The organism is Thauera sp. AutoDN2 (genome assembly GCF_051280715.1).
Lineage (GTDB): Bacteria > Pseudomonadota > Gammaproteobacteria > Burkholderiales > Rhodocyclaceae > Thauera.
Map to the genome: position 1 here is coordinate 1 of NZ_JBNCAR010000011.1, position 56,786 is coordinate 56,786.

Here is a 56,786-nt window from a genome sequence, read left to right on the forward strand (position 1 = left end):
CGAGGGGATCGGGGCCGGCGGCTGCGGTGGGCGGTGCCGGGTGCTCGCCCTGGTAGCGAGGCCGGTGGTGGTCGGGGTGGTTCTCCAGGTGCTCGGCGGTCTGGTCGGGTGCGCGAGGGCGGCGCGCGGATCGGGCGGCGGTGCAGCTCGGCGGGCGGATTGTCGGCAGTGAGGCGAGCGGATCGGGGCCGGCGGGTGCGGTGGGCGGTGTCGGGTGCTCGCCCTGGTAGTGAGGCCGGCGGTGTCCGGGTGGTGCTCCAGGTGCTCGGCGGCCGGGGCGGATGCGCGAGGCCGGCGCGCGGATCGGGCGGCGGTGCAGCCCAGCGGGCGTGGTCGGCAGAGGGGCGAGCGGATCGGGGCCGGCGGTATCCGCGTGGTGCTCCAGGTGCTCGGCGGTCGGGTCGGTTGTGCAGCTCTGGGCTTGTTGATGCTTGTTGATTTGTGGTTATAATAACCATAACAAACCCCGTGGGCGATCAATGACAAGTCAAGAGGCCATTAGGATGATTCAGGCGGACGGCTGGTTTCTGGTCGGCGTCCGTGGAAGTCATCACCAGTTCAAGCACCCTACCAAGCCGGGTCGCGTGACGATCACGCATCCGCGCAAAGACCTTCCCCCAGGCACCTTGAACAGTATCCGCAAGCAAGCCGGCCTCAAGTGATCCAGGCCGACAGCGTTCAGACAGGAGAACCCCATGCTCTACCCTATTGCGATCGAACCCGGTGATGACTTGCGCGCTTTCGGCGTCGTCGTGCCGGACATTCCCGGCTGCTTCTCTGCAGGCGATACGCTTGACGAGGCCATCGCCAACGCGCGCGAGGCGATTGATTTTCATCTGGATGGCCTCGCTGAAGACAATGCGGAGATTCCCGTCGCCAGCAGCTTCGCCAAGCATCAAGCCAATCCGGAATACGCCGGCTGGATTTGGGCGGTGGTCGAGGTCGACGTGACGCGGTACTTGGGTAAGGCAGAGAAGATCAACATCACGTTGCCGGCATCGCTCATCCGTCGCATTGACGAGTTCGTTTCGCGTCATCCCGAGTACCGCAGCAGAAGCGGCTTTCTCGCCCAAAGCGCGCTTGACCGGATCACGCACGCATCCTGAGTTGCGCGCCCTAGTATCCCGCAGCGGGCGTTTTCGGACGCCACCAGACCGCACCGCGCCGAAGGGCGCGGGGACCCCCTGCGCGCGCTCGTTCCCCCGCCGCGCCCCCGCGCTTCGTGTGCAAAAATACAACACTTGTTGCGGAAACTCACCGCCTTTTGAGTCTTTGTGCTTGACGTGTTATCCACAGTTCTTTTTTGACTGCGGTCTGTTGCAGGTCGGTTGCATTACCGGCTGAAGGAGGCGCAAGGGGAGGCGGGCGGACGCTTCCAGCCTGCCAGGGTGGCGATATCTCAGCGATCAGGCTGGCAATCATCCGTGTGACCTTCCCACAGGCGCGGCACTCCGCGCGAATTTCGCGCGCGGTCGCGATCAGGGCGCGCGTTGTTCGAGTTAGCTGCACTTCTCCGTCACAGCATTGACTCGGTAAGCGGTCTGCAGCACGCACACGGCGGTAGTTGAACAGGTCGCCCGCGTTGATCGGCGCGAAGTCGCGATCCTCGTAGGGCGAAATTTCGGCCAGGAAAGACGCGCCGCAAAGCGGGTTGCTGCAGGCGACCACGGCGCGGCGTTGCCGCGCCGGTTCGGACCATCGCTCGGTGTGGCTCTTGAACATCTCCCCGCAGTGCGGACAGCGTAGGCCAAACATTGCGGCGTTCTCGATCAGAGGGGCTTGGCCTGGAGCGCGCGCAGCGCGGCGCTTGCCTCTTCCAGTTCGGCAATTCTGCGGCGCATGGCTGCCGCCATCGTGCCGTGTTTGTTGTCCCCAAACTCGCCTCGCTTGAACTTCTCGATGCGCTGCGCCCCAAATGGCGACACGTGGGTTTTCTGCTCCAGGTCGCGTTCTTCTCGGGTGTAGATGGGCACGCCCATGTCCGCGTAATAGCGCACGATTTCCCAGGCGTGCTTGCGGTCGACTTCGGTGCTCACCTTCGCAATCTTGCGATACTGGCTGAGAAGGTTTTCCACGTCGTGCTTGGCGTCGAGTGCGCCGGGGTCGCCAAGCGCCTCGGTCCATTCCACCTTGCCATCCACAAGAGACTTAGCCTTTCTCGGCCCAAGGGGCATGCGGCCCTCTGCGTTGTTGCGGAAATACTCGCCGGCCGCGCACGCGTCGCGGATTTTCGTCAGGTGTTGTTCGATCTCGAAAATCTGGGTGCGGGGATCAGCGAGGCTGGCTTTGTGGTGCTCGATGCCTTGCTCGATGGCCTCAAGAACCAGACGGCGGCCGATCTCGCGCAGCTTCCGCCACTCTTCGGCCAGTGTTTCGGCTTCGTGCTGAAGATGGGCCTTGAGTGCCGGAAGCTCTTCGGCGGTGATGTCGAACTCGCACGCGTGAGACATGATGCGGCGCTCTTCTTCGTCCAGGCGGCGGCGCTCCGCGTCGGTCAGCTCGGATTTGCCCCGTGTCCAGGCTGCGATGACGGCTGCCGCTCGCGCCTTGGCGACATCTTCGGCCGCTGCTTGTGCGGCCTCGATCTGCGCGGCCGCCTGGATGGACTTGGTAGCCGCCTTGTCGTGCTTGGCTTGCCGCTTGCGCAACGCATCCAGCGCCACAATGAATTCGCTCAGATTGGAAAGGCCGGGGGCATCCTGGTGTTCGGTGCGCTCTGCAGTTGCTTGCATGGCTTGGTCTCCTGTGGTGGGTCGATCAGCAGTCGGTCAGAAGGGTGCCGGCTGCGTCGGGCTTGATGCTGCCGGCGGCGTTGCTCAGGTTGGCGATGGTCAGGCGGCTGTCGCGCATCGTCGTTGCGGTGGTGCCGGGACGGGCATTCGTGCGCAGCGCAATCGCGGCGCGCACTTCCGCGGCTCGGCCTTCCAGGTCGGAAAGCTCGCGTTGCAGCTCGGGCAGGGTGGCGTTATGGGGGTCCATTTCAGGCTCCTGTGGGTGGCGGTGGGGTGGGTGGTGCTGCGGATGGGCCACCCCTGCCCGCTTGCGCGGCATCCGGAATGGCCTGTTCGCCTGCCCACGGCAAGGCGGCCGGGGCTTCGGGCGTACAGTTGTTGACACGAGTCCAAGCTCCGCCGGCTGCGCCGGCTGCGCGGCCTTCGGCCTTGCCGGGGGTGCGCCAGGTCGCGCTCCGCGGGTGCGCGCTGGTTTCGCGCAAGCCGTCACGCTCGCGCGTGCTGCGGGTGGTCCAGCGGAATCGGCGGGACAAGATCGCCACGCCGGTTTCGGCGTCGCACACACCGAAAATCGCGGGGGCGGACGCCTCGCCGTATTGGTTGGTTGCGGGTGAGGTCTCGCCCGTGTCGGGATCAAGCCTGAATCCTTCGGGGGTGCGTGCGAGCGTGACGGCAAGGTCTTTGCGCGCGACAGTCGGTCCCCCTTGCACTTCCAGGTAACGCGCCCAGTTGCCCGCGTCGGCAGCGCTTCGCGCGGCCTTGATGACTTCGGGGTGGTCGTCGCTCGGCTCGATTCGGCGCAGCTCACGCCAAGGCGTAACGGGTGCTCCGCCGATCTGCTGGAACTGCCGCAGGCCATGTGCTGCGGCCCATGCCTTGACACGTTCGGCTGCACTGCGGCCGCTGTTACCGTAGTGGTCGCCGTCTTCGATGTGTTCGCCGTCGATGGCCTTGGAGACGTATTTGGCGATGTAGCCCGCGGCGGTCCCGCGGGTGTAGTCGATGGCGACGAACTTCACCCGGTTCTTGCGTGCGCCGGCCTCGTCGGGGTCGTGCTGCTCCAGGAAGTAGCGGGCGATGATGTCGCGCAGCGTGCTCTCCTGGTCCGGCGGGACGAACAGCAGCAAATGCCAGTGCGGGCAGCCGTCGTGATGCGGCTCGGCTACGCGGAAACCAAAGGGGCGGATGTGGCGGCGGTGCAGGGCTGCTCGGCACTTTGCCCATGCGGTGACAAGGTGATGCTGCGCTTCGCGAGGCGTTGATCCATCGTGCTTTGGGTTGGTGCGGCCGTTCTCGAGCACGGCATGAAACCGGCTGGGGCAGGTGATCGTGATGAACACTGCGGCATAGTCCAGGCTTCGCGCGAGGCTTTCAAAGCCGGACATGCGCGTCATCAGCTCGGCATGCTTGATCTTCGGGTTAGATACCGACGTGGCGGCAAGATCGGCCACGGTGGCTAAGAATCCGTGCTGATTCTCAAGCTCAATGCTTTCCAGCGTCAGGGCATTGCGGCGAGTCTGTGCGCGGCGGCGCTTAACGGTTTCGTCGCTGCAGTAGCACTGCCGATTGCGATGGACGAGGCCCAGCTCGATGGCGATCTCTTCAACCAGCGCGCCCTGCGCGCGGCGTACTTTCCGCCTCCACCAACCCTCGTCTGTCATGCGGCGGATTGCGGGCATGTCGGCGATGTTCTCGGCAGGCGGGATGATGCCGCGCGCTAGGCAGCGTTGCGCCATGCGAGATCGCAGCGTGCCGGAGTCGTGGCTGCGGGCGGCAAGCGCCCATGTTGCCTTCGCTTCGGCGGCGGCGATCTCACGGATATCGGCGTCGGTGGCGGTCGGGTCGATCCATGCATCAGCGGCGCGCTTGGTGACGCGGGCCAGCATGATGTTGGCGTTGCGCAATGCCTCGGACTGGCGACCCGTGCCGGCCGGGATCGCCAGCGCGTGGGCATAGTCGGCGACGAAGCGCTTGCGGATGGGGTCGGCAAAGCCGCGCGGCAGCGGCGCGACCTTAAGTTCCAGGAAGACGGCGGCGTCGTGGTCAAGCATCCGCTTTGCCCTCGGACAACAGCAGCTTGGCGCGGTCGGCGGCGCGTGCCAGCGCGCAGCGGATGGCCGTCTGCGCTGTTGGCTCCACCATCTGCCAGTCGAGGCAGGCCACTCGGCGCGAGTCGGTCGGCCCCAGTCCTGCAGCCCTTGCCCAGAACAGGCGCTCGCGGCGCTGCATGTCGTGGTTCCAGGCTCGCCCAAGTGGCGAGCGCTCGCCCCCGGCGGCTGCGCGCAAGCGCTCCAGGTGGGCGGCGATCTGGTCGCGCGTGGGCAAGGTGGCAGGTTGCTGCATCGCCGTGACGACTCAGGCGCGGGCGATCACGTCAGGCCACAAGACGCGGCGGTTTGCAAGCTTCAGCGGGCGCACGCCGAAGTAGTGCCCCGTCTTGCTCAGTCGGACGCGCAGACTTTGCGCCTTGATGCCGTGGCGGGCGGCGAACTCCGCCGTTGTCAGCGTGAAGGCGGCGGCGTCGGTGGTGGGGAGGGCGGGTGCTTCAGGGGTGGGGCAGGTGGTTTGCATGTTCGTCGCCTGTTGGTGATGGCGAGAACATCTTCGGTGGACGGAAAGTGGACGGTCAAATCCGTCCACTTCCGTCCACTTATCCGTCCACCTGAACCCAGCAATGGCGCGGCTTTCAGAGGCGCGGTGGACGGAAAGTGGACGGATAGGTGGACGGCCGTCCACCCATCCGTCCACCTCAGGCGGGCTTACTTCACCGTCTTTGTGCTTGGCTCAGGAGGGCTCCCCACGGCCGCTTGGCGTTGGCGTCCCGCCTCTTGATTCGGTCCCGAAGGGTAGAGCGCGGGATGCGGTACTTTTCCGCCACCTGCCGCGCCGCTTCGTTCTTGCCAGAGCCTCCGGCAAGCAGGGCATCGTATTCGCGCAGGGCTTCGTCCCTGGTGTCGCTCGGAGCGGTGGCGGGCGCTGCGTTCTCGTCCGGCGCCTGCCCGGACGCTGCCTTTGGGCGGCGGCCTATCCGCTTTGGCGCCTCAAGGTCGGGGGGCGCCTCTTTCGCGGGCACGTTCGGAACTTGGTCTGAAGGTGGCGCCAGCTCGCCGGCCAGCTCGGTAACTTGCTCTGGAATTGGCGCTGACTCCCCGGCCAGCTCGCGCACCGGGTTCAGCCCGATGGCCTGCACCAGCGCGCGCGCATCGGCCAGGGTTGTGGTCAGGGCTTGCGGCGGGCGGATCGCCTCGATGTCGTTGCACCAAGCGAGCACCGCGGGGTCGTCGTTGTAGGCGACGGGAATGCCAGTGACGGCACGGACGGGTAGCGCTCCCGTCCGGATTCGGTCCTTGACGATCTGCAGCGCGCTGCGGTGGTTGCGGCTGATCGCTTCCGCTAGCTCGTGCGCGTCGGGATGAAACGGCAGGTCGTGCGGGTAGTCGTTGGCCGTGACTTCCGCGGCGATCAGCGACACCAGAGACAAGACCGCGCAGTCCCCGCGCTTGTCGGCGAGAAATTCGTACTGCATGTCCACAGGTGGCGCCTCTCTGGTCCGCAGCATTCTCCATGCAAGTGCGCGGATGTTTTCGCGGTGATTGGCTATGGCCAATGAAAGCGCCCGGCGGCCCTCTTGTCGAATCTCTTCAACGGCCTGATCCGTGACGGTGCCTGCCGTCTTCAGATCGGCGATCTTCCGCCACGCCTCTACGTCTGGGGCTCTCAGAAACTCATAGGGGTTGCGGTAGCCGCCAAGCGGGGCGGGCTTCGGTGGATTGGTGTTTTCCATGCGGGGCGCTCCATCGCGGTCCTTCGTTTGGGTGCCGCGCCGGCCAGGTGAAGGAGCACCCGGTTTTCCCCCCGTCGAGGTAGGCGCGGCATGCTCGGTCAGGCGTGCGCCGGGTGGTTCCGGTCTGCCTTGGTGACGGCCAGTCGCAGGCCGGTGGCGCTGAGCACGGCAAGAAGCGTCTTCAGGGTGGGGTTTCCTTTGCCGCTGAGGCTCTTGTAGAGGCTCTCGCGGGGAAGCCCGGCACGCTCGGCGATCGCGGCCATGCCTTGCGCTTCCGCGATGTGTCGCAGCGCCTGCAGGAACGCTTCTTGCCCTCCAGGCTCGTCGATGGCGGCGAGGCTTTCGGCTAGATACTCGTCTGCAAAGCCGGGATCGTCGCGCAGCAGTTCAACGACGGTTTCATCATGGGGTCTGGATGCTTTCGTCATCGCGTGTTTCTCCTTTTCCAGTCCTTCAGGTAGGCCGTGGCGGTTTCTATGTCGGCGTGTTGTCGTCGCTTGTCACCACCGATCAGCAGCAGCACGACGGTCTTTCCGGTCTTGGCGTAATAGACCCGGTAGCCCGGACCGTGATCGATCCGAAGTTCCCATACGCTGCCCTCCAGCGGCTTGCAGTCCCCGAAGTTGCCCGCGCTCATGCGTGCGAGGCGGGCAACGATTCTGGCGCGCGCCGTGCGATCTGCCAGGGCGGACAGCCATTCCTTGAGGGGGATGCGGCCGTCCTCGGTCTCGTAGTCGCGTAGCTCGATCATTGATGTAGATTATAGATTACAAAAAGGCGATGGCGTTCACGTTGTCGAGTGCACGGCGACGGGCGTTGCTTGCCTCTCGTTGGGCTGCTCGATGCCGGCCTGTTCCAGAATCCATGCTTCGATCTTGGTGTGCCACATGCGCAGGAGGTCTAGCGGGCGGACGCGGTAGTGCTTTTCTGCGGTCGCGCTGGGCTTGTGACCCATGATCTGCGCGACGATCCCGGCGGGCGTCTCGGTCCATTCGGCCAGACTGCCGAAGCTGCGGCGTAGGCCGTGTAGCGTGAGGTGGTCGATACCGGCGGCGGTGCAGGCGCGCTTATGCGTCGTGCCGGGATTTACACGCTTGCCTGATGGCGAGCGAGTCGAAGGAAAAACCCAGGGCGATGACTTCGGGCTGGTGCGGCTGCGGGTGCGCGGCTCGGGGGTGAGTGCGACCACGTTGCTTGGGCGTTCGTTGATGGCTTTCAGCGACAGCAGCAGCTCGCGAACGTAGGGCGTCAAAGGGATGGTGCGTTCGCCTTCCACCTTGTCTCGAATAGTCATGCTGTTCCATACAAGATCCACGTCTTCCCACTTGAGGCCAGCCAGCTCACCAGATCGCGCACCGGTCAGCAGCAGCGCCTGGAAGTAGGCAGCGGCGATGGGATTGCGTACCGCGCGAACCGCTGCGAACCATACGGGTAATTGCTCGCGCAGCAGGGCGTCTTGACGGGCCTTCTTCTTCGGCAGCTCTTGCCGCACCGCGCGTGAGTCGCACGCTCCTGGCTGCACCATGTCCTTGTAGTCCGGGTGTTCGGCGCACCAGTTGAGAAACGTTCGCAGGATGGCGAAGGCAAAGCGGGCCCGCGTCGGGCGGATCGTGGCTTCGGTCTTCAACCATGCTTGCACCGTTGCTGCGTCGATCTGTTGCAGCGGGCGCGCGAGGATGGGGCGCAGGATGCCGGGAATGGTCTCGCCTTGCCTGCCATACCGGCGCGGCTCTCCGCCGGCCTGTGCGGCCTGCTCATGCTGTAGGGCGTAAGTTTCGCTCCACTGATGCCGGCGGCTGGCGATATACTCCGCCCACGCTTCAAGGGCGGGGGCTTGACGCGCTCGGGTGCGTTCGTTCTTCTCCGCCGTTTCGGCGATTATTTCGCGCTGCACTTCGCGCGGATCGTGTCCCTGGTCGATCAGCATTTGCAGCCGGCGCGCTTCGCGCCGCGCGTCGTCGATGCCCCAGGCGCGCACGTCGCCGATTGTGGTCCGGATGGTGCGACCGTCCTTCAGCTTGGCTTGAAAGATGAACGCCTTGGTGCTCTTGGTTGCGCGTACTCCGAGTCCTGGTGTTTTCGTATCGCGGAGAAAAGCCTGTGCCTTCTCGTCGGGGCAGGCAAATTTGAAGATGCCGTGCGCAGTGAGGTTGACGCGGGTCATGGTCTGCTCCTGAGCGTGTACCCGATGTGTACGCGGTTTTCGTGCTGTATAGATCAACAAAAATATACAACGAGAATCGCGTAAGTTGTTGCTTTATGTGGAGTTATTGATGTTTTTCTTGCTGGTTGTAGTCGTCAATTAACGCCGATCAACATCAGGAAAATCGCGTTTCAGCAGAATCATGGACCTCATCGATGTCTCGCAAAACGAACCGGCCACTGCGCCCGCCCTTGAAGAAGAAGTCTGAAGCGATCGAGGTTCTCGATCGCGACCCCCGTGCGCCGCGCACGGACCGCCAGGAGGTGCACGCTGCCCGCGATACGGGCGAGTGGTCCGAGGACGGCGTGCCGTCCCGCCGGCGCGACGCCCGTGGGGGCGGACGGTCGCAGGATGCGCCGAGCGCGCCGCGACCCGCTCAGGCCAGGGGGCAGGGCGGCAGGACCGGAGGGCGCGGTGCGCCGCCCGATCCGGTCGAGCCCGAGCGCCTGCAGAAGGTTCTGGCTCAGGCGGGCGTTGCCTCGCGCCGCGAGATCGAGGAATGGGTGGTCGCGGGTCGGATCACGGTCAATGGCGAGCCGGCTGCGCTTGGCCAGAAGATTGGTCCGGGGGACCGCGTGAAGGTCAATGGCCGACTGGTGCCGCTGCGCTTCAACCAGCGTTCGCCCCGGGTTCTGATCTATCACAAACCGGAGGGCGAGATCGTCTCGCGCGAGGACCCCGAAGGGCGCCCGACCGTGTTCGAGCGCCTCCCGCTGCTGCGCAAGGGGCGCTGGCTGGCGGTGGGGCGGCTGGATTTCAATACGTCCGGGCTGCTGCTGTTCACGAATGACGGCGAACTTGCCAACAAGCTGATGCATCCGCGTTACGCGCTCGAGCGCGAATACGCCGTACGGGTGCTCGGTGCCTTGAGCGAGGAGCAGGCGAAGTCCCTGATCGACGGGATTCAGCTCGAGGATGGTCCAGCAAAGTTCAATGTGCTGCGTGACGAGGGCGGAGAGGGCGCGAACCACTGGTACAGGGTGACGATTTCGGAAGGGCGTAACCGTGAAGTGCGGCGCATGTTCGAAGCCGTGGGCCTCACCGTGAGCCGGCTCATGCGCGTGCGCTACGGGAGCGTAGAGTTGCCTGCGCGCCTCAAGCGCGGCATGTGGATGGAGATGCCCGAGGCCGAGGCCTGCGCGCTCGCGGGTCTGCCACCGCCGCAGCAGAGCCGGCAGCGGGACGAGCGCGCGAAGCGCCCGGTCAAGATGCATCGCACGCAGGTGCGTGCCCCCTCGAAGCCGCGCTGAACCCGCGCAGCGGCGGCGCGAGGCCGCAGAGCCCGTCCCACGCGAGGCGTGGTCGCTACGGCAGCTTCGGCTGCCGGTGGCGCACCATGCTTTGCGTGTTTGCTCGTGCACGTCCTTTCGCTGTATACTCTCGCGGCTTTGATGGATGGCTTCCTGTTTGCGCCCTCTTGCCGCGCGACAGCTTCTGTATGCCATCCGGTTGTGCCAGCGGTTTTTTCCGGCAGGAGCAATGGTTTGATGGGCGTTTCGCCCATTTTTTATTTGTGGCGCCAGCAGGGCGCGGCATGAGGGACGGACGGAATACATGCGTGCAGATGTCGAGCAGCTGATCGAACAGGTGGTGACGGGGCTGGGGTATGAACTCGTGGATGTCGAGTTCTCGCCCAAAGGCCGGTTGCTGCGCGTGTTCCTCGACGTCGAGCGCGGGATCACCGTGGATGACTGCGCCACGGTGAGCAATCAGCTGCAGCACGTGTTCGAGGTCGAGAACGTCGATTACGACCGCCTCGAGGTGTCGTCGCCGGGGCTGGATCGCCCGCTGAAGAAACTGGCCGACTTCGAACGTTTTGCCGGCGAGCAGGCCCAGGTGCGCCTTTCCCTGCCGATCGGCAACCAACGCAATTTCGTCGGCGTGATCGAGCGGGTGCAGGACGGCGCGGTGGCGCTGCGCACCGAGAAGGGCGAAGTCCTGCTGCCCTTCGAAGACATCGAGAAAGCACGCCTGGTACCCCAATTTTGAGACTGTGGATGTGGAGGTTTTACTGAAATGAGCCGCGAGATTCTGCTGCTTGTCGATGCCTTGGCGCGCGAGAAGAACGTCGCCAAGGAGATCGTTTTTTCCGCGCTCGAAACCGCCTTGGCCTCTGCGACCAAGAAGCGCATCCACGACGACGCTGACGTGGTGGTGTCGATCGATCGCGATTCCGGTGATTACACCTCCAAGCGCCGCTGGCTGGTGATGCTCGACGAGGAGGTCACCAACGACGAGGGCGAGATGGGCATCATCGACGCCCGTGAGCTGCGTGCCGACATCGAACTCGGCGACTACATCGAGGAAGAGCTCGAGCCCATCGACTTCGGGCGCATTGGTGCCCAGGCCGCAAAGCAGGTCATCCTGCAGAAGATCCGCGACGCCGAGCGCGAGCAGGTGCTCAACGACTTCCTCGACCGCAAGGAATTTCTCGTCTCCGGCTCGATCAAGCGCATGGAACGCGGCAACGCGATCATCGAGGTCGGCCGTATGGAGGCCGTGCTGCCGCGCGATCAGCAGATCCCGCGCGAGAACCTGCGTGTGGGCGACCGCGTCAAGGCCTTCCTGCTGCGCATCGACCGCGGCGCCCGCGGCCCGCAGCTGGTGCTGTCGCGTACCGCGCCCGAATTCCTGATGAAGCTCTTCGAGCTCGAGGTCCCCGAGATCGAGGACGGACTGCTCGAGCTCAAGGCCTGCGCCCGCGATCCCGGCCTGCGTGCCAAGATCGCAGTCAAGTCGAACGATCAGCGCATCGATCCGATCGGTACCTGCGTCGGACTCCGGGGCTCCCGCGTCACCGCGGTGCGCAACGAGATCGGCGGCGAGCAGATCGACATCATCGTGTGGTCGGCCGATCCGGCCCAGTTCGTGGTCGCCGCGCTGCAGCCCGCCGAGGTGGTTTCCATCGTCGTGGATGAAGACTCGCATGCGATGGATGTCGTGGTCGACGAGAACAACCTCGCGATCGCGATCGGCCGCAGCGGCCAGAACGTGAAGCTCGCCTCCGAGCTGACCGGCTGGACGATCAATCTGATGAGCGAGCAGGAATCGGCCGAGAAGACCGCGCAAGAGCAGCAGGGCCTGCGTGCGTTGTTCATGGAAAAGCTGGATGTGGACGAAGAAGTCGCCGACATCCTGATCGAGGAAGGCTTCTCCTCGCTCGAGGAAGTGGCGTACGTGCCGCTGGCCGAGATGCTGGAGATCGAGGCCTTCGACGAGGATACGGTCAACGAGCTGCGCAACCGTGCGCGCAATGTGCTGCTGACCGAAGCGATCGTCACCGAGGAGCAGATCGAGAAGGTCTCCGATGATCTGCTCAACCTCGACGGCATGGAGAAATCCCTTGCCGCAACGCTGGCCCAGCAGGGCATTCGTACCCGTGACGACCTGGCCGACCTTGCGGTCGACGAGCTGGTCGAGATGGCCGGGATCGACGAAGAAAGAGCCAAGGCGCTGATTTCCGTTGCGCGCGCCCATTGGTTCGAAGAATGATGGGAGGGCTGTAATGGAACAGATGAGCGTGACCCAGTTTGCCGGCGAACTGAAGATGCCGGCTGTGGCGCTGCTCGAGCAGTTGAAGCGCGCCGGTGTCGAGAAGACCAGTGCGGCGGATCTGCTGACCGAACAGGACAAGGCGAAGCTGCTGGAATTTCTGCGGCGTTCGCACGGCGACACCCAACCGAAGGGCAAGATCACCCTTACCCGGAAGGAAACTACCGAGATTCGTGCCACCGACTCCACCGGTCGTGCGCGCACAGTGCAAGTGGAGGTGCGCAAGAAACGCACTTTCGTGAAGCGAGATGAACTGGCCGAACAGGCTGCGGCGGTCGCCGCAGAGACGGAAGACGCCGTTGCCGCAACCGTCGCTGGTGAGGTTTCCGCGCCGGTCGAGTTGGCGCCCGTCGCTGCTGTCGAGCAGGCTCCGGCTCCGCAAGCGCCTGAGGAGACGGTTGCCGAGCTTGCACCGCCTGAGCCCGCGAACGTGGCTGAGGTTGTCGCGCCGGAGGCCCCAGTGCAGTCGCCCGTCGAGGCAGAGTCCAAGGCCGATGCACCTCAGGAGGTGCCTGCAGCGGTCGAGAGCGCCGAAGCTGCCGAGCCGGTCGTTGCTACGGCCGCAGGCAACGATCGCAAGCGTGGCAAGCCGCGCAGCGAGGCGCCGGTCGAAGCGCCTGCCGTCACGACCGTTCTGAGCAAGCCCTTGCCGCTGTCGGAGATCCTCAGCGAGGAAGAGATCGCGGCGCGAAAGCGCGACGAGGAGCGTCAGCGCGCGCTGAAGGAGCGCCAGGCAGCCGACCTGCGCGCCCGACAGGAGCGGGAAGCTGCGGCGCGTGCAGCATCCGAGGCGCGCAAGGCCGAGGAGGAAGCCCGCCTGCGTGCGGAACAGCAGAAGAAGGACGAGCCCGCCAAGGCGGCAAAGCCGACCACCGGCACCCTGCATCGTCCGGCCAAGACCGAGGACAAGGCGCCCGCGACGCGTGAGGGCAAGCGCAGCCCGGCGGCGCCGGCCCGCGAAGCCGACGCGGCGAGCAAGCGCCGTGGCGGCATGAAGACGCGCGGCGAAGTCGGTGCGGGCAGCGGTTGGCGTGGTGCGGGCAAGGGTGGTGGACGAAATGCCCGTCGGCAGGACGATCGCACCAACTTCCAGGCGCCTACCGAGCCGATCGTGCGCGAAGTGCACGTGCCCGAAACCATCACCGTGGCCGATCTGGCACACAAGATGGCGGTCAAGGCAACCGAAGTGATCAAGGCCCTGATGAAGATGGGCTCGATGGTCACGATCAACCAGGTGCTGGACCAGGAAACCGCGATGATCATCGTCGAGGAAATGGGGCACGTTGCCGTCGCCGCCAAACTCGACGACCCGGATGCCTTCCTGGAAGAGCATGAAGCACACAAGGACGCAGAAGTCCTGCCGCGCGCACCGGTCGTCACCGTCATGGGTCACGTCGACCACGGCAAGACCTCGCTGCTGGACTACATCCGTACCGCGAAGGTGGCGGCCGGTGAATTCGGCGGCATCACGCAGCATATCGGTGCCTACCACGTCGAGACTGCGCGTGGCATGGTCACCTTCCTCGATACCCCGGGTCACGAGGCGTTCACGGCCATGCGTGCCCGCGGTGCGAAAGCGACCGACATCGTCATCCTGGTGGTTGCCGCCGACGACGGCGTGATGCCGCAGACGCGCGAGGCCATCCACCATGCGAAGGCGGCCGGTGTGCCGCTGGTCGTTGCGATCAACAAGATCGACAAGCCCGAGGCCAACCCGGATCGGGTTACGCAGGAATTGATCGCGGAAGAGGTCATCCCCGAGGCCTACGGCGGCGACACCATGTTCGTGCCGGTTTCGGCCAAGAAGGGTATCGGCATCGACGAGCTGCTCGAAGCGGTGCTGCTGCAGGCCGAGGTGCTGGAGTTGACTGCGCCGAAGGATACCCCTGCAAAGGGCCTGATCATCGAGGCACGCCTGGACAAGGGTCGTGGCCCGGTCGCTTCCCTGCTGGTGCAGTCCGGCACGCTGCGCAAAGGCGACGTGCTGCTGGCCGGCGCTACCTTCGGCCGCATCCGCGCGATGCTGGACGAGAATGGCAAGCAGATCGAGGAAGCCGGCCCCTCCATTCCGGTCGAGATCCTCGGTCTGTCGGATGTGCCTTCTGCCGGAGACGAGGCGATTGCGCTCACCGACGAGAAGAAGGCGCGCGAGATCGCCCTCTTCCGCCAGGGCAAGTATCGCGACGTGAAGCTCGCGAAGCAGCAGGCGGCGAAGCTCGAGACGCTGATGGACCAGATGACGGAGGGCGAGGTCAAGACCCTGCCGCTGATCATCAAGGCCGACGTGCAGGGTTCGCAGGAAGCGCTGGTGCAATCGCTGCAGAAGCTCTCCACCGACGAGGTCCGCGTCAATGTCATCCACGGCGCGGTGGGCGCGATCAGCGAATCCGACGTCAACCTGGCGCAGGCCTCGGGTGCAGTCATCATCGGCTTCAATACCCGCGCCGATGCAGGTGCGCGCAAGCTGGCCGAGACGTTCGACGTCGATATCCGTTACTACAACATCATCTATGACGCAGTGGATGAGGTAAGAGCGGCGCTGTCCGGCATGCTGGCACCGGAGAAACGCGAGGAAGTGATTGGCCTGGTCGAGATCCGCCAGGTGTTCACGATCTCCAAGGTCGGCTCGATCGCGGGCTGCTACGTGCTCGAAGGCGTGGTGCGGCGCGGTTCGCATGTCCGTCTGCTGCGTAACCACACCGTCGTGTGGACCGGTGAGCTCGAATCGCTCAAGCGCTTCAAGGACGACGTCAAGGAAGTCAAGTTCGGTTACGAGTGCGGTCTGCAGCTCAGGAACTACAACGACATCCATGAAGGCGACCAGCTTGAGGTGTTCGAGATCAAGGAAGTCGCGAGGACCCTGTAAGCGATGCCCAAGGAGTATTCCCGCAGCCAGCGCGTGGTGGAGCAGATCCGCCGCGAGCTGGCGGAGCTGATCCGGCTCGAAGTCAAGGATCCACGTGTCGGCTTCATTACCCTGACCGACGTCGAGATCACGCCCGACTACGCCCATGCCAAGGTGTATTTCACCAACATGACTGGCGAGGACGACGTGCCCGAGATCCTGCAGGGTCTGCGCCGCGCCAGTGGCTTCCTGCGGCGTGAGCTCGGCCGTCGCATCCGCATCCACACCATCCCGGAACTGCATTTTCACTACGACCGCTCGGTGGAAGAGGGCTCGCGTCTCTCCCAGCTGATCGATGCGGTGGTCAAGGACGACGAAGCGCGGCACGAGGGTGAAGGCAATGGCGCCGACGACAGGGATGGGCGCTGATTCCGTGGTGGAGGCAGCCACGCCGGCGAGACGTCCGCGTCAGATACAGCGCAAGATCCCCCGTCGCCAGGTCGACGGTGTGCTTCTGCTCGACAAGCCGCAGGGCGTGAGCTCGAACGGTGCCTTGCAGACGGCGCGTCGCTTGCTCAATGCCGCCAAGGCTGGCCACACCGGCACCTTGGACCCGATGGCGAGCGGCCTGCTGCCGCTCACCTTCGGTGAGGCCACCAAGTTCTCGCAGATGCTGCTGGATGCCGACAAGACCTACGAGGCCGACGTGTTGCTCGGGGTGGAAACGGACAGCGGCGATGCCGAGGGCAGGGTGCTCGCGACGCACCCGGTCGCTGTAGATCGGGCCCGGCTTGAGCGTGTGCTGGAGCGCTTTCGCGGTCCGATCGAACAGGTGCCGCCGATGTTTTCGGCGCTCAAGCGCGACGGCAAGGCGCTGTACGTATACGCACGCGAGGGCATCGAGCTCGAGCGCGAAGCGCGCCAGGTTACGATCCACGCGCTCGATCTGCTCGACTTCGCGGGCGACCGCTTCCGCCTTCGCGTTCATTGCAGCAAGGGCACCTACATCCGCAGCCTCGCCATGGACATTGGCGCTGCGCTGGGCTGCGGCGCGCATCTGACCGCGCTGCGGCGTACCGGAATCGGTCGCTTCACGCTGCAGGGGGCAGTCTCGCTCGCGGCGCTCGAAGCGACGGCGGACGCCGGCCGCGAGGCCTTGTTGGCACCGGTGGACGCCCTGGTTGCCGAGTTCCCGCGACTGGACCTTGACCAGGCCGGCGCGATTGCGCTGCTGCAGGGCAGGGTTCTCGAGCTCGGCCTTGAAGGGGGGGAGGGCGTGCTGCGGGTATTCGGACCCCAGGGTTTCCTCGGCCTGGCCGCGCGGCAGCACGACGGACGGCTTGCCGCGAAGCGGCTGATCGCGACCTGCGGCGACAAGCTCGCCGCAAATGCGTGATTTCGATTGAATTCGTCGAACGCTTTTGGGTATAATCCGGCGCTTCTGATTGGCAGAAAAACACGAGTAAAGACACACATGGCTCTTGATACCGCATCCAAGTCGCAGATCGTCTCCGACTTCCAGCGCGCCCAGGGCGACACCGGCTCGCCGGAAGTCCAGGTTGCACTCCTGACCGCCCGCATCAACGGGCTTGCCCCCCACTTCAAGGCTCACGGCAAGGATCATCACTCCCGCCGCGGCCTGCTGAAGATGGTTAGCCAGCGCCGCAAGCTGCTGGACTACCTGAAAGGCCGCAACGCTGACAGCTACCGCAATCTGATCGAGCGTCTGGGCCTGCGCAAGTAATTGCCGTCCATGACGAGCCAGACAGCGCCGATCAGGGCGAAGTAAGCCAGCAAAGCCGGTGTGTGCCCCTGCGGCCTCACCGGCTTTTTGCCATACAGGCTTCCCGCACGCAGATCCTGCATCGACCGACCTGTCCGGGCCCGTCTTTTCGCGGTGCTCTGGCCTCCGCCTTGGAAAGCCCGCCACAAGCAGTTGTAGTTCGCTGCATCCATCGAATAAGGAAAAGAACCTTGCCTACCGCAATCAAGAAAACCTTCGCCTACGGTGCCCACACCGTCACCCTGGAAACCGGCGAGGTCGCCCGCCAGGCCGGCGGCGCCGTCATCGTGAACATGGACGAGACCGTGGTGCTGGCCACCGTGGTTGGCGCCAAGGAAGCCCGCCCGGGCCAGGACTTCTTCCCGCTCACCGTCGACTACGTCGAGAAGTTCTACGCTGCGGGCCGTATCCCCGGTGGCTTCTTCAAGCGCGAAGGTCGTCCGAGCGAGAAGGAAATCCTCACCTCGCGCCTGATCGATCGTCCGATCCGCCCGCTCTTCCCTGAAGGCTTCATGAACGAAGTCCAGGTTATCGTCACCGTGCTGTCGCTGAACCCAGAGATCGATTCCGACATCCCGGCGATGATCGGTGCCTCGGCCGCGTTGGCGATCTCCGGTCTGCCCTTCAACGGCCCGGTCGGGGCCGCGCGCGTCGGTTACCTGGATGGCAAGTACGTCCTCAATCCGACTGCCACCGAACTGCAGTCCAGCCAGATGAACCTGGTTGTGGCAGGCACCCAGACCGCAGTGCTGATGGTTGAGTCCGAAGCCCAGGAACTGGCGGAAGACGTGATGCTTGGCGCCGTGGTGTTCGGTCACGAGCAGATGCAGACCGCCATCCAGGCCATCAACGAACTGGTCGAGGTTGCCGGCAAGCCCGAGTGGGACTGGCAGGCGCCGCCCGCCAACGAGGCGCTGATCGCGAAGGTCAACGAACTCGCCAAGGGCGAGATGGAGGAGGCCTTCCGCATCACCAGCAAGCAGGAGCGCTCGGCCCGTCTGTCCGAGATCCGCAAGCGCGTGATCGGCCAGCTCACCGAAGGCGTGGAGAACGCACCCTCGGTCAACGAGATCAAGGACATCTTCTTCAACCTCGAGTCGGGCATCGTCCGCAGCCGCATCCTCAATGGCGAGCCGCGCATCGATGGCCGTAACACCCGCACGGTGCGTCCGATCGAGATCCGCACCGGCGTGCTGCCGCGTACCCACGGCTCGGCGCTGTTCACCCGTGGCGAAACCCAGGCGCTGGTCGTGGCCACGCTGGGCACGGGCCGCGACGAGCAGATCATCGACGCCATTGCTGGTGAGTACAAGGAGCGCTTCCTGCTCCACTACAACTTCCCGCCGTTCTGCACCGGCGAGACCGGCCGCTTCGGCATCACCAAGCGTCGTGAAGTGGGCCATGGCCGCCTGGCCAAGCGCTCGCTCGTCGCCATGCTGCCGAAGGCGGAAGAGTTTTCCTACACCGTGCGCGTGGTTTCCGAGATCACGGAATCCAACGGTTCCTCGTCGATGGCCTCGGTGTGCGGCGGCTCTCTCGCCATGATGGACGCCGGCGTACCGCTTAAGAACCACGTCGCCGGCATTGCCATGGGCCTGATCAAGGACGGTAACCGCTTCGCGGTGCTGACCGACATCCTGGGCGACGAGGACCACCTTGGCGACATGGACTTCAAGGTCGCCGGTACCGAGAACGGCATCACCGGCCTGCAGATGGACATCAAGATCCAGGGCATCACCAAGGAGATCATGCACGCCGCGCTGGAGCAGGCCAAGGAAGGCCGCCTGCACATCCTCGGTCTGATGCAGCAGGCTCTGAGCAGCAGCCGTGGCGAGGTGTCCGAGTACGCTCCGCGCATGATCAACATGAAGATCAACCCCGAGAAGATCCGCGACGTGATCGGCAAGGGCGGTGCGGTGATTCGCGCGATGCAGGAAGAGACGGGTACGGTGATCGAGATCGAGGATGACGGTTCGATCAAGATCTCGTCGGTCAGCGCCGAGGGAGCCCAGGCCGCGAAGGCGAAGATCGAAGCGATCACCGCCGAAGTCGAGGTGGGCAAGGTCTACGAAGGTCCTGTGGTGCGCCTGCTTGACTTTGGCGCGATCGTGAACATCATGCCGGGCCGCGACGGCTTGCTGCACGTTTCGCAGATCGCCAACGAGCGCGTCAACAACGTGTCGGACTACGTCAAGGAAGGTCAGGTCGTGCGCGTCAAGGTGCTCGAGACCGATGAGCGCGGCAAGATCCGTCTCAGCATGAAGGCCCTGCTGAACGACAGCGCCGCGTGATGAGGTGGCAGCGGGTCATCCGCTGCACGCCGTAGAAACGAAGAAGGACGCCTCGGCGTCCTTCTTCGTTTTGAATCCCAGCTAGCTTCGGCCGGCGCGGCCTGAAGACTTGAAAAAAGGGGTGCCTCGGCGCCCCTTGTCGATGGTGAAGCCAGTCGTGCCTTATTTGGCGACCTGGCGTTCGCGCATTTCCTCGAGCGTCTTGCAATCGATACACATTGTTGCGGTCGGTCGCGCCTCCAGGCGCTTGAGACCGATCTCGACGCCACAGCTGTCGCAATAGCCGTATTCGCCCTCGTTGATGCGGCCAATCGCCTCGTCGATCTTCTTGATGAGCTTGCGTTCGCGGTCGCGGTTGCGCAGTTCGAGAGCGATGTCGGACTCCTGGCTCGCGCGATCGTTGGGGTCGGCAAAGACAGTGGCTTCGTCCTGCATGGTATGGACCGTACGCTCGATGTCATCCACGAGCTCGGCCTTGAGCGAATTCAGGATTTCGCGGAAGTGGGCCAGCTGCTTCTCGCTCATGTACTCCTCGCCAGCGGCTGGGACGTAGGGCGGGAATTGCTTGTGCAGGGTATCGTCGGCCATGGATCAGCTTCCGTAGATGGTCAATGAAGGGAGCGGACTTAATAGCAGAATCGGCTTGAGGCAGCAAGCCGAAGATCCGCCGACGATCTGCAGCAGGTCAGCCGTGGGAGCGTGATTTTGGGGGCGACCCGTGCGGGCCCGACTGGTGTGGCGGGGAGGCAGGGCTTAACATCACGGCTGACTTGAACCGGAGATTCTCATGGCCTCTTCCTCGGACAGCGTGAGCATGGCGCTATTCTGCGACTTCGAGAACGTCGCGCTCGGTGTGCGCGATGCGAAGTACGAGAAGTTCGACATCAAGCGCGTGCTCGAACGCTTGCTGCTGAAGGGCAGCATCGTGGTCAAGAAGGCGTATTGCGACTGGGATCGCTACAAGAGTTTCAAGGCCGCCATGCATGAGGCGAACTTCGAACTCATCGAGATTCCCCACGTGCGGCAGTCGGGGAAGAATTCCGCGGACATCCGGCTTGTGGTCGATGCTCTGGACCTCTGCTATACCAAGTCGCACGTAGATACCTTCGTGATCATCAGTGGCGATTCTGATTTTTCCCCGCTGGTTTCCAAGCTGCGGGAGAACGCGAAGCAGGTCATTGGCGTAGGGGTCAAGCAGTCGACCTCGGACCTGCTGATCGCCAACTGTGACGAGTTCATTTTCTACGATGACCTCGTGCGTGACAGCCAGCGCAATGCCGCGAAGCGCGAGGCGCGGGATGCCGTGTCGGGGAGTCGGCGCTCGGCGGAGGAAGAGAAGCTTGGGCGCGAGGAGCTCGAGGTGCGCCGGGCCAAGGCGATCGATATTGCGGTCGAAACCTTCGAAGCGTTGCTGGCCGAGCGCGGCGAAAGCGGCAAGATCTGGGCGTCGATGCTCAAGGAGGCAATCAAGCGCCGCAAGCCCGATTTCAATGAGAGCTACTTTGGCTTCCGTGCCTTCGGCAACCTGCTCGAAGAAGCGCAGACGCGCCGTTTGCTCGAGCTTGGCCGTGACGAGAAGTCGGGTACGTATGTGAGTCGTGCTCCCAGCACTGGAGGTGCTGTTTCCGATTCAACATACGCGACATCGGAACGCCAGTCGCCAGCGGCCGCGCAGGCGGGGTGCGTACCCGCGGAGGCGCAGGCTGCGAGCGATAACGGCGAGGCGACAGAGGGAGCGGGCAGGGCGCGTCGTGGTCGTTCGCGTAGCCGCGGGGCTGCAGCCAGGCCCGAAACGCCTACCGAGGTTTTGGCGGAAGTTGCCCTTGTCGAGGGTTCAGCGGCAGCGGAGGTGCCAACCGGCCTGCGCGTCGAAGAGGCTGCTGCCTCCTCGACGGAAGCCAGTGCAGCCGTTCCGGCGGATAGGGAGGGGCAGGAGCCTGCTCGCACGATGCCGCCTGCCCCGTCGAGCGCCCGCTCTTCCCGCGGGCGGCGCGCCCGTGCCGCCGTGGCTGAAACCGATGCGCCCCTCGTGGCACCGGCCAAGGCCGACAACCCTCCGGCGGCCGACAGTTCGCCTGCAGGCGCAGCCGCTGTGAAGGGTGAGAAGGGATCAAGGGCGCAAAAGGGGACGAGAGGGACAAAGAAGGAGACCGGGCGGGCGCAGAAGGCCAAGGCCTCTGGCCCTGCTGATCAGCCGGCGGAGTCGGCGTCCTCGCCCGCCGCGGTGAAGCATGGGAACGGGGCCGAGGTGGAGGTGCACGCCTCGTCTCAGTTGGCGGTCGTTGCCACCAAGGCGGACAGCGATGAAACAGTTGGTGGTGGCGGGCGTAAGGGGGCATCGAAGCCCCGGCGCACGCGCAAGCCGAAGCCCGAGTCGGCGGAGTGACCCCCGGCGATCGCAGTCCGAACGGCGAGGCCCGCCCCGGCGCGCTCGAAACGCGGGGCGGATGGCCCTATCCGCGCTGGATCGCGCATCGGGGTGCAGGGTTGCTGGCGCCTGAGAACACCATTGCTGCGTTCCGTGCGGGTGCGGCGAATGGTTTTCGCATGTTCGAGTGTGATGCCCGCCTGAGCGCTGACGGCGAAGTGTTCCTGCTCCATGATGATCTGCTGGAACGCACGACCGATGGCCATGGTGCTGCGGTCGAGTTCGGTTGGGCGGCCCTGTCCAGGCTCGATGCGGGCAGCTGGCACGGGCCGGGTTACGCGGGCGAGAGGCTCCCGACGCTCGCCGGGGTCATTCAGGAGTGCGAGGCGCATGGCTGGATGCTGAATGTCGAGATCAAGCCTGCGCCCGGTGACGAAGAGCGCACAGGCCGGCGTGTAGGTGAGGTGCTTCGTGCGCAGTGGCGATCGGCACCGCCCCCCTTGCTGAGCTCCTTTTCGCTACCCGCGCTCGCGGCGGCGGCGAGCGCTGCGCCCGGGGTGCCGAGGGCCTTGCTCTGCGAACGACTGGTGCCGGGTTGGCGCAGTTGCGCTGCACGTCTGGGCTGCGTCGCCATCGTCGCCGCGCAGGCGGCGTGGAACGAGGAGACTGCGAAGGCGGTCGCTGAGGCCGGGTTCCGCCGGCTGGCCTATACCGTCAACACGGATGCCGAGGCGGCCCGCCTGGCGGCACTCGGCCTCGAAGGCCTGATCACCGACAGGGTCGATCACTTCCCGGGTTGAGCCTGTTGCCGGGCATTGCATCCGGGTAGTGCGGAACTCGCGGGGATCCGGCTCGCTCTACCGGTGGTTGCCATCTCCCGGATACTCATCATGCGTGCTCGTTCAAGTCTGGGGGCAGTCGTGCTCTCGGCGGCCCTTTTGATCTCCCTGTCTGCGCAGGCTGCGGTGGCGTCCGAGCAAACCGCCTGTCTGGCGCCCGGCAACTGGGCACGTGTCGACGGCGCGACACCACAGCTGGTGGCGCCGACCGGTCTGCTGATGGCCATGGGGCAGCGCGACGTCGTCCTCCTTGGCGAGCAGCACGACGACATGGATCACCATCGCTGGCAGTTGCATACCCTTGCAGCCTTGCACGCCCAGCGTCCGCACATGGTCATCGGCTTCGAAATGTTTCCTCGCCGGGCGCAGGCGGTGCTGGATCGCTGGGTGGCTGGAGAACTCGGCGAGGCTGAGTTCCTTTCCCTGAGTGAGTGGGACGAAGTGTGGAGCATGCCGGCAGAACTGTATCTGCCGCTTTTCCATTTCGCTCGCCTGCACCGCATCCCGATGCTGGCCCTCAATGTGGATGCATCGGTAACGCGCGGGATCGCGGAACGCGGTCGGGCGGCGATGGACGCGTCCGAACTGGAGGGGGTGGGGCGCCCGGCCGAGCCGGTGCCGGACTACATGGCCTTCCTGCGTGAAGTGCACGGCCACCACGCGGTGGCGCGCGACGAAGACAAGTTGGAGGCGGAGGGTGAGCGTGCCTTCCGCAACTTCGTGGACTCCCAGTTGAACTGGGACCGTGCAATGGCCGAGGCGCTGCTGGAGGGGCGCCGTCGCCATGCCGCGGCCGATGGCAGCCTGCCGCTTGCCGTCGGCATCCTCGGTAGCGGACACGTCCGTTTTGGGTATGGCGTGGCGCATCAACTGCGCGACCTGGGGGAGTACAGCATCGGGCAACTCCTGCCGGTACCTGCAGGCGTTCCGTGTGCCAGCCTGCCATCCGGCCTGGCGGACGCCGTTTTTGCCGTGGATAGTGAACGCACTGCACCTCCACCGCCACCCCGTCTGGGCGTGTGGCTGGAGGAGGTGGAGGGCGGGGTGCGTTTGCGTGAGGTCAGATCGGGGAGTCTCGCGCAGCGCAGTGGGCTGAAGGCGGCCGATGTCGTCCTGGAGGCCGCGGGGCGGCCCGCACGCACCTCCCGGCAACTCGTGACGGCTGTGCGCGAGCAGCCTTCCGGCACGTGGTTGCCGCTGGTCGTGCAACGCGACGGTAGGCGTATTGACGTGGTGATCCGCTTCCCGCCCGAGGGTTGAGCGCGGAGTTTGGGTCGGCCGTGCCGGAAGTGTGGGATGTGTGATTCGTGCGGGAGGTCAGTGATCGGGGGAGAACGATGAATCGCTATTTCGCGAGCGGCCTGTGGCGCAGGTTTGCCTTGCTCGCCACGGCTTTGCTTTGCCTGTCCATTCCGGCGTCCGGTGTGGCGCGGCCGATTGCCGCCGGTCAGTTGATGCTGGACGTGGAACTGGACCCGGCCACACGGCAGATCGCCGTGCAGGCTGAGTGGCTTGCAGAGGATGCGCACTTTCGCTTCGTCCTGCATGAGTCACTGCGTCCGGTGTCGGCGCAGGCGGGGGCACGAGCGCTGCAGGTCCGTCTGCTTGGCGCGCGCGGGGCGCTGCGTGCCTGGGCGTTGGACAACCCCGCGGGCGAGGCGCTGGTGTTGCACTATGCGGGTACGCTGCCCGCGCTCGAGCAGGCGCGCGATCATCGTGGCGTACTGCAATCGATGCCGCCGATGGCCTCACCACAGGGGAGTTACCTCTCGGCGGGGAGCGCGTGGTATCCCCGTCCGGCGGATCTGTTCTCGTATGCGGTGAACCTCCGTGTGCGTGGCGCGCAGCGAGCGCTGGTGCCGGGGCGCCTGGTGGAGGAAAGCTTGCCGGCCCCCGCCGATGGCGTCTATCGTGCCCACTTTGTCTTTGAGCATCCGACGGACGGGATCGACCTGATGGCCGGCCCCTGGACGGTACGTGAGCGAACCGTCGCGCAGGACGACGGGCGCCCCTTGCGACTGCGCACCTACTTCCCGCCTGCGCTGGACGGTGAGCCCGGGCTCGCCGATGGCTATCTTGCGGACAGCCAGCGCTACATCGAGCGCTATTCGGGCCTCATCGGCGCCTATCCCTTCACCGAGTTCTCCGTGGTCGCGAGCCCGCTTCCCACCGGATTCGGCATGCCGACGCTGACCTACATCGGGGAACAGGTGTTGCGGCTGCCTTTTATCCGTGCCACCTCTCTTGGTCATGAGGTGCTGCACAACTGGTGGGGCAACGGGGTCATGGTGGATTACGCACGTGGAAACTGGTCCGAGGGCCTGACCACCTTCATGGCCGACTACGCGTACCGGGTAGACGACTCCGCGGCCCAGGCGCGGGAGATGCGCCTGGGGTGGATACGAGATTTTGCTGCGCTACCGGCAGACGCGCACGCGCCGCTTGCGGAGTTTCGGTCCCGCACCCATGGGGCTGCCGCTGCGATTGGCTATGGCAAGGCCGCGATGCTGTTCGTGATGCTGGAGGATGAGATCGGCGCGGAGGCGTTTTCGCATGCGATTCGTAGTTTCTGGACGCAGCACCGCTTCCGCACTGCAGGCTGGGAGGATCTGCGCGCTGCGTTCGAGCGGGCCGCGGGACGTTCTCTCGAGGGATTCTTCCGCCAGTGGCTGGAGCGCCGAGGGGGGGCTGCACCCGGCATCGAGCGCGCGTGGCTGGAACGGGCTGTTGAGGCCGGGCGCGATGCGCGCGTCCGCCTCGTGCTTACGCAACCTGCGCCGGCGTATGCGCTGCGTCTGGAGGTTCGTGCAAGTGCCAGTGATCTCTCCAGCACACGTTCGGTGGGCCTCTCGGAGACCCGCGCCGAGGCCGTCATCGATCTGCCCTTCGTGCCTGAAACGCTCAGCCTTGATCCCGATCTGCGACTCTGGCGCGTGCCCGAACCCGAGCAGCTGCCGCCCATCCTGCGGCAATGGATCGTCGCACCCCAGCCGCGCCTCGTGCTTGCCGATGCGCTTGCCTTACCGGGGGGCCTTGGGGTGAACGCAGCGGTGCGCCTCCCGGAGGCCGCGATCTCCGCTGCAGCGCGTGCGCTGGCGCAGCGCTTGTTCGAGCGGGAGGCCGTGATCGCGGGCTTCGAGGCCCTACATGTCGACGGCGGGCCGGTGCTGCTGATCGGCACTGTGCCTGCAGTGGAGCGCGCGTTGGCGCAGGCGGGGCTCCCGACACAGGTCGAGGGCATGCCGGCTGGAGGAAGCGCACGCGTGTGGACCGTCCGGCGCACGGAAGGGCCGCCCTTGGCGGTGGTGGCCGGGCAGGACGCGGCGGCACTTGAGGCGCTCGTGCGCCCGTTGCCCCACTACGGTGGCCAGAGCTGGCTGGTGTTCGACGGTGCGAAGCTTCTCGAGCGTGGCGTGTGGGTGGCGCCTGGGCGGATGGTCAAGGTGGAGCGTTGAGTTGCGCGGCCGGCAGATACGCACGCCGGATCCCGGTGGTGCGCGATGGTAGACTGCTCGCCCGGATAGTCGCCTTTCGCTGACAGAACCATGCTCTCCCGTTCGCTCCTGCTTGTCGCAGCCTTCTCGACCCTGGCCGTCTCTGCACCCGTCGCCGCAGATGAGGTGGCGTTCAAGTCCTGTGTCGCGGATCTGCGCGGCGAGGCGATCCGCCAAGGGGTGCGCGAAGAGGTGTTCGATGCGCAGATCGCCGATCTGGCGCCCGATATGGCCGTGCTTGGCTTTCTGGACGCCCAGCCGGAATTTGTCACGCCGATCTGGGATTACCTCGCCGCGCTGGTGGACGAAGAGCGTGTCACCGACGGCGCCGCGATGCTCTCCGAGTGGAAGACCGTGCTGGAGCGTGTCGAGGCCGAGTATGGCGTCGACCGCGCCACCGTGGTTGCCGTGTGGGGGGTGGAAAGCAACTACGGGCGCAACTTCGGCAGCCGGCCGCTGTTGAGCTCCCTGTCCACACTGTCCTGCTTCGGGCGGCGGCAAGCCTTCTTCCGCGGCGAGTTCATCACCACGCTCAAGATCGTCCAGGAAGGCCATGTTGCGCCCGAGCGTCTGACCGGCTCCTGGGCGGGTGCATTCGGGCATACGCAGTTCATGCCCTCGACGTTCATGCGCCTGGCGGTCGACTTCGATGGCGACGGGCGCCGCGACCTGGTCGACAGCGTACCGGATGCGCTGGCGTCGACCGCGAACTTCCTCAAGCGAGCGGGCTGGCGCAGCGATCTGCCGTGGGGATTCGAGGTTGGCTTGCCGGCCGGGATGAAGGTGTCCGACGCCGGGCGCAAGAACAAGCGTGCGGTTTCGGAATGGGTTGCGCGCGGAGTGAAGCGCCTGGATGGTCGCCCCATGCCGGCTGCTGGAACGCAAGCGGCTTTGCTCCTGCCGGCCGGCGAGGCAGGGCCGGCCTTCCTCATAACGCGCAATTTCGATGCGCTGTATTCCTACAACGCTGCCGAAAGCTACGGTCTTGCGATTGCGCATCTCTCCGACCGCCTGCGCGGCGGCCGGCCTTTCGTGACGCCCTGGCCCACCGAGGACCCCGGGCTTTCGCGCGCCGAGCGGCGCGAACTGCAGTCCTTGCTGATCTCACGGGGCCATGACATTGGCGAAGTGGACGGGATGATCGGCGCGCGCACGCGCGATGCGCTCAAGCTCGAGCAGACGCGGCTGGGACTGGAGCTTTCAGGGCGTGCCGGCCAACGCGCACTGCAGGCGTTGCGGGTGCGCTCCGAGGGCGTGCGCTAAGCCCGGCGGCTTGATCCGGACGAGCCGTGGCTTGACAGGGGCACCGGCACGGATCCGGATGCCGCTCGGTAGCATGGGCGGGATCTGAATGGACCCGCAGCGCTCAGGCGGGCTCGCGGCGGCGCTTGGCGCGCTCGATCCTCTTCGCCTCGTCGAGGGTGTCGACGAGGACCTCCTGTACGTAATCGAGGTGTTCCGAGGCCTTGCGCCGCGCGTCGTCGGCCCGGCCGTCGACGATTGCGCGGTACAGGGCCTCGTGCTGCGCGAGCAGCCTGTCGCGGACCACGCTACCGAGCGGCAGCATGCCGCCGATGTTCGTCACCACATTGTGTTCGAGCAGATCGAACAGACTGCGGATGGTGTGCAACAGCACGGCATTGTGGCTCGCCTCGGCGATTGCGAGATGGAAAAGGGCGTCGGTCCGGCCTTCCTCGCTGCGGCTGACGCGCCCCTGCTGCAGGTAGCAATCCTGCACGCGTTCGAAAGCGGCCTTCAGACGCTGACGGTCGAGGTCCGTGGCGCGTAGGGCCGCGTAGTAGGCGCAGGCCCCCTCCAATGTGTGGCGGAACTCGATGAGGTCGCGCTGGGCTTCCGGATTGTTCTCCAGCAGCTCGAGCATCGGGTCGCGGAAGGACGAACCCAAGGAGTCGCTGACGAAGGTTCCACCTCCATGACGGCTGATCAGTAGGCCGCGTGCGACAAGCTTCTGGATCGCCTCTCGGAGCGATGGACGTGAGACGCCGAAGTCCTCGGCCAGCGCACGCTCGGCGGGCAGGCGCTCGCCCGGGCGCAGGCTGCCTTCGAGGATCAGGGTTTCGATACGCTCCACGATGTCGTCAGAGAGTCTTCTTTGTTGCAAGGGGGTGGCTTTCATCAGGGGGTTCCGTGGAGGACTGCGTTCGTGCGGGGAGACGAAAACTGCTGCCGAATCTAGCGGCGCAGGGGGAGGAGGGCAAGTGCCGTCTTGCGTGCGGGCGAGGTGTACTGGATACGAGTTATGTGGCTATCGGAAAAGTTGATGAATTCCATTGACAGCTTCCGGTCGCTCCCCTAGTCTAGGTCACAACGTGGTGAAGTGGTAAGACCACTATCTATTTTCCAGTAGGACTTCTGAGGGGAAGGGGGAGAGTAAATGCGATTTTTTGTCACGATAGTCTTCGATGCGGACGCTGGCTGCCGCACGGTTGTGGGGGGGTGAGGGATGCAGCCCGGAACCCTTGCCCTGCTGGCGTTCTCGCCCATCCTGCTTGCGGCGATCCTGCTTGTCGGGCTGCGCTGGCCCGCAAAGCGGGCGATGCCTTTCGTCTATGTCGTCACCGCGTTGATCGCGCTCTTCGCCTGGGACATGAGCATCAATCGCGTGCTGGCTTCGACCCTCCAGGGGCTCGTGATCACGGTGGGCGTGCTGTGGATCATCTTCGGCGCCATCCTGCTGCTGAATACGCTCAAGTACTCCGGCGGCATTACCGCGATCCGGTCGGGCTTCGCCACGATCAGCCCTGATCGCCGCATCCAGGCCATCATCATCGCCTGGCTGTTCGGCTGCTTCATCGAGGGGGCGTCGGGATTCGGCACGCCAGCGGCGATCGCCGCACCGCTGTTGGTGGCGATCGGCTTTCCGGCGCTGGCGGCAGTGCTGCTGGGCATGCTGGTGCAGAGCACGCCGGTGTCGTTCGGTGCGGTGGGTACGCCAATCATCATCGGCGTGAATAGCGGGCTCGATACGGCGACCATCGGCGCCGAACTTTCTGCCAGGGGCTCGAGCTGGGAGGTGTTCCTGCAGCTCATCACCAGCAACGTGGCGATCATCCATGCGCTGGTCGGCACGGTGATGCCGTTGATCATGGCGATGATGCTGACCCGTTTCTTCGGGCGTGAGAAGAGCTGGAAGGCTGGCCTGGAGGTGCTGCCGTTCGCGCTCTTCGCCGGTGTTGCGTTCACCGTGCCGTATGCATTCACCGGTGTTTTCCTCGGGCCCGAATTCCCGTCCCTGCTGGGGGGGCTCGTCGGTCTGGCGATCGTCACCACGGCCGCGCGTGCGGGTTTCCTCGTGCCGAAGAAGGCGTGGGATTTCGCCGATGCAAAGGAGTGGCCGAGTGAATGGATGGGCAGTGTCGAGATGAAGCTCGATGCGCTGCCGAAACACCGCGAGATCGGCGTAATCCGCGCCTGGCTCCCGTACGTGCTGGTGGGAGCGCTGCTGGTGTTGAGTCGTGTGTTCCCGGAGGTTGGAAGTGCGCTCAAGGCGGTGGTGCTCAATTTCCCCAATCTGCTTGGCGAGAAGGGCGTGAGTGCGAATTTTCAGCCGCTCTACCTGCCTGGCGGGATCCTGGTGGCAGTGGTGTTGATCACCGTGTTCCTGCACGGCATGCATGCACGCTCGCTGGTGAAGGCGGTGGGCGAGTCCTCGCGGGTGCTGCTTGGCGCCGGATTCGTGCTGCTGTTCACCGTGCCGATGGTGCGCATCCTGATCAACTCCGGCGTCAATGCGGCAGATCTTCCGAGCATGCCGATCGCGATGGCGCAGTGGGTGGCCGACAGTGTCGGCAACGTCTATCCCCTGCTGGCACCCTCGGTCGGTGCGCTCGGTGCCTTCATCGCCGGCTCGAATACGGTGAGCAACATGATGCTGAGCCAGTTCCAGTTCGGGGTTGCGAACACGCTGGGTATTTCGGGGGCGCTGATCGTGGCGGTACAGGCGATCGGTGCTGCGGCCGGCAACATGGTGGCGATCCACAACGTGGTTGCGGCCTCCGCGACCGTGGGGCTGCTCGGCCGGGAGGGGGCAATCCTGCGCAAGACGTTCTGGCCGACCGTGTACTACGTGCTGATGACCGGCGCGATCGCGATGATCGCGATCTACGCGCTGGGTGTCAGCGACCCGCTGCTCGCTGCGGGGTGAAGGTGACGGGAGGCGGAATGGCCTCCCGCCATCAGTGTTTCCGGCAGTCGCGGCGACGCTGCGACTGCTTCACAATCAAGGGCATCGTTTTCTGGAGCCGAAGCGCATGAGCCATCCGTCCTTCGTACCTGCCAACGCGACGCGTGTGGCGCCTCCGCTCGAAGCAGCGCGCAGCTATCCCGCCAAACCGTCGGATGTATATCTATTTGGCACCTGCGTGATCGATGTGTTCTTTCCCGGTGCAGGGATGGACGCCATCCGCCTGCTTGAGCGCGAGGGTATCAAGGTGCATTTCCCGCAGGGCCAGAGCTGCTGTGGCCAACCCGCGTACACCTCGGGCTATACCGACGAGGCGCGTGAGGTGGCGCGGGCGCAGCTCGCACTGTTCGGTGGTGACTGGCCGGTGGTGATCCCGTCCGGCTCCTGTGCCGGCATGTTCCGTCACCACTACTTCGAGCTGTTCAAGGACGAGCCGCAGACGTTGAGACAGGTCGAGTCGCTTGCCGTACGGACCTTCGAACTAGCCGAGTTCCTGCTTGAAGTGTGCAAGGTCGAGTTCGAAGACATCGGTGTGCCGGTCAAGGTGGCGCTGCACACCTCCTGTTCGGCGCGGCGCGAGATGAATACGCATGTGCATGGGCGGGCGCTGCTGGCACAGCTCCCGGGTGTCGAGCAGGTCGATCATGACCACGAAAGCGAATGCTGCGGATTCGGTGGAAGCTTCAGCGTGCGCATGCCCGACATCTCCGGCGCGATGGTCAAGGACAAGACGGCCGCGTTGAAAGGTTCGGGCGCGGCCGAGGTGGTCAGCGCCGATTGCGGCTGTCTGCTGAATATCAACGGTTGCTTCGAAAAGCAGGGCGATGCGCTGCGCGGCGAGCATTTGGCGAGCTTCCTGCTGCGCCGTACTGCGTCTGCGCGCAAGGGAGGTGCGACATGAACGGCCTGGCCGATACCCCCGCGATGCCGATCGCCTTCAAGCGCAACGCGCGCGAAGCGCTCGCCGATCCGCAACTGCGGCGCAACTTTCGGGGTGCGATGGATTTTCTCATGGACAAGCGTCGCAGCCAGTTCCCCGATGGCGACGAACTGGAGCGCCTGCGGGCTTTCGGTAACCGGGTGCGGGCGCGGGCGCTGTCGAAGCTTCCGGATCTGCTCGAGCGCCTCGAAGCCAACCTCACCCGTAACGGCGTGCAGGTTCATTGGGCCGAGACGGTCGAGGAGGCGAACGCGATCGTGCACCGTATCGCCGAACGTCATGCGGCGAAGAAGGTGATCAAGGGCAAATCGATGGTGTCCGAGGAAATGGAGATGAACCATTACCTTGGCGAGCGTGGCGTGGACTGCCTCGAATCCGACATGGGCGAGTTCATCGTCCAACTGCGCGAAGAGAAGCCCGCCCACATCATCATGCCGGCGATCCACCTCAATGCGGGGCAGGTCGCTAAGCTGTTCCACGAACGGCTGAACGTCGATTACACCGAAGACGTGGACCGCCTGATCCAGATCGGTCGCGAAACCCTCCGCCGCAACTTCTTCGAGGCCGACATCGGCGTCTCGGGCGTCAACTTCGCCATTGCGGAGACTGGAACCCTGCTGCTGGTCGAGAACGAGGGCAATGGCCGCATGTCGACCACGGTGCCGCCGGTCCATATCGCAGTGACGGGCATCGAGAAGGTGGTCGAGAACCTGCGTGACGTGATCCCGCTGCTGTCGCTGCTGACACGCTCGGCAACCGGACAGGCGATCACGACCTACGTAAACATGATCTCCGGCCCGCGCAAGGCGAACGAGCTCGACGGCCCGCAGGAAGTGCATCTGGTGCTGCTCGACAACGGCCGCACCCAGGCCTTCGCAGACGGCGAACTGCGTCAGACGCTCAATTGCATCCGCTGTGGTGCATGCATGAACCACTGCCCGGTCTACACCCGTATCGGAGGCCACGCCTACGGAACCGTGTATCCGGGGCCGATCGGCAAGATCGTCACGCCGCACATGCTTGGCTTGGAGACCACCCGTGACCTGCCTACCGCGTCGTCGATGTGCGGCGCCTGCGGAGAGGTATGCCCGGTCAAGATCCCGATCCCCTCCCTCTTGCGCCGGCTGCGCGAGGAGGCGGTACGGCCGCCGACGGAGGCGCCGCATCACATGCGCGGCCAGGGCGCCAAGTACTCGAAGAGGGAGACGATGATCTGGAAGGCCTGGCGCACGCTCAACACTTCGCCTGCGCTGTACCGGGCAGCGATGTACGCCGGAACGCGGATGAGGGGGCTGATGCCCGACAGCATCGGCCCATGGACCGAGCACCGCAGCGCGCCAAAGCTTGCGCCGCGCACCCTTCACGAACTCGCCCGTGAGCACCTTGGCGACCAATGAGCGATCTGGGGAGCATGGACGCAATGAATGCAAAGCAACGGATACTGGGCAAGCTGCGCGGTAGCCTTCAGGGTACGACGCCGGTTGCCGATGATTACGATATCGACCTGCTCACGGAGCCGTGGCGGTACAGCGACGAAGCCCGCATACCACGCCTTCGGCAGATGCTCGAGGCGGTCCATGGCGAAACACAGTTGAGCACCCGCGCCGGGTGGCCTGCGCGGGTGGTCGAGGCGCTCGTGGCGCGGGGAATCGGCGAGTTGCTTGTTTCGCCCGCCACCGCCCACGGGCGGCAGCTCGCCGAACACCTTGCGTCGAGTCCGTGCGCGATTCGTCTGAAGGCCTACGATCGACCGGTGGAAGAGTGGAAAGACGAACTCTTCTTCCATACCCCGGCCAGCTTGACGGGAACGCTCGGCGGGATCGCCGCGACCGGCAGCCTTGTGCTCTGGCCGACGCCTGAGGAGCCGCGACTGATGAGTCTGGTGCCGCCCTTTCATATCGCGCTGCTGAACGCGAGCGAGGTGCGGGACAACTTCCACGACTTCATGCACGAGCACAACTGGGCCGCGGGACTGCCGACCAACGCATTGCTGGTGTCGGGGCCTTCAAAAACCGCCGATATTCAGCAAACGCTTGCCTATGGCGCACATGGGCCAAAGGAGTTGCTGGTCCTGATCCTTGAGGACGCCTGAGCGTTCGGGCCATGGGATGCGGTTGCAAGAGGGATCGGTGATCGCGGCCGCCTCGCGTTCAGGTGGCCCACGCCTGCAGCAGCCCGCCGAGCAGTGCAGTGAGCACAACGACCGCCCAGGGCGGTGCCTTGAATCGCATCAAGGCGAGCAGGGCGAGTGCGGCGAGAATCAGGTCAGCGGGCGCGTGGATCGCGCTTCTCCATACCGGGTCGTAGAGTGCAGCGAGCAGCAGGCCGACGACCGCAGCGTTGACGCCGACGAGACTGGCGCGTGCTGCCGTGCTGGAACGTAGCCGGTCCCAGAAGGGCAGGGCGCCAAGGACGAGCAGAAAGGCTGGCACGAAGATCGCCACCAGGGCGAGCATGCCGCCCGCCCAGCCGTCGACCGGCCCGTCGGCGGATGCGCCAAGAAAGGCCGCGAAGGTGAAGAGTGGTCCGGGCACCGCCTGTGCAGCGCCATACCCGGCGAGGAAGGTGTCGTTGTCCACCCAGCCGGGCGGGACGACCTCGGCCTGCAGCAAGGGCAGCATGACGTGGCCGCCACCGAATACCAGGGCGCCGCTGCGATAGAACACATCCACCATCGCCAAGGTGGCATTCTCGAACGATGCGGCCAACACCGGAAGGCCTGCGAGCAGCACGGCGAAGCCGAGCAGCAGGCCAAGAGCGACCCTCCGGCTCATCTGCGCGATGGGTGGCGAGTGTGCGGGGTTGGCCTGTCCGGCGAACAAGCGGCGACCGATCAGCGCACCCGCAAGGATGACAGCGATCTGACTCCATGCCGATGGCAAAGCAAGCAGGAACAGCGTGGCGCCAGCCATTAGGAGTTTGTGCGGCACTTGGGGGCAGAGTTTTTGCATCATGCCCCACACCGCTTGTGCGACCACCGCGACCGCCACCACCTTCAGTCCGTGCAGCACGCCGTCCGGCATCGATCCCCAGTGCTGCATGCCGAGTGCAAGCAGGATCATCGCGACCGCAGAGGGGAGCGTGAAACCGAGCCACGCCGCCAGCGCGCCCGGGAGTCCGGCGCGCGCATAGCCGACTCCCATGCCGATCTGGCTGCTCGCAGGGCCCGGCAGGAACTGGCACAGCGCGACGAGGTCTGCATAGCCTCGCTCGGTGAGCCATGCACGCCGGGTTACGAACTCGGCGTGAAAATAGCCCAGATGCGCCACCGGTCCGCCAAAGGATGTGAGTCCGAGGCGCAGAAAGGCGAGGAAGATGGTCCTGAATGAATCCTGGGGTTGTGCCATCTACGATCCTGTATCTGCGGTCGGTCGGGCGCTCAACTCAGGCTCTGCGTGTGCACCATGTAGTTCACGTCGGTGTCTGGCCCAAGGCTGTAGACGCGGCTCAGCGGGTTGTAGGCCAGACCGATGATGTCGCGCACCTCAAGCCGGGCTTGGCGACAATGCCGTGTCAGTTCGGAGGGCTTGAGGAACTTCGCGTACTCGTGCGTCCCGGCGGGGAGCAGCTTGAGCACGTACTCTGCGCCGATGATCGCGAAGACGTAGGACTTGAGGTTGCGATTGAGCGTGGACAGAAAGACGTGTCCGCCAGGCTTCACCAGGGCGGCGCAGGCAGCGATGGTGCTTGCGGGGTTCGGGACGTGCTCCAGCATCTCCATGCAGGTCACCACATCGTAGTGCTGCGGGTCGTCCGCGGCGTGCTGCTCTGCGCTGATCAGCCGGTACTCCACCTTGTGGCCGCTTTCGAACAGGTGCAACCGCGCCACGCTGAGTGCCTTTTCCGACAGGTCGATGCCGGTCACCTCAGCGCCGAGCGCAGCCATCCCCTCGGAGAGGATCCCGCCGCCGCAGCCGACATCGAGCACCTTCTTGCCCGCCAGTCCGGCCTTGCCGTCGATCCACCCCAAGCGGAGCGGGTTGATCTCGTGCAGGGGCTTGAACTCGGATGCGGGGTCCCACCACCGGTGGGCGAGTTCGCTGAATTTCTGCAGTTCGGCGGGATCGGCGTTCAGGGTGTTCATGAGGGTCGATGGTCCTTGATGGCGGGACGCCGGGAGCGCGGGACGCCCGGCAGAAATGAAAAAGCCCCGCCGAGGCAGGGCTTTCGCGCATGCGGTTCCGGAATTACTTGGAGCCGATGACTTCCACTTCGACGCGACGATCCGGCTGCAGGCAGGAGATCAGCGCGGCGCGGCCACGGACCTTGTCGCACTGGTTGCCGGTCACCGGCTGGGCTTCGCCCTTGCCTTCGGTGTAGATGCGGTTGGCGTCGACACCCTGCGAGACCAGGTAGGTCTTGACGGCGGCGGCACGGCGCTCGGACAGTCGCTGGTTGTAGGCTTCCGAGCCGATGCGGTCGGTGTGGCCGACGGCGAGGATGACTTCCAGCTTCAGGGACTTGGCCTGCGCAGCCAGTTCGTTGAGCTTGGCCTGGCCTTCCGGCTTCAGGGTGGCCTTGTCGAAGTCGAACAGGGCGTCGGCGGCCAGTTTCACCTTGTCGGCGGTGGGCTTCGGAGCCGGGGCAGCAGCAGCGACCGGGGCGGTGCACTTGTCGGCCGGGACGATGTCGGCATCGCACGCGCAGCCGACCGGGAACTCACCGGCCAGGGCGGTCGAAGCGGCAGCCGGGCTCCAGTAGCCGGTGCGCCAGCACAGGCCGGTACCGCTGCGGGCGACGACGTTGCGCGCGTCGATGACGTAAGGGATTTCGCCGGCGCCCGACACGACGACGTCGTTTACCTGCGCAAAGGCGCTCGGAGCGGACAGGCCAATCGAGGCGATGGCTGCCAGCATGAACATCTGCTTCTTGGTTTGTTTGATCATGGTTTCCTCTTTGATGGGCGAGTCGCCGGTAATGCCATTGAAAGGGATGAAGACAGCCGGACTACCGTCTTCGCGTACGAAAGACTCAGTATATCCACTTCAATTACTGAGCTTAGTTTGCCACACGGATGAAAGGCGGAGCAATTCGCTGTCGTTAATATGCAACAGCGCAGCGCCTTTGTCCACGCGGGTTTCCCCATTTACCCAGACGTGCGAAACATGCTCGCGACCCGCGACATGGACAAGGTGTGAGACGGGGTCGAAACACGGTTGGCAATCCACTGCACCGAGATCGACTGCGCACAGGTCGGCCAGCTTGCCGACCTCGATCGAGCCGATCCGGTCGGCCATTCCCAGTGCGCTTGCGCCGTCCAGTGTCGCCATGCGCAGGGCGGTCTGAGCAGGCACGACTGTTGGGTCACGGGAGGCGGCCTTGGCGAGCAAGGCTGCGTGACGCATTTCGTGGAACATGTCGAGGCGGTTGTTGCTTGCGGCGCCGTCTGTGCCCAATCCCACGCGCAGGCCTGCAGCGAGCATTCGCGATATATCGGGGATGCCGCTACCGAGCTTCATGTTCGAGGTGGGGCAGTGTGCCACGCTGCAGCCGTGGCGTTGGAGAAGCTCCAGATCGGTCTCGTCGAGATGCACTGCGTGCACCGCGATCGTGTTCTGGCCGAGCGCGCCGAGCCGCGCCAGACGAGCAAGTGGGCGGCAGCCGTGGGCGGCGAGCGAGTCAGCGATCTCCTGGCTGGTTTCGTGCACATGGATATGAATGGCGAGGTCGAGTTCCTCGGCAATGGCCAGCGCACGCGCGAAGCTGGCGTCCGAAACGGTGTACGGTGCATGGGGCGCGACCGAGAACTGAATCAGGGGGTGCGCGGACCAGCGGTCGCGCGAAGCAAGACCTTTGCGCAGGTAGTCGTCGGCGTCGCTGGCGTAGGGCGTGGGGAACTCGAGCATGACCATGCCGACGACCGCGCGCATGCCCATCTCGGCGAAGGCCTCTGCAGCGGCCTCGGGGTGAAAATACATGTCGTTGCAGGTGGTAACGCCACCGCGCAGCATCTCGGCGGCCGCAAGACGCGTGCCGTCGCGGACGAATGCCGGGCTTACGTGGCGGGCCTCGGTGGGCCAGATGGCTTCCTGCAGCCAGCGCATCAGCGGCAGGTCGTCGGCGATGCCGCGCATGAGGTTCATTGCTGCGTGCGCATGAAGATTCACCATGCCGGGGATGAGCAGATGGGTGGGCAGGCTCACCTCACGTTCGGCTCGATAGTGCCGGTGTGCTTCGGCCTGAGGCATCACACCCACGATGCGTCCATCCCGAACGGCCACTGCGTGGTTCTCGAGGACAGTGTTGACGGGTGCAACCGGGGCGATCCAGCGTGTGTTGATGACCAGGTCGGCGGGCTCGTTCAAGTTCTCGTCTCCGTCGGGTAAGGGGGGCGGGCAAGGGTAATGCAGGCCGGGGGCATTACATTGCCTCGTGCAGGCCGGTTCGTGCAAGAATTGCACTGTTTTCCAGCGCTGCGTAGTGGAGCGCCTGCCTCCACGGAATGAAAATGAACGCGACTCCGGACCGGATCGGGAAGTACAGGATCATCAGGGAAATCGGCCGTGGTGCAACGGCGGTGGTCTATCTCGCCGAATGCGACGATTACCCTACGCCCGTGGCGCTCAAGCATGTGCGCTTCGGCGACCGCGGCCGCGACGAGGCCAAATGGAGCCGGCGCCTGATCAAGCTGCTTCGGGCGGAGCAGGCGGTGTCCGGGCGCCTTGATCACCCGAATATCATCCGTATCTTCGATGCTTCGGTCGATGCCGAGCAGGCCTATGTGGTGATGGAGTATTTTCCGGGTGAATCGCTCGAGCGCTTTTGCGGGTTCGAGAACCTGCTGCCCATCCATCGCACGATCGCGATCGTGTTCAAGTGTTGCATGGCGCTGGATCACGCCTATCGGCAGGGGGTCGTTCATCGCGACATCAAGCCGGCGAACATCCTGGTGGATGAGCGCGACAATGTAAAAATTACCGACTTCGGTCTGGCGCTCAACATCAACAAGAAGCTCGATACCGACTCTACCTTCATCATGGGGGTCGGTTCGCCCGCCTACATGAGCCCGGAACAGATCAAGGGCTACCCGCTCAACCAGAAGACCGATCTCTATTCGCTTGGTGTCGTGCTGTTCCACATGCTCACAGGGCGGCTGCCATTCCGCGCCAGCAATCCGGCGCAGCTCGTCTACAAGATCATCAACGCCGATCCGCCCTCGGTCTCGCAGCTGAACCCGGACGTGCCCGAGCAGATGGACGCGGTGATCCGCAAGGCGCTGGAAAAGGACCTGTACTCGCGTTACCGCAATGGCGCGGAGTTTGCTAAGGATCTGGCAGCGGTTCGCTACCGCATCCTGGACGAGAGTTACGTGCCGCCGGATTCGGCGCGTTTCACTCAGTTGCGCCGCATGGCCTTCTTTACAGAGTTCGAGGATGTGGACCTATGGGAGGTGCTGCGCATCTGCTCGTGGCGCAAGGTGGAGCAGGAGGTGGCCTTGATGCGCGAAGGCGATACCGACCAGCGGTTCGGTATCGTGCTTGCGGGGCGGGTCGAACTCTCTAGGAACGGCAAGCGGGTCATGGAGCTCGGCCCGGGCGAGGTGTTCGGTGTGCAGGCCTGGCTGGACCAGCTCGAGCATCGTCACATGCTCACGGTTGTGTCGCTCGAGCCGCTGAGTTACCTGGAGGTCAATCCGGCGGCGCTTGCGCTGGCTACCGATGAGGTACAGGAGCGCTTCAAGCGCCAAGTCGCCACCGCCGTGGTGCGCAGGCTCGCGTCGCTTTCTGCTCAACTTGCCGAGGAGGCGCCCGAGGCTGTGCGGGCGCAGCGATCTGCGCCTGTGAGCCATGACCTGCAACTGCTCGACCCCTGAACGCCATCCTCCGGTGGATCCTCCGTGGGGGATGGTCGCCTCCCCCGGCACATGCCCTATTGAGCTGCGCCTAGTTTGCGTGCGCGTTCGAGGCTGGTCTTGCGCGCTTCGGGTGTCGAAGGCGCCAGCGCGAGCCAGTTGCCCAGGTGCGCGCACGTGAGCTCGGTGAGTGCCTGCATCCATTCGTGGCGCTCATTCAGGCAGGGGATGTAGTGGAAGGCCTTGCCGCCTTTCTCCAGGAACGCCTCCCTGCACTCCATGCCAATTTCCTCCAGGGTCTCGAGACAGTCCGAGACGAAGCCTGGGCACATCACGTCGACGCGGCCCACCCCCTGTGCCGCGAGCGCCTCGAGCGTGGGCTGCGTGTAGGGTTGGAGCCATTCGGCCTTGCCGAAGCGCGACTGAAAGGTCACCAGCACCTTCTCCGGCGCGAGGCCAAGCCCTTCCGCCACCAGCCGGCCGGTCTTGTGGCATTCGCAATGATAGGGGTCACCCAGATCGAGCGAGCGCCGCGGCACACCATGGAAGCTGAGCAACAGGCGATCGGGTTCGCCGTTCGCGGCCCAGTGGTCGCGCACGCTCTGCACCAGCGCCGCGATGTAGCCCGGATGGTCGTGGAAGTTGCGTACGAAGCGGACTTCGGGCTGATTGCGCCAGCGTGCCATGCAGCGTCCCACCTCATCCACGACGGTGGCGGAGGTGCTTGCCGAATACTGCGGGTAGAGCGGTAGCACGAGGATGCGGGTGCAGCCGCGTGCGCGCATGGCATTGAGGGTGTCCTCGATCGAGGGCGTTCCATATCGCATCGCATACGCGACGTCGAGTTCCCCGTGGCCGGCTTTCGCGAGATATCCGGCGAGCAGCTTGGTCTGGCGCTCGGTGTGCACCTTCAGGGGGGAGCCTTCGTCGGTCCAGATGGTGGCGTATTTTGCGGCCGAGGCCTTGGGGCGGGTGTTGAGGATGATGCCGTTGAGGATCAGCCACCAGATCGGGCGTGGAATCTCTACCACGCGTGGATCGGACAGGAACTGCTTGAGGTAGGGGCGCAGCGCGGCCGCGGTGGGTGCCTCGGGGCTGCCCAGGTTGACGAGCAGCACGCCGGTACGGGGCGTATCGTCGTGTTTGAAAGGCGGTTCTTTCCAGTAACGGGACATCGGATTCCTTGTCGTTCTTTCTGTTGTCGCGGCCAGTGGTGTGGGTCCGCCCTCAGTTGCGGGCGGACAGCGCGTTGGAGAGCAGGCGAGCGGTGATGTCGACGATCGGGATCACGCGGTCGTAGGCCATGCGTGTCGGGCCGATCACGCCCAGGGAGCCCACGACCTGACCATCCACCTCGTACGGGGCAGTGATGACGCTGCAGCCGTCCAGGGGCTCCAGGCCGGATTCGCCACCGATGAAGATCTGCACGCCTTCGGCCCGGTTCGACAGGTCGAGCAACTGCATCAGGCCGGTACGCTGTTCGAAAAGCTTGAACAGCTCGCGCAGGCGCGACATGTTCGAGGACAGGTCGTCGATGTCGAGCAGGTTGGTTTCGCCCGAAATCACGTAGTTCGACGCGTTGTCCTCGGCCGCCTGCGCGCCTGCGTCCACCGTTGCGCTCATCAGCTCGGTCATGTCGCTGCGCAGCTGTCGGAGTTCATCCTTGAGTCGGATGCGGATCTCGTCGAAGGACAAGCCGGCGTAGTGTTCGTTCAGGTACTGCGTGGTGGCCCCAAGTTCGGCGGAGCTATAGCCGCGGCGGGTGAGGAGCAGACGGTTCTGCACGTCGCCACCGGTGGTGACGATGATAAGCAGGATCCGGTTTTCGGCGAGGCTGATGAACTCGAACTGGCGGATGCGCACCGCTTCCTTGCGCGGCGCGACGACCACCCCCGCGAAGCGGGTGAGATCCGAGAGCAGATGTGAGGCAGAACTGATCAGGCGTTGCGGCTGATCGGGCGGCAGTTGCCCCTTCAGTGCGCGTACACGCTCGCTGCCGAGTGGCTGCACGGTGAGCAGGGTATCCACGAAGAAGCGGTAGCCCCGCGCCGTCGGAATGCGCCCTGCCGAAGTGTGCGGGCTTGCAATGAAGCCCATCTCCTCAAGGTCGCTCATCACATTGCGCACCGTGGCGGGTGACAGCTCCAGTCCGGAAAAGCGCGACAGTGCGCGCGAACCAACCGGCTGCCCATCGGCGATGTAGCGTTCGATCAGGGTCTTGAGCAGGATCTGGGAGCGGGTGTCGATGGAATTCATGGCAGTCGGGAATATAGCCCGGATTCTACGGAAGCGTCCCTTCGCAGGCCAGTTGGCCGGGCTACATTGGCCGGATCGCGCGATCCGCAAAGCTTCTCTCCTTCGGCTTCTCCGGAACTCTTTGGCGTCATGCCCGAGGGCTGGGCATTGTGGTTTAATCCAGGTCCATGAGCACGAACTTCCGCACGATTGCCCTCATCGGCAAGTACCAGAGTACCGACGTGGCCGAGTCGGTGCTCTCGGTCGCGCGCTATCTGCGTGATCGTGGCCTCACCGTATTGATCGAGCAGGGCACCGCGAGTTCGATCGGTGGCGTGCACGATTTTCCGGTGGCGAGCTACGAATACATCGGTGTGAGCGCCGACCTCGCCGTCGTTGTCGGCGGAGATGGAAGCATGCTGCATAGTGCGCGCCGGCTCGTCGATCATGGCGTACCCCTGGTCGGGGTCAATCTGGGCCGGCTGGGTTTTCTGACCGACATTTCGCGCAGCCATGCCAGCGAGCGCCTGGGCGAGATGCTGGATGGCCATTACACGGAAGAGCATCGTTTCATGCTCGATGCGGAGGTGCTGCGAGGTGGGGAACGTGTGTTCCATACGCTCGCGCTCAACGACGTGGTGGTCAACAAGGGCGATCTGGGGCGCATGATCGAATTCGACCTCTCCATCGATGGGGAATTCGTCTACACGCAACGCTCGGACGGCATGATCGTGTCCACGCCGACCGGCTCGACCGCCTACGCGCTCTCCGCCAATGGCCCGATCCTGCACCCGAGTGTGGGCGGGATCGCCCTGGTGCCGCTGTGTCCGCATGCGCTTACGGCGCGTCCGATCACGTTGCCCGACAGTTGCTGCATCGACATCGCCATGCTGCCCCTGCAGGATGCGCGCGTGCATTTCGACGGCCAGACACGCTTCGACCTGCGTGCGGGAGACTGCGTGCGGCTCAAGCGTTCTGTGCACACGCTGCGTCTGCTGCACCCGAAGGGCTACAGCTACTTCGACATGCTGCGCGAGAAGCTTCACTGGAGCGCCGCGCCGCGGAACTGATCCGGTCGCTGGTGCAAACGAACGCGCTCTTGCGCTGCTCGCTTTTCTTCCGTTTCGAAACCCGCTTTTCCTTTGATTTGCCTCGCTACGATGCTGCGCAGCCTGACCATTCGTGATTTTGTCATCGTCGACCGGCTCGATCTGGAATTCGAGCCGGGCTTTGGCGCCCTGACCGGCGAAACCGGGGCAGGCAAATCCATCCTGCTCGATGCGCTTGGTCTTGCGCTCGGTGGCCGCGGGGATGCCGCCGCAGTGCGTCAGGGGCGCGAGCGCGCCGAGGTGGTCGCCGAGTTCGATCTGCCGGTCGAGGGCGGGCTTCGTGCCTGGCTGGTGGAGCAGGGCTTGGGTGTTGAAGAGGATTGCGCGATCCTGCGCCGGACCATCGACGCCGGCGGACGCAGCCGGGCCTGGATCAATGGCAGCGCTGTAACGCTTACGCAACTGCGCAGCGCGGGGGAGTGGCTGGCCGATATTCACGGACAGCATGCGCACCACGCTTTGTTGCGTGGCGAGGCGCAGCGCGCGCTGCTGGACGCCCAGGCTGGAGCGCTTGGCCTCGCGGCGGAGGTGGCGGATAGGCATCGTGAATGGCAGCGAATGCTGCGTCTGCAGCGGGAGGCCGAGGTGGATTCGGCCAGCTCGGCCAAGGAGCGCGAACTGCTTGGCTGGCAACTTGGCGAGTTGGAAGAGCTTGGCTTCGATGTCGAGGAATGGCTCGCGCTGGAAGCCGAGCATGGACGTCTTGCCCATGCTGCAAGCATTTTGGAAGGCGCCGAGGAAACACTGGCCGTGCTTGGGGAAGGCGACGCGGCGGTCTGTTCGATGCTCCGGCATCTGGATGCGCGCATCAGCGGGCTGTGCGAGTTCGACCCCGGGTTGGCCGACGTGCGCGAGTTACTCGGTGCTGCGGCGATTCAGGCGGACGAAGCCCTGCACGCCTTGCGTCGTTACCACGACCGGCTGGACCTGGACCCCGCACGGCTGGCAGAGGTGGAACGCCGCATCGCCGCCGTCATGGACATGGCGCGCAAGCACCGCGTGGCGCCGGAGGCGCTTCCCGAGCTTGCCGATCAGTGGCGCACGCGGCTGGCTACACTCGAGGCCACTGCCGATCCGCAGCGCCTGGCCGCAGCCGCGCGTGAGGCCGAGCAGCACTACATGGAAGCAGCACGTGCGCTGTCGCTCCAGCGCGCGCCGGCAGCGCGCAGGCTGTCTGAAGAGATCAGCGCTGCGATGCAGGACCTCGCGATGGCGGGCGGGCGCTTCGAGATCGCGCTCGAGGCCTGCCCGCCCGGGGCAAACGGGCTGGAGGGTGTCGAGTTCCGCGTTGCTGCCAACGCCGGGCAGGCATTGCGCAGCCTGGCGAAGGTGGCGTCCGGCGGCGAGCTCTCGCGCATCGGGCTTGCCATTCAGGTGATGACGAGCCGGGACGCGGCAGTGCCGACGCTGATTTTCGACGAGGTGGATGTGGGTATCGGCGGTAGGGTCGCCGAGATCGTTGGCAAACTGCTGGCGCGCCTGGGCAGGGAGCGTCAGGTTCTGTGCGTGACGCACCTGCCGCAGGTGGCCGCTTGTGCCGACTGGCAGTGGCGAATCGCGAAGCGGGACCACGATGGCGAAACGCTGAGCGAAGTCTCCCCGCTTGCGCACGAGGCGCGCGTGGAGGAGATTGCGCGTATGCTCGGCGGCGTGCACATTACCGCCACCACGCGCCAGCACGCCGCCGAACTGCTCGGTGCGCGCTGAGCGCGGGCGGCTGCCTCAGTCCTCGCGCTCGAGGTTGGGGCAGTTCTCGCGCGTGCAGTCCGCGTAAATGTAGAGTGCGTGATCGCGGATCTTGAATCCGCGCTCTTCGGCGATCTTGTTCTGCCGACGCTCGATCTCCGCGTCGAAGAATTCCTCGACCTTGCCGCACTGCATGCACACGAGGTGGTCGTGATGCCCGCCCTCGTTCAGTTCGAACACGGCCTTGCCCGATTCGAAGTAGTGCCGCTCGAGCAGTCCAGCCTGCTCGAACTGGGTCAGCACGCGATAGACCGTCGCCAGGCCGATGTCCATGCCTTCGTTCATCAGTGCGCGGTAAACGTCCTCCGCGGTCAGATGGCGCTGATCCGAATGCTGAAAGAGGTCGAGGATCTTCAGGCGCGGATAGGTCGCCTTGAGGCCGATGCTTTTCAGGTTCTTGGAGTTGTCTGACATTGGACTGGGCAAGTGATGAGGGCCTGAAGGGGGCGTATTCGCCGGGGGGCGGCCACGGCAGCGAGGCGAAGCGGTGACCGGGAGAGGGCGCAGCAGCGCCTTATGAACGCGCCTATGTTATATTTTTTACCCCTTTCTGAGAACAGCGACTCCGTCGCGACCAGGTCCGAACACCCACATGCGTTCCCACTTCGCTGCCGCGCTCGTCGCCACCAGCCTGCTCGCAGGCTGCTCCTTCGACTCCCTGGTCGGGGTCGTCAATCCTTATCGCATCGACGTCCGGCAAGGCAATTACGTCGACCAGGAAATGGTATCCCAGTTGCAGCGAGGCATGACGCGCGACCAAGTGCGTTACGTGCTCGGGACACCCCTGGTGGTGGGGATGTTCCGCAAGGATCGGTGGGATTACGTCTATCGCTACCGCCCGGGGCATGCCGATGCGCAGCAGCGTGTGATCTCGCTGTTCTTTGAAGGCGATGCGCTTGAGCGGATCGAAGGTGACGTCGAGGCAGGCAGTGGCGCGGAGGCGTCCGGCGAAACCGGCGCGGTGCGCAGTCGTGTGGTCGAACTGCCGGCCGCAACGGCGCGCTGAGGGCGCGTTCGGCTTGGAACAGTCCCTTGGAACCCCCGGGTTCGCAACCGTTCACATCGTCGGCGCGCCTGCCGGGTGCGTCGCGTCGTTCAGGAATACATGAAGATGTCGGAGATTCGAGTCGCGATTGCCGGAGCATCCGGCCGAATGGGGCGCATGCTGATCGAGGCGGCGCTCGCGGAGGAAGGCGTGGTGCTGGCAGCCGCCTTCGATCGGCCGGGTACGCCTTTCATCGGCCGCGATGCGGGCGAGATGGCTGGTGTTATGACCGGTGTGGCGATCGGTGACGATGCGGAGCGCGCGATTGGCGCAGCCGACTGTGTGATCGACTTCACCCGCCCCGAGGGAACGCTCACCCATCTCGCGCTGGCTCGCCGTCTGGGTAAGGCAATGGTGATCGGTACGACCGGATTCGACCAGGCGGGCAAGGCCGAAATTGCGGCAGCCGGTCAGGAGATCCCCGTCGTGTTCGCGCCCAACATGGCCGTTGGGGTCAATGCCGTGTTCAGGCTGCTCGAGGTGGCGGCCCGCATCCTGTCCGAGGGTTATGACGTAGAGGTGATCGAAGCGCATCATCGCTTCAAGGTCGATGCGCCTTCGGGCACTGCGTTGCGCATGGGTGAGGTGGTGGCGCGCGAGCTCGGTCGGGATCTCGATCGCTGCGCAGTGTATGGGCGCGAAGGCCATACCGGCGAGCGCAGCTCCGAGACGATTGGTTTCTCCACGATTCGTGGCGGCGACGTCGTCGGCGATCACACGGTCCTCTTCGCGGGGATCGGTGAACGCATCGAGATCACGCACAAGTCTGGCAGCCGGATGCCCTATGCGCTCGGCTCCATGCGCGCCGCGCGCTTTCTGGCCGGTCGCAGCAGTGGCTTGTTCGACATGCAGGACGTGCTCGGGCTGCGCTGAACGAGGTCCGTGCCGTGTCCGGCGAAACGCCCCCTTCCCCTCGTGAGCCCGATCAGTCGGCAAGCTCCGCAGCGGGCGAAGAGGTGCTCACCGAGGCCTGCGCGAGGGCGCGGCGGCAGCTGGAGTTGCTGTGCGATACGACCGGCGCCGGGGTTTGGGAGCTGGATCTCGAGAGCGGTGTCGTGCAGACCGACACGCGTTGGCGCGCCCGCCTTGGCTATGAAACATCCGAAACGATCGAATGGTCCGACCTGATCGAGGAAGGGGGCGTAGAGCGAATCCAAGCGGTACTGCGGGCGCTGTTGAAGGAGGAGGTGCCCGATTTGATCGTGGAGTTGCGCTTCCGCGCCTGTGACGGCAGCTGGCGCTGGATCGAGCTGCGGGGGCGTACGGCGGGCGCACCGTTCGAGGGGCGCTGGACACTCGTCGAAGGTACCTACCGCGACGTCACGCAGCGCAAGCAGCGCGAGCTTGAACTGCTTGAGGCCAAGGAGGCGGCGGAAGCCGCCAGCCGTGCAAAGGGTGACTTTCTGGCGAACATGAGCCACGAGATCCGCACGCCGATGAACGGCATCATCGGCATGACGGACCTCCTGCTCGACTCCGGCATGGTGGGCGAGCAGCGCGAATACCTGCTTACGGTCAAATCGTCGGCGGATGCACTGCTCACCATCATCAACGACATCCTGGATTTCTCGCGCATCGAGGCCGGGCAGCTGAGCGTGGAGGAGATCGACTTCTCGATCTCGTCGGTGGTGGCGGAAACCTGCAGGGTGCTCGCGTTGCGTGCTTCACAGAAGGGCATCGAACTGTTCCATGACATCGATCCCGACGTCCCCCGGGTGCTGCGGGGTGATCCGACACGCCTGCGACAGATACTGGTCAACCTGATTGGCAACGCAGTGAAATTCACCGAACGGGGCGAGATCTGCGTACGCGTGGAACGTGCCGAGCGCGGCGAGGAGATCGATCAGCTGAGGTTCTCGGTGCGCGACACGGGGTGCGGCATTCCTGCGGACAAGCTCGAGGCGATTTTTGCTGCATTTTCCCAGGCAGACACCTCCACGACGCGCAAGTATGGCGGTACGGGGCTGGGCCTCGCGATCACGCGTCAACTCGTCGAGCTGATGCATGGGCGCGTCGAGGTCGAGAGCCGGCTCGGCGCGGGGAGTACCTTCAGCTTCACACTGCCGTTGCGCCCGATTGCCGGACGGGCAGAGAGCATGCCGCCGGGCCTCGCGGGAACGCGTGTGCTGGTAGGCGCGACCAATGCAGCATTCGGCGCGTATCTGTGTCGCACCCTGGCGCGCTGTGGCCTGCGCCCGGAGCATGCAGGGGACGGGCAGGCCGTGCTTGCAGCCCTCGTCGCGGCCCGCGACGGGCGTGATCCCTATCACTTCCTGCTGCTGGATGCGGATATGCCGGATCCGGGTGGCTTGGCGCTTGCGCATCGCTTCGCGGACCTGGACCGGAGGGTGGATCGCATCGTCATGATGCTCGCCAGCCATGCACAGCGCAACGAGGCAGTGCGCTGCGCCGAGCTCGGCATCCAGCACAGGCTCGCGAAGCCTTTCGCGACCGAGGATCTGCTGTCGGTGCTCGAACTCGCACGTTCCGGGAAGGCCTCCGGGGAGGAACCGTCGCAGGCGGGAGGGGGAGATGGCGCTGCGTTCATGCTCGACCCCGTCATGCTTCCGCCGAGCCCGGATGGGTGCGAGACAGCGCGCCTGAGGATCCTGGTGGCCGAGGACAACCCGGTCAACCAGACAGTGGCGCAGCGTATCCTCGAGCGTGCCGGTCATGAGGTGACGGTGGTCGATAACGGCGAGCAGGCGCTGGAGGCGGTCGAGGAGGGCCGCTTCGACCTGATCCTGATGGACGTCCAGATGCCGGTGATGGGCGGAATGGAGGCGACGCAGGCCATTCGTGCGCACGAAGCGAGACGCAGCTGGGTGGTGCAGGACGACTGGCGCCCGATCCCGATCGTCGCAATGACGGCCCATGCCATGGAGGGTGACCGTCAGCGCTGCCTGGATGCCGGAATGGACGACTACGTGGCCAAGCCGATCCAGCCGAAGGCGCTTTTCGCCGCCATCGAGCGGGTCCTGGCCCCGCGCGCGACGGATGAGGTGGCCAGCGACATCACCTTCCTCGAACTTGGGGCCGATGATCGGCGGCAGATTGCCAGTCTGGACGAGGCGCGCGAGATGTTCGGTGGCGACGAGGGCGTGGTGAAGCAGCTCGTGACTGTGTTTCTCGACGATCATAATCACATCATCGGCGAACTGCAGGCGGCGGCAGCGGACATGGACTATGCGCGGCTCGCGCAGATCGCGCATTCGGTCAAGGGCTCGGTGGGGCTGTTCGCCGCGCGGCGCGCGGTAGATGCGGCGCTTGAGTTGGAGACGCTCGCGCGGGCCGGTGACGCACAGGCGCCCGCCAACCAGGCCAGGGTGCTGATCGGTGAGTTGCGGCTGCTCGCGCAGGCGCTGCAGGGGGAGCTGGGCAAGGCTCCGCCCTAGCGTGCGGCGTTGTTGCCAGTTTGCCTTGAGGCGGCCGGAAATATACAATTCAAGGGTTTGTTAAGCGGGATCGGCCCGGAGGCCCGTCCCGCTTTTTGTACATATCGGGCGCGCAGGCTGCGCGCCCCTGAATCTTCCAGCTGAATCCAGGAGCTTTTCGTGAGTGCATTCCCGTCCGCCCTTCTTGCGCTTGCCGACGGAACGGTTTTCCACGGCAAGGGTATCGGCGCGGTTGGCAGCACGGTCGGCGAAGTGGTGTTCAACACCTCGATGACGGGCTATCAGGAAATCCTGACCGACCCGAGCTACTGCCGCCAGATCGTCACGCTGACCTATCCGCACATCGGCAACACCGGCGTCAATACCGAGGACGTCGAGTCGACCCGGGTGCAGGCAGCCGGCCTCGTGATCCGCGACCTGCCCATCCTCGCTTCCAATTTCCGCATGTCCGAGCGGCTCGACAGCTACCTCAGGGCGCAGAACGTCGTCGCGATCGCCGGGCTCGACACCCGCCGCCTGACGCGCGTGCTGCGCGAGAAGGGTGCGCAGGCGGGCTGTATCGTCACCGCCGCCGAGGGCGAAACCCTTAACGCTGATGCTGCCGTGGCCCAGGCCCGCAGTTTCCCGGGGCTGGCCGGCATGGACCTGGCCAAGGTGGTGAGTGCGAGCGAGCGTTATCCATGGGCCGAATCCGAGTGGGTGCTGGGCGAAGGCTACGGCAAGTGCGAGGATGGTCGTTTCCATGTCGTCGCCTATGACTTTGGTGTGAAGTACAACATCCTGCGCATGCTTGCCGAGCGTGGTTGCCGCCTGACGGTGGTGCCGGCGCAGACGCCTGCTGCCGAAGTGCTGGCGCTGCAGCCCGATGGGGTGTTCCTGTCCAACGGCCCCGGCGACCCTGAGCCCTGCGACTACGCCATCGAGGCGATCCGCGAACTGATCGCGGCGCGCGTGCCGACCTTCGGCATCTGCCTCGGCCACCAGTTGCTGGCGCTTGCCTCGGGTGCAAAGACCATGAAGATGAAGTTCGGCCACCACGGGGCGAACCATCCGGTCAAGGATCTAGACAGCGGTCAGGTGCTGATCACCAGCCAGAACCACGGCTTCGCGGTCGACCCCACCTCCATGCCGGCGAACCTTCGCGTGACCCACCAGTCTCTGTTCGACGGCTCGAACCAGGGCATCGCCCGTACCGACGCCCCGGCCTTCTCGTTCCAGGGGCATCCCGAGGCGAGCCCCGGTCCGCATGATGTCGCGTACCTGTTCGATCGCTTCATCGGTCTGATGGAATCCGCCAAGTAATCCGGCAAACGGCGGGCGCAGGCCCGCCGCCCCCAGTTTTGGACGTGCGCGCCTTGCGCCGTCGACGAATCACCGAGGCAAGACAATGCCGAAACGTACAGACATAAAGAGCATCCTGATCATCGGGGCAGGCCCCATCATCATCGGCCAGGCCTGCGAATTCGACTACTCGGGTGCCCAGGCCTGCAAGGCCCTGCGGCAGGAAGGTTACAAGGTCATCCTGGTCAACTCGAACCCGGCGACCATCATGACCGATCCGGAGACGGCCGATGTCACCTACATCGAGCCGATTACCTGGCAGGTCGTCGAGCGCATCATCGAGAAGGAGCGCCCCGACGCGGTGCTGCCGACCATGGGCGGACAGACCGCGCTCAACTGCGCGCTCGACCTCGCCCGCCACGGCGTGCTTGCCAAGTATGGCGTGGAACTCATCGGCGCCTCGGAAGAGGCGATCGACAAGGCCGAGGATCGCCTCAAGTTCAAGGATGCGATGACCAAGATCGGTCTCGGTTCCGCGCGCTCGGGCATCGCCCACAGCATGGAAGAGGCGCTGCAGGTGCAGGGCGGCATCGGCTTCCCGGTGATCATCCGCCCGAGCTTCACGCTCGGTGGAACCGGCGGTGGCATCGCCTACAACATGGAAGAGTTCCAGGATATCTGCAAGCGCGGCCTGGAAGCGAGCCCGACCAACGAACTGCTGATCGAGGAATCGCTGCTCGGCTGGAAGGAGTACGAGATGGAGGTCGTCCGCGACAAGGCGGACAACTGCATCATCGTGTGCTCAATCGAGAACCTCGATCCGATGGGCGTGCACACCGGAGACTCGATCACCGTCGCGCCGTCGCAGACGCTGACCGACAAGGAATACCAGATCATGCGGAACGCCTCGATCGCGGTGTTGCGCGAGATCGGGGTGGATACGGGGGGGTCGAACGTACAGTTCGCGATCAACCCCAAGGACGGTCGCATGATCGTCATCGAGATGAACCCACGTGTGTCGCGCTCGTCTGCGCTGGCCTCCAAGGCCACCGGCTTCCCGATCGCCAAGGTCGCGGCCAAGCTCGCGGTCGGATACACGCTGGACGAGCTCAAGAACGAAATCACCGGCGGAGCCACCCCGGCCTCGTTCGAGCCCTCGATCGACTATGTCGTCACGAAAATCCCGCGCTTCGCGTTCGAGAAGTTCCCCCAGGCCAACGACCGCCTGACCACCCAGATGAAGTCGGTGGGCGAGGTCATGGCGATGGGTCGCAGCTTCCAGGAGTCGTTCCAGAAGGCCCTGCGCGGGCTGGAGGTCGGCGTATATGGTCTGGATGAGGTGGAAGCCGACCGCGAGGACCTCGAGCACGAGCTCGCCAGTCCGGGCGCGCAGCGCATCTGGTACGTGGGCCAGGCCTTCCGTGAGGGCATGAGCCTCGAACAGGTCTTCAACCTCTCGAAGATCGACCCGTGGTTCCTCGCCCAGATCGAGGACATCGTGCTGTCCGAGAAGGCGCTCGCCGGTCGTTCGCTGAAGGCGCTGCAGGCGCCCGAACTGCGCGAGCTGAAGAAGAAGGGTTTCTCCGACCGCCGCCTGGCCAAGCTGCTTAATACCGACGAGACCGCCGTGCGCCTGCACCGCCACGCGTTGGGCGTGCGCCCGGTGTTCAAGCGCGTTGACACCTGCGCAGCCGAGTTTGCCACCTCGACCGCCTATCTCTACTCGTCCTATGAGGAAGAGTGCGAGGCGATGCCGACCGAGCGCAAGAAGATCATGGTGCTCGGCGGTGGTCCCAACCGCATCGGCCAGGGCATCGAGTTCGACTACTGCTGCGTGCACGCGGCACTCGCGCTGCGCGAGGACGGGTACGAGACCATCATGGTCAACTGCAACCCGGAAACCGTATCCACCGACTACGACACTTCGGATCGTCTGTACTTCGAGCCGATCACGCTCGAGGATCTGCTCGAAATCGTGCACATCGAGAAGCCGGTCGGCGTGATCGTGCAGTTCGGCGGCCAGACGCCGCTCAAGCGTGCCCAGGCGCTTGCGGACAACGGTGTGCCGATCATCGGCACCAGCCCGGACATGATCGACGCCGCTGAGGACCGGGAGCGCTTCCAGAAGCTACTGAACGACCTCGGCCTCAAGCAGCCGCCCAACCGCACCGCCCGCACGCCGGAAGAGGCGGTGCGCCTGGCCGCCGAGATCGGCTACCCGCTGGTGGTGCGTCCATCCTATGTGCTCGGTGGGCGCGCGATGGAGATCGTGCACGAGCAGAAGGACCTCGAGCGCTACATGCGTGAGGCGGTCAAGGTGTCCAACGAGTCGCCGGTTCTGCTCGACCGCTTCCTCAACGACGCCACCGAGGTGGACGTTGACGCGCTGTCCGACGGCAAGCAGGTGATGATCGGCGGCATCATGGAGCATATCGAGCAGGCCGGCGTGCACTCGGGCGACTCCGCCTGCTCGCTGCCGCCCTACACGCTGACGCCGGCGCTGCAGGACGAACTGCGCCGTCAGACCGAAGCGATGGCGCGGGCGCTCAACGTCGTCGGCCTCATGAACGTGCAGTTCGCGATCCAGGGCGAGGGCGACAATGCGGTGGTCTATGTGCTTGAGGTGAACCCGCGTGCCTCGCGCACGGTGCCCTTTGTGTCGAAGGCCTGCTCGCTTCCGCTGGCCAAGATCGCCGCGCGCTGCATGGCCGGCCAGACGCTGGCCGAGCAGGGCGTGACGGGCGAGGTCGTGCCGCCGTACTACTCGGTCAAGGAAGCGGTGTTCCCGTTCGTGAAGTTCCCGGGCGTGGATACCATCCTCGGCCCCGAGATGAAGTCCACCGGCGAAGTCATGGGCGTAGGTCGCAGCTTCGCCGAGGCCTTCGTCAAGAGCCAGATGGGTGCCGGCGTGCGCCTGCCGACCTCGGGCACGGTGTTCATCAGTGTGCGTCCGGGTGACCGCCCTGTGGCGATCGAGGTCGCGCGCGAACTCCACGAACTTGGGTTCTCGCTGGTGGCGACCCGCGGTACTGCCTCGGTGATCGAAGGTGCCGGCATTCCGGTGAGCGTGGTCAACAAGGTCAATGAAGGGCGGCCGCACATCGTCGACATCATCAAGAACCAGGAAGTGGTGCTGGTGATCAACACGGTGGAGGAGAAGCGTCAGGCGATTGCGGACTCGCGCTCGATTCGTACCAGTGCGCTTGCCGCCAAGGTTTCCATCTTCACGACCATCGAAGGTGCGCGCGCCGCATGCATGGGCATGCGCCATCTGGCCAGCGGCCTCGAGGTCTACTCGGTGCAGGAACTGCACCAAGAACTGAAGCAGAAAGCATGAACAAAACCCCGCTCACCGTTGCTGGCGCCGAGAAATTGCGCGCCGAGCTGCATCGCCTCAAGACCGTGGAGCGCCCCAACGTGATCGCTGCGATCGCGGAGGCGCGCTCTCACGGCGACCTGTCGGAGAACGCTGAATACGAAGCCGCCAAGGACCGTCAGGGATTCATCGAAGGCCGGATCATGGAGGTCGAGGCCAAGCTCGCTACCGCCCAGATCATCGACCCGCAGTTGCTCGACGCCGATGGACGCTGTGTGTTCGGCGCGACGGTCGAACTCGAAGATCTCGACTCCGGGCAGGTCGTTACCTACCAGATCGTGGGTGACGACGAGGCCGACATCAAGGAGAACAAGATCTCCATCAGCTCACCGATCGCGCGAGCACTGATCGGCAAGTATGCGGGCGACGTCGCGGAGGTGCAGGCCCCCGGCGGTGTGCGCGAGTACGAGGTGATCGACGTCCGCTATATCTGACCGCAGCCGCGTGGCGGATACCGGCAACGAAAAAGGCGGTGCGCTGCACCGCCTCTTCTTTTTGCTGCTCGCTGGGGTCAGCCAGGCGCTTCAGCGCCCCCGCGAGCCGCTGCTTGTGCCCCGCGTGCGCGGTGCCGGGCTGCGGGCGGGTGAGCGGCGGGATTCGGCGCTGGCCTTGGCCAGTGCCGCGCGGCGCGCTGCGGCCGCGAACGCAGCGGCGGACTTGGCCGTCGCCGCGCGCGCCGGTTTCTTTTCGGGTGCGGCTGCGGGCTTGTCTTCCTCACGGCGCTGACGCCAGACGATGAGGATGTTGCCGATGTGCTGCACCGGCTCCGCATCCAGGGTCGCGCAGAGCTCCTGCATCAGCGCGTCACGCTGCTCGCGCTCGGTGCCCTGGACTTTCACCTTAATGAGCTCATGCGCTTGCAGCGAGCGCTCGATCTCGGCGAGGACGTTCGGTGCGAGGCCGTTGCCGGCAATCGTGACCACGGGGTTGAGGTGGTGGGCGCGGGCGCGCAGGTCGCGGCGCTGGGCCGGGGTGAGCTCGGTCATTGAGGTTCTCTGGATACTGGATACTGGATGCCTGGGAGGCGGATTCTACTCTGTGCGCGGGGGTGGGTGGTCCTTCATGGACGAGTGGGCCCGATATGGATAAGCGGATGAAGGCATGAAGAAGAACAAGACGAGTCGCGCCTGGGTGCACGACCATTTGAACGATCCGTGGGTGCAGCGAGCCCAGGCGGAGGGGTACCGCGCCCGCGCGGCATACAAGCTGATCGAGATCGACGAGCGCGATCACCTGCTGCGCTCTGGCGCGGTAGTCGTCGACCTGGGGGCGGCGCCGGGCTCCTGGTGCCAGGTCGCGGTCAAGCGCTGTGGGCCGAAGGGAAAGGTGTTTGCACTCGACCTGTTGCCGATGGAGGCCGTTGCGGGCGTGGATTTCCTGCTCGGGGATTTTTCCGAGGATGCGGTGCTCGAAGAGCTCGAGCGGCGACTGGAAGGCGCCCGTGTTGACCTCGTGATGTCCGACATGGCCCCCAACCTGAGCGGGGTGGCCACGGTCGATCAGGCCCGTTCGATCCACCTTTGCGAACTGGCGCTGGATTTCGCAGCGCGACACCTCAAGCCTGGCGGCCAGTTCGTGGTGAAGGTGTTCCAGGGCGAGGGTTTCATGGAGTTCCGGCGCCAGATGGAGGCGGCGTTCTCCAGCGTGCAGGTGCGCAAGCCCAAGGCGTCGCGCGACCGCAGCGCGGAGGTCTATCTGCTGGCGAAGGGCCTCAGGCGGAACTGAATCGCAACGGGTGTCCCCAATAGCGCCTGCCAATGCGGCTCATTGGTTTGCCCGGGGGAACATTCACCACTAGAATCGGTCAGTCGCGTACATGGCCAGAAAGGCTCTCGGGGAATAGAACCTTGAACAATCTCTTCAAAAATCTCGCGATCTGGATGGTCATCGGCGTGGTGCTGATGACCGTATTCAACCAGTTCAACACGCGTCAGACGCCTGCCGCCACCATGGAGTACTCCCAGTTCCTGGAGGAAGCCAAGGCAGGTCGGATCGCGCGCGCGACGATCGACGGGCGCGTGGTCAAGGCGACGACGCAGGAAGGTCGCTCGATCACCGTGTTTACGCCTGGGGTGCAGGACATCTGGATGGTGTCCGATCTGATGCGCTATGGTGTCCAAATCACGGCTTCGAAGCCCGACGAGGAGCAGTCCTTCCTCGCGAGCGTATTCGTGTCCTGGTTCCCGATGCTGCTGCTGATCGGCGTGTGGATCTTCTTCATGCGGCAGATGCAGGGCGGCGGCAAGGGTGGTGCGTTCTCCTTCGGCAAGAGCAAGGCACGCATGCTCGACGAGTCGGCCAATTCGATCACCTTCGCTGACGTGGCGGGGTGCGACGAGGCCAAGGAAGAGGTTTTTGAGCTTGTCGAGTTTCTGCGTGACCCGTCCAAGTTCCAGAAGCTCGGCGGACGCATCCCGAAGGGCGTGCTCATGGTGGGTTCGCCAGGTACCGGCAAGACGCTGCTTGCAAAAGCCATTGCGGGCGAAGCGAAGGTGCCATTCTTCTCGATTTCCGGCTCCGATTTCGTCGAGATGTTCGTCGGCGTGGGTGCTGCGCGCGTGCGCGACATGTTCGAGCAGGCCAAGAAGCACGCGCCCTGCATCATCTTCATTGACGAGATCGATGCGGTCGGCCGCCAGCGCGGTGCTGGTCTGGGCGGTGGTAACGACGAGCGTGAGCAGACCCTGAACCAGTTGCTGGTCGAGATGGACGGCTTCGAGGGTCAGACAGGTGTTATCGTCATCGCAGCGACCAACCGCCCTGACGTGCTCGACCCCGCGCTGCTTCGCCCGGGGCGCTTCGATCGTCAGGTTGTCGTGTCGCTGCCCGACATCCGCGGTCGCGAACAGATCCTCAAGGTGCACATGCGCAAGGTGCCAATCGCGCCCGACGTCGACCCGCAGGTGCTGGCGCGTGGTACGCCGGGCTTTGCCGGCGCGGATCTCGCCAACCTGGTCAACGAGGCGGCGCTGTTCGCAGCGCGGGGCAACAAGCGCCTGGTCGATATGGACGATTTCGAGCGCGCCAAGGACAAGATCATGATGGGCGCGGAGCGCCGGTCGGTGGTCATGCCCGAGGAGGAGCGCCGCAATACCGCCTATCACGAGTCGGGCCATGCGGTGGTTGCACGCCTGCTCGACAAGACCGATCCGGTGCATAAGGTCACGATCATCCCGCGCGGTCGCGCGCTGGGGGTGACCATGCAACTGCCGACCGAAGATCGCTACAGTCAGGATCGCGAGCGGCTGCTGCAGACCATCGCCGTGCTCTTCGGTGGCCGCATTGCCGAAGAGATCTTCATGAAACAGATGACCACCGGAGCGTCCAACGACTTCGCCCGCGCGACTGATCTTGCGCGCCGCATGGTCACGCAGTGGGGCATGTCGGACAACCTCGGCCCCATGGTGTACGGTGAAGAAGAAGGCGAGATCTTCCTCGGGCGTCAGGTGACGACCCATCGCAACGTGTCCGAGGCGACCATGCAGAAGGTGGACGGGGAAATCCGTCGCATCATCGACCAGCAATACGGTCTGGCCCGACGGCTCATCGAGGAGAACAGCGACAAGGTCGAGGCGATGACCAAGGCGCTGCTCGAGTGGGAGACTATCGACGCCGATCAGGTAAACGACATCATGGATGGTCGCCCGCCGCGCCCGCCCAAGCCGGTGCCGGTACCGCCAGCGCGCCCGAAGGACGATGCACCGGGCGCGGCCCCTAACGCCGCTGCTCCGGCGGCCTGATTTACTTCGTTCCTCACTGGGACATTCCGATT

At 64.9% G+C, this 56,786-nt stretch carries 50 protein-coding genes; 30 read left to right on the top strand and 20 right to left on the bottom strand.

Translation table 11 applies throughout. The features are described from left to right. The first annotated feature begins 479 nt into the window (after nucleotides 1–479). Nucleotides 480–662 carry a type II toxin-antitoxin system HicA family toxin gene (locus tag ACPT9U_RS08330; protein WP_435750561.1) on the top strand — a complete coding sequence of 61 codons (183 nt, stop codon included), beginning with the start codon at nucleotides 480–482 and terminating at the stop codon, nucleotides 660–662. Between the two features lie 33 nt (nucleotides 663–695). Continuing rightward, on the top strand, nucleotides 696–1,106 hold the full coding sequence (locus ACPT9U_RS08335) for a type II toxin-antitoxin system HicB family antitoxin (protein ID WP_435750562.1): 411 nt from the start codon (nucleotides 696–698) through the stop codon (nucleotides 1,104–1,106). 148 nt (nucleotides 1,107–1,254) lie between these two features. Here the strand turns inward: ACPT9U_RS08335 and ACPT9U_RS08340 are convergent, their stop codons facing one another. The 10 genes from ACPT9U_RS08340 to ACPT9U_RS08385 form a co-directional block, all read right to left on the bottom strand. Continuing rightward, nucleotides 1,255–1,722, bottom strand: a complete 468-nt coding sequence (locus ACPT9U_RS08340) for a hypothetical protein (RefSeq protein WP_435750563.1) — start codon at nucleotides 1,720–1,722, stop codon at nucleotides 1,255–1,257. 47 nt (nucleotides 1,723–1,769) lie between these two features. After that, on the bottom strand, nucleotides 1,770–2,663 hold the full coding sequence (locus ACPT9U_RS08345; RefSeq protein ID WP_435750564.1) for a hypothetical protein: 894 nt from the start codon (nucleotides 2,661–2,663) through the stop codon (nucleotides 1,770–1,772). 94 nt (nucleotides 2,664–2,757) lie between these two features. After that, on the bottom strand, nucleotides 2,758–2,979 hold the full coding sequence (locus ACPT9U_RS08350; protein ID WP_435750566.1) for a hypothetical protein: 222 nt from the start codon (nucleotides 2,977–2,979) through the stop codon (nucleotides 2,758–2,760). 1 nt (nucleotide 2,980) lies between these two features. Next, nucleotides 2,981–4,783 (bottom strand): replication endonuclease, encoded by a 1,803-nt coding sequence (locus tag ACPT9U_RS08355; protein WP_435750567.1) that lies wholly within the window; start codon nucleotides 4,781–4,783, stop codon nucleotides 2,981–2,983. Next, nucleotides 4,776–5,075 (bottom strand): hypothetical protein, encoded by a 300-nt coding sequence (locus ACPT9U_RS08360; RefSeq protein ID WP_435750568.1) that lies wholly within the window; start codon nucleotides 5,073–5,075, stop codon nucleotides 4,776–4,778. The genes ACPT9U_RS08355 and ACPT9U_RS08360 overlap by 8 nt, the downstream gene beginning before the upstream one ends. Nucleotides 5,076–5,087: 12 nt before the next feature. Beyond that, complete coding sequence (locus tag ACPT9U_RS08365) at nucleotides 5,088–5,303, bottom strand: hypothetical protein (RefSeq protein WP_435750569.1); 216 nt, start codon at nucleotides 5,301–5,303, stop codon at nucleotides 5,088–5,090. Nucleotides 5,304–5,496: 193 nt separating this feature from the next. Next, entirely contained in the window at nucleotides 5,497–6,516 is a 1,020-nt protein-coding gene (locus tag ACPT9U_RS08370; RefSeq protein ID WP_435750570.1) for a hypothetical protein, read from the bottom strand. A 98-nt stretch (nucleotides 6,517–6,614) separates the two neighbouring features. Next, complete coding sequence (locus ACPT9U_RS08375; protein ID WP_435750571.1) at nucleotides 6,615–6,944, bottom strand: addiction module antidote protein; 330 nt, start codon at nucleotides 6,942–6,944, stop codon at nucleotides 6,615–6,617. Next, complete coding sequence (locus ACPT9U_RS08380; protein WP_435750572.1) at nucleotides 6,941–7,267, bottom strand: type II toxin-antitoxin system RelE/ParE family toxin; 327 nt, start codon at nucleotides 7,265–7,267, stop codon at nucleotides 6,941–6,943. Before ACPT9U_RS08380 ends, ACPT9U_RS08375 begins: the two co-directional genes overlap by 4 nt. A 36-nt stretch (nucleotides 7,268–7,303) precedes the next feature. Further along, on the bottom strand, nucleotides 7,304–8,680 hold the full coding sequence (locus tag ACPT9U_RS08385; protein WP_435750573.1) for a tyrosine-type recombinase/integrase: 1,377 nt from the start codon (nucleotides 8,678–8,680) through the stop codon (nucleotides 7,304–7,306). A 194-nt stretch (nucleotides 8,681–8,874) separates the two neighbouring features. Here ACPT9U_RS08385 and rluB point away from each other — a divergent pair, with 194 nt between their 5' ends. From rluB to pnp, 8 genes are all read left to right on the top strand, one after another. Further along, nucleotides 8,875–9,969: a 23S rRNA pseudouridine(2605) synthase RluB gene (gene rluB / locus ACPT9U_RS08390; RefSeq protein ID WP_435750574.1), complete on the top strand. Its 1,095-nt coding sequence runs from the start codon at nucleotides 8,875–8,877 to the stop codon at nucleotides 9,967–9,969. A gap of 304 nt (nucleotides 9,970–10,273) precedes the next feature. Beyond that, on the top strand, nucleotides 10,274–10,708 hold the full coding sequence (rimP, locus tag ACPT9U_RS08395) for a ribosome maturation factor RimP (RefSeq protein ID WP_435750575.1): 435 nt from the start codon (nucleotides 10,274–10,276) through the stop codon (nucleotides 10,706–10,708). Nucleotides 10,709–10,735: 27 nt separating this feature from the next. After that, nucleotides 10,736–12,211, top strand: coding sequence for a transcription termination factor NusA (gene nusA, locus ACPT9U_RS08400; protein WP_435750576.1), 1,476 nt, complete (start codon nucleotides 10,736–10,738; stop codon nucleotides 12,209–12,211). Nucleotides 12,212–12,224: 13 nt separating this feature from the next. After that, nucleotides 12,225–15,137, top strand: a complete 2,913-nt coding sequence (gene infB, locus ACPT9U_RS08405) for a translation initiation factor IF-2 (protein ID WP_435750577.1) — start codon at nucleotides 12,225–12,227, stop codon at nucleotides 15,135–15,137. A gap of 3 nt (nucleotides 15,138–15,140) precedes the next feature. Then, the gene (gene rbfA, locus ACPT9U_RS08410; protein WP_435750578.1) at nucleotides 15,141–15,545 is read left to right on the top strand and encodes a 30S ribosome-binding factor RbfA; all 405 of its coding nucleotides are present in this window, start codon (nucleotides 15,141–15,143) and stop codon (nucleotides 15,543–15,545) included. Beyond that, a complete protein-coding gene (gene truB, locus ACPT9U_RS08415; RefSeq protein WP_435750579.1) occupies nucleotides 15,535–16,512 on the top strand; it encodes a tRNA pseudouridine(55) synthase TruB in 978 nt (325 codons plus the stop codon). The genes rbfA and truB overlap by 11 nt, the downstream gene beginning before the upstream one ends. A gap of 78 nt (nucleotides 16,513–16,590) precedes the next feature. Beyond that, nucleotides 16,591–16,860, top strand: a complete 270-nt coding sequence (gene rpsO, locus ACPT9U_RS08420) for a 30S ribosomal protein S15 (protein ID WP_002926549.1) — start codon at nucleotides 16,591–16,593, stop codon at nucleotides 16,858–16,860. Nucleotides 16,861–17,090: 230 nt separating this feature from the next. Next, a complete protein-coding gene (gene pnp, locus ACPT9U_RS08425) occupies nucleotides 17,091–19,190 on the top strand; it encodes a polyribonucleotide nucleotidyltransferase (protein ID WP_435750580.1) in 2,100 nt (699 codons plus the stop codon). Between the two features lie 162 nt (nucleotides 19,191–19,352). Here pnp and dksA read toward each other — a convergent pair whose 3' ends face one another. Continuing rightward, nucleotides 19,353–19,778, bottom strand: coding sequence for an RNA polymerase-binding protein DksA (dksA, locus tag ACPT9U_RS08430; protein ID WP_435750581.1), 426 nt, complete (start codon nucleotides 19,776–19,778; stop codon nucleotides 19,353–19,355). Nucleotides 19,779–19,977: 199 nt separating this feature from the next. Here dksA and ACPT9U_RS08435 point away from each other — a divergent pair, with 199 nt between their 5' ends. From ACPT9U_RS08435 to ACPT9U_RS08455, 5 genes are all read left to right on the top strand, one after another. After that, a complete protein-coding gene (locus ACPT9U_RS08435) occupies nucleotides 19,978–21,576 on the top strand; it encodes an NYN domain-containing protein (RefSeq protein WP_435750582.1) in 1,599 nt (532 codons plus the stop codon). Beyond that, the gene (gene ugpQ, locus ACPT9U_RS08440) at nucleotides 21,573–22,358 is read left to right on the top strand and encodes a glycerophosphodiester phosphodiesterase (RefSeq protein ID WP_435750583.1); all 786 of its coding nucleotides are present in this window, start codon (nucleotides 21,573–21,575) and stop codon (nucleotides 22,356–22,358) included. Before ACPT9U_RS08435 ends, ugpQ begins: the two co-directional genes overlap by 4 nt. A gap of 90 nt (nucleotides 22,359–22,448) precedes the next feature. Further along, complete coding sequence (locus ACPT9U_RS08445) at nucleotides 22,449–23,657, top strand: ChaN family lipoprotein (protein WP_435750584.1); 1,209 nt, start codon at nucleotides 22,449–22,451, stop codon at nucleotides 23,655–23,657. Between the two features lie 194 nt (nucleotides 23,658–23,851). After that, entirely contained in the window at nucleotides 23,852–25,852 is a 2,001-nt protein-coding gene (locus tag ACPT9U_RS08450; RefSeq protein WP_435750627.1) for a M1 family metallopeptidase, read from the top strand. Nucleotides 25,853–25,942: 90 nt separating this feature from the next. After that, a complete protein-coding gene (locus tag ACPT9U_RS08455; protein ID WP_435750585.1) occupies nucleotides 25,943–27,154 on the top strand; it encodes a lytic murein transglycosylase in 1,212 nt (403 codons plus the stop codon). 103 nt (nucleotides 27,155–27,257) lie between these two features. Here the strand turns inward: ACPT9U_RS08455 and ACPT9U_RS08460 are convergent, their stop codons facing one another. Continuing rightward, nucleotides 27,258–28,028 (bottom strand): GntR family transcriptional regulator, encoded by a 771-nt coding sequence (locus tag ACPT9U_RS08460; protein ID WP_418362855.1) that lies wholly within the window; start codon nucleotides 28,026–28,028, stop codon nucleotides 27,258–27,260. 327 nt (nucleotides 28,029–28,355) lie between these two features. Here ACPT9U_RS08460 and ACPT9U_RS08465 point away from each other — a divergent pair, with 327 nt between their 5' ends. The 4 genes from ACPT9U_RS08465 to ACPT9U_RS08480 all read left to right on the top strand — a co-directional run bounded on the left by ACPT9U_RS08465 (nucleotide 28,356) and on the right by ACPT9U_RS08480 (nucleotide 33,127). Continuing rightward, a complete protein-coding gene (locus ACPT9U_RS08465; RefSeq protein ID WP_418362854.1) occupies nucleotides 28,356–30,056 on the top strand; it encodes an L-lactate permease in 1,701 nt (566 codons plus the stop codon). Nucleotides 30,057–30,162: 106 nt separating this feature from the next. Next, a complete protein-coding gene (locus ACPT9U_RS08470; RefSeq protein WP_435750586.1) occupies nucleotides 30,163–30,996 on the top strand; it encodes a (Fe-S)-binding protein in 834 nt (277 codons plus the stop codon). Continuing rightward, the gene (locus ACPT9U_RS08475; RefSeq protein WP_435750587.1) at nucleotides 30,993–32,432 is read left to right on the top strand and encodes a LutB/LldF family L-lactate oxidation iron-sulfur protein; all 1,440 of its coding nucleotides are present in this window, start codon (nucleotides 30,993–30,995) and stop codon (nucleotides 32,430–32,432) included. Before ACPT9U_RS08470 ends, ACPT9U_RS08475 begins: the two co-directional genes overlap by 4 nt. A 23-nt stretch (nucleotides 32,433–32,455) precedes the next feature. Continuing rightward, a complete protein-coding gene (locus ACPT9U_RS08480) occupies nucleotides 32,456–33,127 on the top strand; it encodes a LutC/YkgG family protein (protein WP_418362851.1) in 672 nt (223 codons plus the stop codon). Nucleotides 33,128–33,185: 58 nt separating this feature from the next. On the opposite strand, the gene chrA is transcribed toward ACPT9U_RS08480, so the two are convergent. The 4 genes from chrA to ACPT9U_RS08500 form a co-directional block, all read right to left on the bottom strand. Beyond that, nucleotides 33,186–34,382, bottom strand: coding sequence for a chromate efflux transporter (gene chrA / locus ACPT9U_RS08485; RefSeq protein ID WP_435750588.1), 1,197 nt, complete (start codon nucleotides 34,380–34,382; stop codon nucleotides 33,186–33,188). A 32-nt stretch (nucleotides 34,383–34,414) separates the two neighbouring features. Next, nucleotides 34,415–35,119 carry a bifunctional 2-polyprenyl-6-hydroxyphenol methylase/3-demethylubiquinol 3-O-methyltransferase UbiG gene (gene ubiG, locus ACPT9U_RS08490; protein WP_435750589.1) on the bottom strand — a complete coding sequence of 235 codons (705 nt, stop codon included), beginning with the start codon at nucleotides 35,117–35,119 and terminating at the stop codon, nucleotides 34,415–34,417. Nucleotides 35,120–35,222: 103 nt separating this feature from the next. After that, a complete protein-coding gene (locus tag ACPT9U_RS08495; protein WP_435750590.1) occupies nucleotides 35,223–35,921 on the bottom strand; it encodes an OmpA family protein in 699 nt (232 codons plus the stop codon). Between the two features lie 99 nt (nucleotides 35,922–36,020). Next, nucleotides 36,021–37,340 carry a TRZ/ATZ family hydrolase gene (locus tag ACPT9U_RS08500; RefSeq protein WP_435750591.1) on the bottom strand — a complete coding sequence of 440 codons (1,320 nt, stop codon included), beginning with the start codon at nucleotides 37,338–37,340 and terminating at the stop codon, nucleotides 36,021–36,023. A gap of 143 nt (nucleotides 37,341–37,483) precedes the next feature. Between ACPT9U_RS08500 and ACPT9U_RS08505 the strand changes: the two genes are divergently transcribed. Further along, the gene (locus tag ACPT9U_RS08505) at nucleotides 37,484–38,848 is read left to right on the top strand and encodes a protein kinase domain-containing protein (protein WP_435750592.1); all 1,365 of its coding nucleotides are present in this window, start codon (nucleotides 37,484–37,486) and stop codon (nucleotides 38,846–38,848) included. A gap of 56 nt (nucleotides 38,849–38,904) precedes the next feature. Here the strand turns inward: ACPT9U_RS08505 and hemH are convergent, their stop codons facing one another. Both hemH and hrcA read right to left on the bottom strand, forming a co-directional pair. Further along, nucleotides 38,905–40,002 (bottom strand): ferrochelatase, encoded by a 1,098-nt coding sequence (hemH, locus tag ACPT9U_RS08510; protein WP_435750593.1) that lies wholly within the window; start codon nucleotides 40,000–40,002, stop codon nucleotides 38,905–38,907. Nucleotides 40,003–40,054: 52 nt separating this feature from the next. Next, complete coding sequence (gene hrcA / locus ACPT9U_RS08515) at nucleotides 40,055–41,083, bottom strand: heat-inducible transcriptional repressor HrcA (protein WP_418362844.1); 1,029 nt, start codon at nucleotides 41,081–41,083, stop codon at nucleotides 40,055–40,057. A gap of 167 nt (nucleotides 41,084–41,250) precedes the next feature. Here hrcA and ACPT9U_RS08520 point away from each other — a divergent pair, with 167 nt between their 5' ends. Both ACPT9U_RS08520 and recN read left to right on the top strand, forming a co-directional pair. Next, nucleotides 41,251–42,132, top strand: a complete 882-nt coding sequence (locus ACPT9U_RS08520; protein ID WP_418362843.1) for an NAD kinase — start codon at nucleotides 41,251–41,253, stop codon at nucleotides 42,130–42,132. 90 nt (nucleotides 42,133–42,222) lie between these two features. Continuing rightward, nucleotides 42,223–43,878, top strand: coding sequence for a DNA repair protein RecN (recN, locus tag ACPT9U_RS08525; RefSeq protein ID WP_435750594.1), 1,656 nt, complete (start codon nucleotides 42,223–42,225; stop codon nucleotides 43,876–43,878). 15 nt (nucleotides 43,879–43,893) lie between these two features. On the opposite strand, the gene fur is transcribed toward recN, so the two are convergent. After that, complete coding sequence (gene fur / locus ACPT9U_RS08530) at nucleotides 43,894–44,331, bottom strand: ferric iron uptake transcriptional regulator (RefSeq protein WP_418362841.1); 438 nt, start codon at nucleotides 44,329–44,331, stop codon at nucleotides 43,894–43,896. Nucleotides 44,332–44,509: 178 nt separating this feature from the next. Here fur and ACPT9U_RS08535 point away from each other — a divergent pair, with 178 nt between their 5' ends. From ACPT9U_RS08535 to greA, 6 genes are all read left to right on the top strand, one after another. Further along, nucleotides 44,510–44,923, top strand: a complete 414-nt coding sequence (locus ACPT9U_RS08535) for an outer membrane protein assembly factor BamE (protein ID WP_435750595.1) — start codon at nucleotides 44,510–44,512, stop codon at nucleotides 44,921–44,923. 105 nt (nucleotides 44,924–45,028) lie between these two features. Further along, the gene (gene dapB / locus ACPT9U_RS08540; RefSeq protein WP_435750596.1) at nucleotides 45,029–45,835 is read left to right on the top strand and encodes a 4-hydroxy-tetrahydrodipicolinate reductase; all 807 of its coding nucleotides are present in this window, start codon (nucleotides 45,029–45,031) and stop codon (nucleotides 45,833–45,835) included. 14 nt (nucleotides 45,836–45,849) lie between these two features. Then, on the top strand, nucleotides 45,850–48,357 hold the full coding sequence (locus tag ACPT9U_RS08545) for a response regulator (RefSeq protein WP_435750597.1): 2,508 nt from the start codon (nucleotides 45,850–45,852) through the stop codon (nucleotides 48,355–48,357). Between the two features lie 159 nt (nucleotides 48,358–48,516). Then, on the top strand, nucleotides 48,517–49,659 hold the full coding sequence (carA, locus tag ACPT9U_RS08550; RefSeq protein WP_418362837.1) for a glutamine-hydrolyzing carbamoyl-phosphate synthase small subunit: 1,143 nt from the start codon (nucleotides 48,517–48,519) through the stop codon (nucleotides 49,657–49,659). Between the two features lie 85 nt (nucleotides 49,660–49,744). Next, on the top strand, nucleotides 49,745–52,975 hold the full coding sequence (gene carB, locus ACPT9U_RS08555) for a carbamoyl-phosphate synthase large subunit (protein ID WP_435750598.1): 3,231 nt from the start codon (nucleotides 49,745–49,747) through the stop codon (nucleotides 52,973–52,975). Beyond that, the gene (greA, locus tag ACPT9U_RS08560; protein WP_418362835.1) at nucleotides 52,972–53,448 is read left to right on the top strand and encodes a transcription elongation factor GreA; all 477 of its coding nucleotides are present in this window, start codon (nucleotides 52,972–52,974) and stop codon (nucleotides 53,446–53,448) included. The genes carB and greA overlap by 4 nt, the downstream gene beginning before the upstream one ends. 90 nt (nucleotides 53,449–53,538) lie before the next feature. Here greA and yhbY read toward each other — a convergent pair whose 3' ends face one another. Beyond that, nucleotides 53,539–54,000: a ribosome assembly RNA-binding protein YhbY gene (yhbY, locus tag ACPT9U_RS08565; RefSeq protein WP_435750599.1), complete on the bottom strand. Its 462-nt coding sequence runs from the start codon at nucleotides 53,998–54,000 to the stop codon at nucleotides 53,539–53,541. Nucleotides 54,001–54,115: 115 nt separating this feature from the next. Between yhbY and ACPT9U_RS08570 the strand changes: the two genes are divergently transcribed. Together ACPT9U_RS08570 and ftsH are read left to right on the top strand one after the other, a co-directional pair. Next, nucleotides 54,116–54,739: an RlmE family RNA methyltransferase gene (locus ACPT9U_RS08570; RefSeq protein WP_435750600.1), complete on the top strand. Its 624-nt coding sequence runs from the start codon at nucleotides 54,116–54,118 to the stop codon at nucleotides 54,737–54,739. Between the two features lie 122 nt (nucleotides 54,740–54,861). Then, a complete protein-coding gene (gene ftsH, locus ACPT9U_RS08575) occupies nucleotides 54,862–56,754 on the top strand; it encodes an ATP-dependent zinc metalloprotease FtsH (RefSeq protein WP_435750601.1) in 1,893 nt (630 codons plus the stop codon). Nucleotides 56,755–56,786: the final 32 nt, after the last annotated feature.

Bases quoted from the DNA above. Each gene is read 5' to 3' on its own strand.
- ACPT9U_RS08335 (WP_435750562.1), top strand. From the start codon at position 696: ATGCTCTACCCTATTGCGATCGAACCCGGTGATGACTTGCGCGCTTTC.
- ACPT9U_RS08520 (WP_418362843.1), top strand. From the start codon at position 41,251: ATGAGCACGAACTTCCGCACGATTGCCCTCATCGGCAAGTACCAGAGT.
- recN (WP_435750594.1), top strand. From the start codon at position 42,223: ATGCTGCGCAGCCTGACCATTCGTGATTTTGTCATCGTCGACCGGCTC.
- ACPT9U_RS08450 (WP_435750627.1), top strand. From the start codon at position 23,852: ATGCTGGACGTGGAACTGGACCCGGCCACACGGCAGATCGCCGTGCAG.
- greA (WP_418362835.1), top strand. From the start codon at position 52,972: ATGAACAAAACCCCGCTCACCGTTGCTGGCGCCGAGAAATTGCGCGCC.
- ACPT9U_RS08570 (WP_435750600.1), top strand. From the start codon at position 54,116: ATGAAGAAGAACAAGACGAGTCGCGCCTGGGTGCACGACCATTTGAAC.
- ACPT9U_RS08480 (WP_418362851.1), top strand. From the start codon at position 32,456: ATGAATGCAAAGCAACGGATACTGGGCAAGCTGCGCGGTAGCCTTCAG.
- rbfA (WP_435750578.1), top strand. From the start codon at position 15,141: ATGCCCAAGGAGTATTCCCGCAGCCAGCGCGTGGTGGAGCAGATCCGC.
- ACPT9U_RS08435 (WP_435750582.1), top strand. From the start codon at position 19,978: ATGGCCTCTTCCTCGGACAGCGTGAGCATGGCGCTATTCTGCGACTTC.
- ubiG (WP_435750589.1), bottom strand. From the start codon at position 35,119: ATGAACACCCTGAACGCCGATCCCGCCGAACTGCAGAAATTCAGCGAA.
- ACPT9U_RS08470 (WP_435750586.1), top strand. From the start codon at position 30,163: ATGAGCCATCCGTCCTTCGTACCTGCCAACGCGACGCGTGTGGCGCCT.
- rimP (WP_435750575.1), top strand. From the start codon at position 10,274: ATGCGTGCAGATGTCGAGCAGCTGATCGAACAGGTGGTGACGGGGCTG.
- ACPT9U_RS08340 (WP_435750563.1), bottom strand. From the start codon at position 1,722: ATGTTCAAGAGCCACACCGAGCGATGGTCCGAACCGGCGCGGCAACGC.
- ACPT9U_RS08535 (WP_435750595.1), top strand. From the start codon at position 44,510: ATGCGTTCCCACTTCGCTGCCGCGCTCGTCGCCACCAGCCTGCTCGCA.
- ACPT9U_RS08350 (WP_435750566.1), bottom strand. From the start codon at position 2,979: ATGGACCCCCATAACGCCACCCTGCCCGAGCTGCAACGCGAGCTTTCC.
- truB (WP_435750579.1), top strand. From the start codon at position 15,535: ATGGGCGCTGATTCCGTGGTGGAGGCAGCCACGCCGGCGAGACGTCCG.
- hemH (WP_435750593.1), bottom strand. From the start codon at position 40,002: ATGTCCCGTTACTGGAAAGAACCGCCTTTCAAACACGACGATACGCCC.
- nusA (WP_435750576.1), top strand. From the start codon at position 10,736: ATGAGCCGCGAGATTCTGCTGCTTGTCGATGCCTTGGCGCGCGAGAAG.
- chrA (WP_435750588.1), bottom strand. From the start codon at position 34,382: ATGGCACAACCCCAGGATTCATTCAGGACCATCTTCCTCGCCTTTCTG.
- ACPT9U_RS08475 (WP_435750587.1), top strand. From the start codon at position 30,993: ATGAACGGCCTGGCCGATACCCCCGCGATGCCGATCGCCTTCAAGCGC.
- ACPT9U_RS08360 (WP_435750568.1), bottom strand. From the start codon at position 5,075: ATGCAGCAACCTGCCACCTTGCCCACGCGCGACCAGATCGCCGCCCAC.
- ACPT9U_RS08495 (WP_435750590.1), bottom strand. From the start codon at position 35,921: ATGATCAAACAAACCAAGAAGCAGATGTTCATGCTGGCAGCCATCGCC.
- ACPT9U_RS08365 (WP_435750569.1), bottom strand. From the start codon at position 5,303: ATGCAAACCACCTGCCCCACCCCTGAAGCACCCGCCCTCCCCACCACC.
- hrcA (WP_418362844.1), bottom strand. From the start codon at position 41,083: ATGAATTCCATCGACACCCGCTCCCAGATCCTGCTCAAGACCCTGATC.
- ACPT9U_RS08465 (WP_418362854.1), top strand. From the start codon at position 28,356: ATGCAGCCCGGAACCCTTGCCCTGCTGGCGTTCTCGCCCATCCTGCTT.
- rpsO (WP_002926549.1), top strand. From the start codon at position 16,591: ATGGCTCTTGATACCGCATCCAAGTCGCAGATCGTCTCCGACTTCCAG.
- ACPT9U_RS08330 (WP_435750561.1), top strand. From the start codon at position 480: ATGACAAGTCAAGAGGCCATTAGGATGATTCAGGCGGACGGCTGGTTT.
- ACPT9U_RS08460 (WP_418362855.1), bottom strand. From the start codon at position 28,028: ATGAAAGCCACCCCCTTGCAACAAAGAAGACTCTCTGACGACATCGTG.
- ACPT9U_RS08385 (WP_435750573.1), bottom strand. From the start codon at position 8,680: ATGACCCGCGTCAACCTCACTGCGCACGGCATCTTCAAATTTGCCTGC.
- ACPT9U_RS08505 (WP_435750592.1), top strand. From the start codon at position 37,484: ATGAACGCGACTCCGGACCGGATCGGGAAGTACAGGATCATCAGGGAA.
- ACPT9U_RS08445 (WP_435750584.1), top strand. From the start codon at position 22,449: ATGCGTGCTCGTTCAAGTCTGGGGGCAGTCGTGCTCTCGGCGGCCCTT.
- ACPT9U_RS08375 (WP_435750571.1), bottom strand. From the start codon at position 6,944: ATGACGAAAGCATCCAGACCCCATGATGAAACCGTCGTTGAACTGCTG.
- dksA (WP_435750581.1), bottom strand. From the start codon at position 19,778: ATGGCCGACGATACCCTGCACAAGCAATTCCCGCCCTACGTCCCAGCC.
- ACPT9U_RS08380 (WP_435750572.1), bottom strand. From the start codon at position 7,267: ATGATCGAGCTACGCGACTACGAGACCGAGGACGGCCGCATCCCCCTC.
- yhbY (WP_435750599.1), bottom strand. From the start codon at position 54,000: ATGACCGAGCTCACCCCGGCCCAGCGCCGCGACCTGCGCGCCCGCGCC.
- ACPT9U_RS08455 (WP_435750585.1), top strand. From the start codon at position 25,943: ATGCTCTCCCGTTCGCTCCTGCTTGTCGCAGCCTTCTCGACCCTGGCC.
- rluB (WP_435750574.1), top strand. From the start codon at position 8,875: ATGTCTCGCAAAACGAACCGGCCACTGCGCCCGCCCTTGAAGAAGAAG.
- ACPT9U_RS08355 (WP_435750567.1), bottom strand. From the start codon at position 4,783: ATGCTTGACCACGACGCCGCCGTCTTCCTGGAACTTAAGGTCGCGCCG.
- dapB (WP_435750596.1), top strand. From the start codon at position 45,029: ATGTCGGAGATTCGAGTCGCGATTGCCGGAGCATCCGGCCGAATGGGG.
- carB (WP_435750598.1), top strand. From the start codon at position 49,745: ATGCCGAAACGTACAGACATAAAGAGCATCCTGATCATCGGGGCAGGC.
- infB (WP_435750577.1), top strand. From the start codon at position 12,225: ATGGAACAGATGAGCGTGACCCAGTTTGCCGGCGAACTGAAGATGCCG.
- ACPT9U_RS08370 (WP_435750570.1), bottom strand. From the start codon at position 6,516: ATGGAAAACACCAATCCACCGAAGCCCGCCCCGCTTGGCGGCTACCGC.
- fur (WP_418362841.1), bottom strand. From the start codon at position 44,331: ATGTCAGACAACTCCAAGAACCTGAAAAGCATCGGCCTCAAGGCGACC.